At 73.2% G+C, this 55,719-nt stretch carries 49 protein-coding genes and 2 pseudogenes (2 of these 51 cut by a window edge); 25 read left to right on the forward strand and 26 right to left on the reverse strand.

Annotated elements, in window-relative coordinates:
• Positions 1 to 756: the 3' portion of an extracellular solute-binding protein gene (locus tag ACIQVL_RS21260; RefSeq protein ID WP_403440047.1), read on the forward strand. 507 nt of this gene lie to the left of the window's left edge; 756 of the gene's 1,263 nt are visible here — the last part of the coding sequence; the start codon falls outside the window, past its left edge; it ends in the stop codon at positions 754 to 756.
• 189 nt (positions 757 to 945) lie between these two features.
• Here ACIQVL_RS21260 and egtD read toward each other — a convergent pair whose 3' ends face one another.
• Genes egtD through egtA form a run of 4 tightly spaced genes read right to left on the reverse strand, consistent with a single transcriptional unit; the run spans position 946 to position 5,370 of the window.
• Positions 946 to 1,908 (reverse strand): L-histidine N(alpha)-methyltransferase, encoded by a 963-nt coding sequence (gene egtD / locus ACIQVL_RS21265; RefSeq protein ID WP_403476073.1) that lies wholly within the window; start codon positions 1,906 to 1,908, stop codon positions 946 to 948.
• Positions 1,905 to 2,708 carry an ergothioneine biosynthesis protein EgtC gene (gene egtC, locus ACIQVL_RS21270; RefSeq protein WP_403476074.1) on the reverse strand — a complete coding sequence of 268 codons (804 nt, stop codon included), beginning with the start codon at positions 2,706 to 2,708 and terminating at the stop codon, positions 1,905 to 1,907. Before egtC ends, egtD begins: the two co-directional genes overlap by 4 nt.
• Positions 2,708 to 4,036: an ergothioneine biosynthesis protein EgtB gene (gene egtB / locus ACIQVL_RS21275; protein ID WP_403476075.1), complete on the reverse strand. Its 1,329-nt coding sequence runs from the start codon at positions 4,034 to 4,036 to the stop codon at positions 2,708 to 2,710. Before egtB ends, egtC begins: the two co-directional genes overlap by 1 nt.
• Positions 4,033 to 5,370, reverse strand: a complete 1,338-nt coding sequence (gene egtA, locus ACIQVL_RS21280; RefSeq protein WP_403476076.1) for an ergothioneine biosynthesis glutamate--cysteine ligase EgtA — start codon at positions 5,368 to 5,370, stop codon at positions 4,033 to 4,035. Before egtA ends, egtB begins: the two co-directional genes overlap by 4 nt.
• A 300-nt stretch (positions 5,371 to 5,670) precedes the next feature.
• On the opposite strand from egtA, the gene ACIQVL_RS21285 reads away from it, so the two are divergent.
• Positions 5,671 to 6,507: a TIGR02452 family protein gene (locus ACIQVL_RS21285; protein WP_403476077.1), complete on the forward strand. Its 837-nt coding sequence runs from the start codon at positions 5,671 to 5,673 to the stop codon at positions 6,505 to 6,507.
• A 61-nt stretch (positions 6,508 to 6,568) separates the two neighbouring features.
• Here ACIQVL_RS21285 and ACIQVL_RS21290 read toward each other — a convergent pair whose 3' ends face one another.
• Positions 6,569 to 7,018 (reverse strand): type II toxin-antitoxin system PemK/MazF family toxin, encoded by a 450-nt coding sequence (locus ACIQVL_RS21290; protein ID WP_403440035.1) that lies wholly within the window; start codon positions 7,016 to 7,018, stop codon positions 6,569 to 6,571.
• A 143-nt stretch (positions 7,019 to 7,161) separates the two neighbouring features.
• Here ACIQVL_RS21290 and ACIQVL_RS21295 point away from each other — a divergent pair.
• A pseudogene (locus ACIQVL_RS21295) lies at positions 7,162 to 7,524 on the forward strand (MarR family winged helix-turn-helix transcriptional regulator); the annotation flags it as partial.
• Between the two features lie 111 nt (positions 7,525 to 7,635).
• On the opposite strand, the gene ACIQVL_RS21300 reads toward ACIQVL_RS21295, so the two are convergent.
• The 3 genes from ACIQVL_RS21300 to ACIQVL_RS21310 form a co-directional block, all read right to left on the reverse strand.
• Entirely contained in the window at positions 7,636 to 9,126 is a 1,491-nt protein-coding gene (locus ACIQVL_RS21300) for a flotillin family protein (protein ID WP_403440034.1), read from the reverse strand.
• Positions 9,127 to 9,259: 133 nt separating this feature from the next.
• On the reverse strand, positions 9,260 to 9,478 hold the full coding sequence (locus ACIQVL_RS21305) for a hypothetical protein (protein ID WP_403440032.1): 219 nt from the start codon (positions 9,476 to 9,478) through the stop codon (positions 9,260 to 9,262).
• Positions 9,479 to 9,583: 105 nt separating this feature from the next.
• On the reverse strand, positions 9,584 to 11,008 hold the full coding sequence (locus ACIQVL_RS21310) for an amidase (RefSeq protein WP_403440030.1): 1,425 nt from the start codon (positions 11,006 to 11,008) through the stop codon (positions 9,584 to 9,586).
• Between the two features lie 224 nt (positions 11,009 to 11,232).
• Here ACIQVL_RS21310 and ACIQVL_RS21315 point away from each other — a divergent pair, with 224 nt between their 5' ends.
• Entirely contained in the window at positions 11,233 to 12,621 is a 1,389-nt protein-coding gene (locus ACIQVL_RS21315; RefSeq protein WP_403476078.1) for a glycoside hydrolase family 43 protein, read from the forward strand.
• A 360-nt stretch (positions 12,622 to 12,981) separates the two neighbouring features.
• Here ACIQVL_RS21315 and ACIQVL_RS21320 read toward each other — a convergent pair whose 3' ends face one another.
• The gene (locus ACIQVL_RS21320) at positions 12,982 to 13,848 is read right to left on the reverse strand and encodes a CAP domain-containing protein (protein ID WP_403440027.1); all 867 of its coding nucleotides are present in this window, start codon (positions 13,846 to 13,848) and stop codon (positions 12,982 to 12,984) included.
• Between the two features lie 628 nt (positions 13,849 to 14,476).
• On the opposite strand from ACIQVL_RS21320, the gene ACIQVL_RS21325 reads away from it, so the two are divergent.
• The 3 genes from ACIQVL_RS21325 (at position 14,477) to ACIQVL_RS21335 (ending at position 16,870) form a co-directional block, all read left to right on the forward strand.
• A complete protein-coding gene (locus ACIQVL_RS21325) occupies positions 14,477 to 15,238 on the forward strand; it encodes a maleylpyruvate isomerase family mycothiol-dependent enzyme (RefSeq protein ID WP_403476079.1) in 762 nt (253 codons plus the stop codon).
• A 288-nt stretch (positions 15,239 to 15,526) separates the two neighbouring features.
• On the forward strand, positions 15,527 to 15,805 hold the full coding sequence (locus tag ACIQVL_RS21330; protein WP_403476220.1) for a hypothetical protein: 279 nt from the start codon (positions 15,527 to 15,529) through the stop codon (positions 15,803 to 15,805).
• 681 nt (positions 15,806 to 16,486) lie between these two features.
• Positions 16,487 to 16,870 (forward strand): hypothetical protein, encoded by a 384-nt coding sequence (locus ACIQVL_RS21335; protein WP_403440025.1) that lies wholly within the window; start codon positions 16,487 to 16,489, stop codon positions 16,868 to 16,870.
• Between the two features lie 476 nt (positions 16,871 to 17,346).
• Here the strand turns inward: ACIQVL_RS21335 and ACIQVL_RS21340 are convergent.
• Positions 17,347 to 17,607 (reverse strand): annotated as a pseudogene (locus ACIQVL_RS21340) (homoserine O-acetyltransferase); the annotation flags it as partial.
• Between the two features lie 977 nt (positions 17,608 to 18,584).
• Here ACIQVL_RS21340 and ACIQVL_RS21345 point away from each other — a divergent pair.
• Positions 18,585 to 18,806 carry a hypothetical protein gene (locus ACIQVL_RS21345; RefSeq protein WP_403476080.1) on the forward strand — a complete coding sequence of 74 codons (222 nt, stop codon included), beginning with the start codon at positions 18,585 to 18,587 and terminating at the stop codon, positions 18,804 to 18,806.
• Positions 18,807 to 19,186: 380 nt separating this feature from the next.
• Here the strand turns inward: ACIQVL_RS21345 and ACIQVL_RS21350 are convergent, their stop codons facing one another.
• The 4 genes from ACIQVL_RS21350 to ACIQVL_RS21365 all read right to left on the reverse strand — a co-directional run bounded on the left by ACIQVL_RS21350 (position 19,187) and on the right by ACIQVL_RS21365 (position 21,027).
• Complete coding sequence (locus tag ACIQVL_RS21350) at positions 19,187 to 19,837, reverse strand: NAD(P)-dependent oxidoreductase (RefSeq protein WP_403476081.1); 651 nt, start codon at positions 19,835 to 19,837, stop codon at positions 19,187 to 19,189.
• Between the two features lie 184 nt (positions 19,838 to 20,021).
• A complete protein-coding gene (locus tag ACIQVL_RS21355) occupies positions 20,022 to 20,249 on the reverse strand; it encodes a helix-turn-helix domain-containing protein (RefSeq protein WP_403443476.1) in 228 nt (75 codons plus the stop codon).
• Complete coding sequence (locus ACIQVL_RS21360) at positions 20,249 to 20,740, reverse strand: DUF2975 domain-containing protein (RefSeq protein ID WP_403443473.1); 492 nt, start codon at positions 20,738 to 20,740, stop codon at positions 20,249 to 20,251. The genes ACIQVL_RS21355 and ACIQVL_RS21360 overlap by 1 nt, the downstream gene beginning before the upstream one ends.
• Positions 20,741 to 20,853: 113 nt before the next feature.
• Positions 20,854 to 21,027, reverse strand: coding sequence for a hypothetical protein (locus ACIQVL_RS21365; protein WP_351955444.1), 174 nt, complete (start codon positions 21,025 to 21,027; stop codon positions 20,854 to 20,856).
• A gap of 326 nt (positions 21,028 to 21,353) precedes the next feature.
• Between ACIQVL_RS21365 and ACIQVL_RS21370 the strand changes: the two genes are divergently transcribed.
• Positions 21,354 to 21,536: a hypothetical protein gene (locus ACIQVL_RS21370; RefSeq protein WP_403443470.1), complete on the forward strand. Its 183-nt coding sequence runs from the start codon at positions 21,354 to 21,356 to the stop codon at positions 21,534 to 21,536.
• A 42-nt stretch (positions 21,537 to 21,578) separates the two neighbouring features.
• On the opposite strand, the gene ACIQVL_RS21375 is transcribed toward ACIQVL_RS21370, so the two are convergent.
• A complete protein-coding gene (locus ACIQVL_RS21375) occupies positions 21,579 to 22,805 on the reverse strand; it encodes a glycoside hydrolase family 88 protein (protein ID WP_403443468.1) in 1,227 nt (408 codons plus the stop codon).
• A gap of 169 nt (positions 22,806 to 22,974) precedes the next feature.
• Positions 22,975 to 23,649: a DUF4097 family beta strand repeat-containing protein gene (locus tag ACIQVL_RS21380; protein WP_403443466.1), complete on the reverse strand. Its 675-nt coding sequence runs from the start codon at positions 23,647 to 23,649 to the stop codon at positions 22,975 to 22,977.
• 238 nt (positions 23,650 to 23,887) lie between these two features.
• On the opposite strand from ACIQVL_RS21380, the gene ACIQVL_RS21385 reads away from it, so the two are divergent.
• From ACIQVL_RS21385 to ACIQVL_RS21405, 5 genes are all read left to right on the forward strand, one after another.
• Positions 23,888 to 24,646: a helix-turn-helix domain-containing protein gene (locus ACIQVL_RS21385; RefSeq protein WP_403443465.1), complete on the forward strand. Its 759-nt coding sequence runs from the start codon at positions 23,888 to 23,890 to the stop codon at positions 24,644 to 24,646.
• A 103-nt stretch (positions 24,647 to 24,749) separates the two neighbouring features.
• Positions 24,750 to 25,505 carry a GntR family transcriptional regulator gene (locus ACIQVL_RS21390; RefSeq protein ID WP_403476082.1) on the forward strand — a complete coding sequence of 252 codons (756 nt, stop codon included), beginning with the start codon at positions 24,750 to 24,752 and terminating at the stop codon, positions 25,503 to 25,505.
• Positions 25,506 to 25,591: 86 nt separating this feature from the next.
• Positions 25,592 to 27,010 carry a lamin tail domain-containing protein gene (locus ACIQVL_RS21395; RefSeq protein WP_403476083.1) on the forward strand — a complete coding sequence of 473 codons (1,419 nt, stop codon included), beginning with the start codon at positions 25,592 to 25,594 and terminating at the stop codon, positions 27,008 to 27,010.
• Between the two features lie 167 nt (positions 27,011 to 27,177).
• Entirely contained in the window at positions 27,178 to 28,263 is a 1,086-nt protein-coding gene (locus tag ACIQVL_RS21400; protein ID WP_403476084.1) for a hypothetical protein, read from the forward strand.
• A 206-nt stretch (positions 28,264 to 28,469) separates the two neighbouring features.
• Complete coding sequence (locus ACIQVL_RS21405; RefSeq protein ID WP_403443423.1) at positions 28,470 to 29,495, forward strand: alcohol dehydrogenase; 1,026 nt, start codon at positions 28,470 to 28,472, stop codon at positions 29,493 to 29,495.
• Between the two features lie 28 nt (positions 29,496 to 29,523).
• Here the strand turns inward: ACIQVL_RS21405 and ACIQVL_RS21410 are convergent, their stop codons facing one another.
• The 3 genes from ACIQVL_RS21410 to ACIQVL_RS21420 all read right to left on the reverse strand — a co-directional run bounded on the left by ACIQVL_RS21410 (position 29,524) and on the right by ACIQVL_RS21420 (position 33,356).
• Entirely contained in the window at positions 29,524 to 30,495 is a 972-nt protein-coding gene (locus tag ACIQVL_RS21410; RefSeq protein ID WP_403476085.1) for a UbiA prenyltransferase family protein, read from the reverse strand.
• The gene (locus tag ACIQVL_RS21415; protein ID WP_403443418.1) at positions 30,471 to 31,415 is read right to left on the reverse strand and encodes a polyprenyl synthetase family protein; all 945 of its coding nucleotides are present in this window, start codon (positions 31,413 to 31,415) and stop codon (positions 30,471 to 30,473) included. Before ACIQVL_RS21415 ends, ACIQVL_RS21410 begins: the two co-directional genes overlap by 25 nt.
• 111 nt (positions 31,416 to 31,526) lie before the next feature.
• Positions 31,527 to 33,356: a SpoIIE family protein phosphatase gene (locus ACIQVL_RS21420; RefSeq protein WP_403443415.1), complete on the reverse strand. Its 1,830-nt coding sequence runs from the start codon at positions 33,354 to 33,356 to the stop codon at positions 31,527 to 31,529.
• 319 nt (positions 33,357 to 33,675) lie between these two features.
• Here ACIQVL_RS21420 and ACIQVL_RS21425 point away from each other — a divergent pair, with 319 nt between their 5' ends.
• Positions 33,676 to 37,692, forward strand: a complete 4,017-nt coding sequence (locus ACIQVL_RS21425; protein ID WP_403476221.1) for a molybdopterin-dependent oxidoreductase — start codon at positions 33,676 to 33,678, stop codon at positions 37,690 to 37,692.
• A 3-nt stretch (positions 37,693 to 37,695) separates the two neighbouring features.
• On the opposite strand, the gene ACIQVL_RS21430 is transcribed toward ACIQVL_RS21425, so the two are convergent.
• The gene (locus ACIQVL_RS21430; RefSeq protein ID WP_403476086.1) at positions 37,696 to 38,808 is read right to left on the reverse strand and encodes a helix-turn-helix domain-containing protein; all 1,113 of its coding nucleotides are present in this window, start codon (positions 38,806 to 38,808) and stop codon (positions 37,696 to 37,698) included.
• A gap of 193 nt (positions 38,809 to 39,001) precedes the next feature.
• Here ACIQVL_RS21430 and ACIQVL_RS21435 point away from each other — a divergent pair, with 193 nt between their 5' ends.
• The 3 genes from ACIQVL_RS21435 to ACIQVL_RS21445 all read left to right on the forward strand — a co-directional run bounded on the left by ACIQVL_RS21435 (position 39,002) and on the right by ACIQVL_RS21445 (position 43,644).
• Positions 39,002 to 41,056, forward strand: a complete 2,055-nt coding sequence (locus ACIQVL_RS21435; RefSeq protein ID WP_403476222.1) for a molybdopterin cofactor-binding domain-containing protein — start codon at positions 39,002 to 39,004, stop codon at positions 41,054 to 41,056.
• 32 nt (positions 41,057 to 41,088) lie between these two features.
• The gene (locus ACIQVL_RS21440; protein ID WP_403443409.1) at positions 41,089 to 41,547 is read left to right on the forward strand and encodes a (2Fe-2S)-binding protein; all 459 of its coding nucleotides are present in this window, start codon (positions 41,089 to 41,091) and stop codon (positions 41,545 to 41,547) included.
• 156 nt (positions 41,548 to 41,703) lie between these two features.
• Positions 41,704 to 43,644, forward strand: coding sequence for a right-handed parallel beta-helix repeat-containing protein (locus ACIQVL_RS21445; protein ID WP_403476087.1), 1,941 nt, complete (start codon positions 41,704 to 41,706; stop codon positions 43,642 to 43,644).
• A gap of 19 nt (positions 43,645 to 43,663) precedes the next feature.
• Here ACIQVL_RS21445 and ACIQVL_RS21450 read toward each other — a convergent pair whose 3' ends face one another.
• Positions 43,664 to 44,638, reverse strand: a complete 975-nt coding sequence (locus ACIQVL_RS21450) for an alpha/beta hydrolase (protein ID WP_403476088.1) — start codon at positions 44,636 to 44,638, stop codon at positions 43,664 to 43,666.
• A gap of 227 nt (positions 44,639 to 44,865) precedes the next feature.
• Here ACIQVL_RS21450 and ACIQVL_RS21455 point away from each other — a divergent pair, with 227 nt between their 5' ends.
• On the forward strand, positions 44,866 to 45,747 hold the full coding sequence (locus ACIQVL_RS21455) for an LLM class F420-dependent oxidoreductase (RefSeq protein WP_403443401.1): 882 nt from the start codon (positions 44,866 to 44,868) through the stop codon (positions 45,745 to 45,747).
• Positions 45,748 to 45,809: 62 nt separating this feature from the next.
• On the opposite strand, the gene ACIQVL_RS21460 is transcribed toward ACIQVL_RS21455, so the two are convergent.
• A complete protein-coding gene (locus ACIQVL_RS21460; protein WP_351715603.1) occupies positions 45,810 to 46,367 on the reverse strand; it encodes an NAD(P)H-dependent oxidoreductase in 558 nt (185 codons plus the stop codon).
• A gap of 101 nt (positions 46,368 to 46,468) precedes the next feature.
• Between ACIQVL_RS21460 and ACIQVL_RS21465 the strand changes: the two genes are divergently transcribed.
• Entirely contained in the window at positions 46,469 to 47,149 is a 681-nt protein-coding gene (locus ACIQVL_RS21465; protein WP_403443398.1) for a TetR/AcrR family transcriptional regulator, read from the forward strand.
• On the opposite strand, the gene ACIQVL_RS21470 is transcribed toward ACIQVL_RS21465, so the two are convergent.
• Positions 47,124 to 48,305: an FAD-dependent oxidoreductase gene (locus tag ACIQVL_RS21470; protein WP_403476089.1), complete on the reverse strand. Its 1,182-nt coding sequence runs from the start codon at positions 48,303 to 48,305 to the stop codon at positions 47,124 to 47,126. The two genes, ACIQVL_RS21465 and ACIQVL_RS21470, sit on opposite strands and share 26 nt — an antisense overlap.
• Before the next feature lie 9 nt (positions 48,306 to 48,314).
• On the reverse strand, positions 48,315 to 48,986 hold the full coding sequence (locus ACIQVL_RS21475) for a TetR/AcrR family transcriptional regulator (protein WP_403443392.1): 672 nt from the start codon (positions 48,984 to 48,986) through the stop codon (positions 48,315 to 48,317).
• Between the two features lie 158 nt (positions 48,987 to 49,144).
• Here ACIQVL_RS21475 and ACIQVL_RS21480 point away from each other — a divergent pair, with 158 nt between their 5' ends.
• Complete coding sequence (locus ACIQVL_RS21480; protein ID WP_403443389.1) at positions 49,145 to 50,191, forward strand: LacI family DNA-binding transcriptional regulator; 1,047 nt, start codon at positions 49,145 to 49,147, stop codon at positions 50,189 to 50,191.
• A 35-nt stretch (positions 50,192 to 50,226) separates the two neighbouring features.
• Here the strand turns inward: ACIQVL_RS21480 and trxA are convergent, their stop codons facing one another.
• Positions 50,227 to 50,607, reverse strand: a complete 381-nt coding sequence (trxA, locus tag ACIQVL_RS21485) for a thioredoxin (protein WP_362589570.1) — start codon at positions 50,605 to 50,607, stop codon at positions 50,227 to 50,229.
• A 136-nt stretch (positions 50,608 to 50,743) separates the two neighbouring features.
• On the opposite strand from trxA, the gene ACIQVL_RS21490 reads away from it, so the two are divergent.
• Positions 50,744 to 52,171 carry a dihydrolipoyl dehydrogenase family protein gene (locus ACIQVL_RS21490; RefSeq protein WP_403476090.1) on the forward strand — a complete coding sequence of 476 codons (1,428 nt, stop codon included), beginning with the start codon at positions 50,744 to 50,746 and terminating at the stop codon, positions 52,169 to 52,171.
• Positions 52,172 to 52,261: 90 nt separating this feature from the next.
• On the opposite strand, the gene ACIQVL_RS21495 is transcribed toward ACIQVL_RS21490, so the two are convergent.
• Positions 52,262 to 52,906: a peptide deformylase gene (locus ACIQVL_RS21495; RefSeq protein WP_403443381.1), complete on the reverse strand. Its 645-nt coding sequence runs from the start codon at positions 52,904 to 52,906 to the stop codon at positions 52,262 to 52,264.
• A gap of 122 nt (positions 52,907 to 53,028) precedes the next feature.
• On the opposite strand from ACIQVL_RS21495, the gene ACIQVL_RS21500 reads away from it, so the two are divergent.
• The 3 genes in view from ACIQVL_RS21500 to ACIQVL_RS21510 are tightly spaced (at most 60 nt apart) and all read left to right on the forward strand, a layout consistent with a single transcriptional unit that may run on beyond the window.
• Complete coding sequence (locus ACIQVL_RS21500) at positions 53,029 to 54,441, forward strand: PepSY-associated TM helix domain-containing protein (protein WP_403443487.1); 1,413 nt, start codon at positions 53,029 to 53,031, stop codon at positions 54,439 to 54,441.
• A 60-nt stretch (positions 54,442 to 54,501) separates the two neighbouring features.
• Complete coding sequence (locus ACIQVL_RS21505; protein ID WP_403443378.1) at positions 54,502 to 54,918, forward strand: BlaI/MecI/CopY family transcriptional regulator; 417 nt, start codon at positions 54,502 to 54,504, stop codon at positions 54,916 to 54,918.
• Positions 54,919 to 54,924: 6 nt separating this feature from the next.
• Positions 54,925 to 55,719, forward strand: partial view of a M56 family metallopeptidase gene (locus ACIQVL_RS21510; RefSeq protein WP_403476091.1) — the 5' portion only. The gene runs 126 nt beyond the window's last position; only the first 795 of its 921 coding nucleotides appear in the window; its start codon is at positions 54,925 to 54,927; its stop codon lies beyond the right edge, outside the window.

Raw genomic sequence — 55,719 nt, forward strand, 5'->3', positions numbered from 1 at the left:
GAGCAGTGGCTGGCCGACACCGAGAAGCTAGACTCCGGCGGCAACCAGGGGATCTACCTCGCCGGACAGGACTGGTACACCCTCTCCGGGTTCATCTGGGACGAGGGCGGCGACCTCGCCCAGGAGACGGACGCGGAGTGGAAGGGCACCCTCGACAGCCCGGCCGCGCTGCGCGGGATGGACTTCTACCGGCGGCTCCAGGCGCTCGGCAAGGGACCCGTCGACGCCGACGAGGAACACCCGCCCCAGGCCCAGGTGTTCGCCGGCGGACAGGTGGCGCAGATCGTCGCGGTGCCCGGCCTCGCCCAGTCGATCGTGCAGGAGAATCCCGAACTGAAGGACGAGATCGGCTACTTCCCGGTGCCGGGGCGCACCGCGGACCACCCCGGTGCGGTCTTCACCGGCGGCTCCGACCTCGTCGTACCGCAGAACACCGACCGGCCCTACGACGCGACCGCGGTCGTCGCCGCGCTGACCGGCGCCAAGTGGGACACCGACCTGGCCCGCACCATGAACTACGTGCCCAACAAGACCACGCTGGCGGGTGCGGTGGCAGGCGAGGAGGGGGTCGCCGCCATGGCGGCGGGTGCCGCACGAGGGCGGGCGACCCCCCACACCCCCGACTGGCCGGCGGTGGAGGCCGACAACCCGATCAAGAGCTACATGACCAAGGTGCTTCGCGGAGCGGACCCCGAGACCGAGGCCCGCCGCGCCTCCCGGAAAATCACCGAACTACTCGCACCGGACTTCGGGTGACTTGGCGCACCCGGTTCGGCAGCGCCCCAAAGGGGCGCGACCGACCACGTCGGCGCCGCGGACGTTCGACGGCGTGGCAGCGCCCCGAAAGGGGCGCGGGGAACTGCGCGACCGACCACGTCGGCGCCGCAGACGACCGACGACGTAGCACGGCCCCCCCGCGGAGCGCCCGGCGCCCGGCGGACTGCTTCAGCGCGCCACGCTCAGCGACAGCGCAAAGCGCCCCTCCGCGTCGGTCCACCAATTCGTCAGCTCCAGCCCCGCGGCGGCCAGTTCGCCCGTCACCCCGTCCCGCCGGAACTTCGCCGACACCTCGGTGCGCAGCTCCTCGCCCGCCGCGAAGTCCACGGCCAGATCGAGCGCCGGCACCTTCACGGTCTGCGCCACCCGGGAGCGCAGCCGCATCTCGATCCACTCGTTCTCCGCGTCCCACAGGGCGACGTGGTCGAAGGCTTCCGGGTCGAAGTCGGCGTCCAGCTCCCGGTCCACCACGGCGAGGACGTTCTTGTTGAACTCGGCCGTCACCCCGGCCGCGTCGTCGTACGCCCGGACCAGCACCCCCTCGTCCTTGACCAGGTCGGTGCCGAGCAGCAGCGCGTCGCCCGGCGCCAGCCGCCGCCGGACCGAGGCCAGGAACTCCGCCCGCTCGGCGGGCAGCAGGTTGCCGATCGTGCCGCCGAGGAAGACCAGGAGCCGGGGCCCCGGCGTCTCGGGCAGCTCCAGGCGGCCGGTGAAGTCGGCGATCAGGGCGTGCACGGACAGCCCCGGCCGCTCCGCGACGAGCGCCTCCCCGGCCTGGGTCAGCGCACTCTCGCTGACGTCGACCGGGACGTACACCTCAAGTCCGGTGAGCGCGTCGATGAGGAGGCGGGTCTTCTCGGAGGAGCCCGAGCCCAGCTCCACCAGGGTGCGGGCACCGCTCGCGGCGGCGATCTCGCCGGACCGGGCGCGCAGGATCTCCCGCTCGGCCCGGGTCGGGTAGTACTCGGGCAATTCGGTGATCTGCTCGAACAGCTCGCTGCCCCGGGCGTCGTAGAACCACTTCGGCGGCAGCGTCTTGGGCGTGGCGGTGAGGCCGGTCAGGACATCGGCGCGCAGCGCGGCGTCCGTCGCGTCCTCGGGAAGGGTACGGGTGACACGGAAGGGACTCACGTACAGGGCTCCTTAGGTGGTACCGATGCCAGGTCCTCGACCGGGTTCTCGACCGGGTCCTCGACGGGCGTGAGAGCGACGCCCGCGCGGCTCGCGGTGAGCAGCGTGCGGTCCGGGACCTCCTGCCAGCGCGGGTCGTCGTCGTACGGCTCGGAGGCGACGACGGTGCGCAGGCCGGGTTCCGCGAGGTAGTGGAGGCTGTCGCCCCAGGCGGTGGCGGTGATGGTCTCGCCGTCGGTGAGGAGGAGGTTCAGGCGGGCCGTGGGCGCTGCCTCGGCCACCTGCTGAACCGTTTCGGCAAGGGCCGGGCCCGGCTCCGTACCGGACCGCAGCCGGTGCAGGGCCAGCGCCCAGACGAACGCCGAGTCGGTGCGGGCCTCCATCGACAGCAGGTCGGCCGGGGGCAGCAGCGGGACCAGGGGTGCCATGGACCCCGGCCAGCCGGGGATCGCCCCGTTGTGGCTGAACAGCCAGCGGCCCGCGGCGAACGGCGCCGCCGCGGCCTCCCCGTCCGCGCCCGCGAGGGTCGCGTCCCGTACGGCGGCCAGCAGTGCGCCGGTACGTACGACCCGGGCCAGGTCGGCGAAGGACGGGTCGGCCCAGATCGGCCCGGCGCGCCGGTAGCGGGCCGGCTGCGGATCACCCGGGGCGTACCAGCCCACCCCGAAGCCGTCCGCGTTGACCGTCCCGTACCGCTGCATCCGGGGAGCCCAGGACTGCCGGTAGAGGGAGTGTTCGGGCTCCACGAGGAGCCGGCCGAGCGGCTCCTCGGCTCCCAGGCAGGCGAGGTGACGGCACATCAGGCGGTCTCCGCGTCACGGGCGGTGCGGAAGCCGGAGAAGATCTGCCGCCGGATCGGGTAGTCCCAGTTGCGGAACGTGCCCCGGCAGGCCACCTGGTCCACGGCGAACGAACCGCCGCGCAGCACCTTGTACTCGGGGCCGAAGAACACCTCCGAGTACTCCTTGTACGGGAAGGCGGTGAAGCCCGGGTACGGCTCGAAGTCGCTGGCCGTCCACTCCCACACGTCACCGATCAACTGCCGTACGCCGAGCGGGGACTCGCCGTCCGGGTAGCTGCCGGCCGGGGCCGGGCGCAGGTGCCGCTGGCCCAGGTTGGCGTGGTTCGGCGCCGGGTCGGCGTCGCCCCACGGGTAGCGGCGGGACCGGTGCTCGCCCGGGTGGTGCCGGGCGGCCTTCTCCCACTCGGCCTCGGTGGGCAGCCGGCGCCCGGCCCAGCGGGCGTAGGCGTCCGCCTCGTACCAGCACACGTGCAGCACCGGCTCCTCGGGCGGCACGACCTCCGTGACCCCGAACCGGCGGCGCAGCCACTGGCCGCCGTCCCGGTGCCAGAAGTGCGGCGCGGAGATGGAGTGTTCCCGGATGTGCGCCCAGCCCTCCGGCGTCCACCAGCGCTCGTTCTCGTAGCCGCCGTCCTCGATGAACGCCAGGTACCGGCCGTTGGTCACCGGGACGGTGTCGATCCAGTAGGGCGCCACCTCCCGCCGGTGCGCGGGGCGTTCGTTGTCCAGCGCCCAGGGCTCGGTGGAGGTGCCCATGGTGAACGGGCCGCCGGGGACCAGGACTTCGGCCGGGCCGGTGAACGGCGGCACCGGGGCCGGGTCCGGTGCGGTCAGGGCCTGCGGGCCCCTGCGGAGCTGATGGGTGATCAGCATCGTCTCGTCGTGCTGCTGTTCGTGCTGCGCGATCATCCCGAAGGCGAAGCCCGCCTCGGTCAGCCGGGTGCCGCCCTGGAAGGCCGAGCTCTCCAGCAGGTCCAGCGCCCGGCCGCGCACCTCGGCCGCGTAGTGCCGGGCCTCGGCGGGCGGCAGCAGCGGCAGCGAGGGCCGCTCGGAGCGCGGGTGCTCGAAGGCGTCGTAGAGGCTGTCGATCTCCGGGCGCATCGCCTCCCGGCCGCCGACGTTGCGCAGCAGCCAGAGCTCCTCCTGGTTGCCGATGTGCGCGAGGTCCCAGACCAGCGGGGACATCAGCGGGGAGTGCTGGGCGGTGAGGTCGGGCCCCTCCACGCAGCTGGTCAGCAGCGTGGTGCGGTCGCGGGCCGTGGTGAGGGACTTCAGCGCCCGGTCCCGCAGGGTCTCGATATCGATGTCGGCGTCGGTCTCGGTCATGCGCTGATGTCCTTCCCATGGGCGCGACCGGCCGTGCCGCGCAGTCGGTCCAGCAGGTCGTCGGCCGGGCAGCGGCCCCGCAGCACGTACCGGTCCCGGAACGCCGCCACGGCGTCCGTCACCTCGGGGGCCGCGCCGATCCTCGGCAGGGCCTCGAGGGCTGCCGTGAAGCAGGCGACGGCGGCCTCGTGCAGCTCGGGGTCGCGGAGCCCGGACCGGGCCGCGTCGATCCACAGCGGGTTGTTCGGGGCGGGTCGCGGCCCCGCCCGCTCGGCCAGCGGTTTCACCGTCCGGTACGCGGTCTCGGCGGCCTCCGGGTCATCGAACAGCGCCGCCGTCACCGCCAGCGGCACGATCCACCCGTCGTCGCCGGGCTGCGCGTCGATCATCCGCAGCTCCAGATGACCGCGCGGTCTGACCGGCGGGAACAGCGTCGTCAGGTGGTACGCGAGATCCGCGCCGGTGGGCGGGGCGGGCGTCCCCGACCGGGTCCAGGCCCGGAAGGTCAGTCCCTCGGGGACCTGCCAGGGGCCGCCGTCCCGCCGTACGCACATCACGGGTGCGTCGAGGACGTGCCGGGCCCATGCGGTGCGCGGGTCGCCGTCCAGCGGGGGCGCGCCCGCGCGGCCCGCGCCGATCTCCATCCACAGCAGCTGGCGGGTGGAGAGCCAGCCGGTGGGCCGGTGCCCGACCAGCGGGGAGTTCGCGAACGCGGCCACCAGCACCGGGCCGAGCTGATGGGCCAGCCACCAGCGCCGGGTGTAACCGAGCGGGCCGGGCTCCTCGTGGCCGGCGTCCAGGCAGACCTGGACGGACGCCGAGGAGCACATCATGTGGCGGCCCGCCGTGCCGGTGCGGTCCAGGCAGCTCTCCATCGCGTCGTAGCGCGGTTCGCGCAGGAAGCGGCGGGGGGTGTGCCAGGGATCGTGACCGACGCCCACGAGTCCGAGGTCCTGTGCGGCGAGGACCTTGCGGACGGCGTCCAGGTCGGCGGCGACGGTGCCTGTGCACTCCGTGAGGGAGGCGGCGGGCGGCGAGCTGAGCTCCAGCTGGCCGCCGGGTTCGACGGTGAGCGCCGACCCCAGGGGCACCGTGCGCAGTGCGGCGTAAGCCGCTTCGAGTCGTTCGGGTGTCACCGGGAGCTGCGGTGTACGCAGCTCGTGAACCAGCCATTCCACCTCGACCCCGAGCGTGCGGGGCGGGCCGGTCTTGAAGCAGATGCCCTTGACCAGGGCCTCCACCTCGGCTTCGGTGACAGTCGTGCGGTCGTCCGAGAAGTCGGTTTTCACCGACCCGTCGGTACAGTCGCCGCTGTCGGATATCGAGTCGGACATGTAGGGATCCTCCTGAGATTCCACCATGCCACCGTCCCGGCCGTGGTTGCGTCCGGGGCGGCATCGTCCGTCCCACCCAAGACCTTCACGTCCGTTCGCACAAGGGCACCTATCGGTACGTTCTAGATCGGTAACCTCTGCTTCCCTGCCGCTTCGTTGCTCCTTCGTCGCGTGTTTCCGGCCGTTTCGGGCCAGGGAAACTCCGTTGCACGGCACCACCAGCATCGCCCAGGATGCGTGCATGAGCACGACGGGGGAGGCCGCGCGGGCCGCGGTCATGGCGTCCACGGGGGTGGCGCCATGAGCGCGCGCCTGCGCGGCATCGCACGGCAGACCGAGGAGATCGTGGCGGCGGGGAGCTACCGCGCGCCCGACGGCCGCGAGGTCCTGCTGGCCGCCGACATCGCGGCCGCACGGGCCGGGACGCGGCTGTACGGCCCGGAACCGGTGCCGGTCCCGTCGGCCCCGGAAACCGTCCCGCCCGCACCGGACGCCGTCTTCGAGGTCACCGGCGAGAGCAGCCTGGAGGCCGCCCGCCGGCTCGCCGACGCCCCGGTGGCCGTGCTCAACTTCGCCTCGGCCCGCAATCCGGGCGGCGGCTTCCTGAACGGCGCCCAGGCGCAGGAGGAGGCCCTGTGCCGGGCCTCCGCGCTCTACACCTGCGTGCGCGAGGCCGCCGCCTACTACGAGCACCACCGCGCGCACCGCGACCCCTTCTACACGGACCGCGTGATCCACTCCCCGGCCGTCCCGGTCTTCCGCGACGACCGCGGCGCGCTCCTCGCCGAGCCCTACCGCGCGGGCTTCCTCACCGCGGCCGCGCCGAACGCCGGGGTGATCCGCCGTACGGCCCCGGAGCGGACCGGCGAACTGCCCCAGGCCCTCGCCGTACGGGCCGAACGGGTGCTGGAGGTGGCCGCCGCGCACGGCTACCGGCGGCTGGTGCTCGGCGCCTGGGGCTGCGGGGTGTTCCAGAACGACCCCGCGCAGGTCGCGGGCGCCTTCCGGGGGTTGCTGGGCCCCGGCGGACGGTTCGCGGGAACCTTCGAACACGTGGTGTTCGGGGTCCTGGACCGCACGCCGGGATCCGTGGTCCGGGAGGCCTTCGCGGAGGCGTTCCGGACCGTCGGGGTCTGAACGGGACCGCGCCCCTGACGGGGCGCGGTGAACCAACCGCGCGCCCGGCGGAGCGCCCGGCTCACTTCCAGCCGTAGCGCTCGTGCAGCCGGTGGCGCACGAGGTTGAAGCGGCCCCGGTCGAGTGCGCAGGCCTCGCGGCGCATGCCGTCCTCGTGCAGGCGCAGGACGCGGTCCACGTCCACCCAGGAGTCCCGCCCGGTGCGGTCCCACGGCCCGCTGCCGATCGCCACCCACTCGCGGTCGTTGTCGTGCCGCTTGCTGGACAGCTGGACGGCGAGCAGGGTGCCGGCCGCCTCCCGGGCGACGACCAGCACCGGCCGGTCCTTGCCCCGCCCGTCGTTCTCCTCGAAGGGCACCCAGGTCCACACGATCTCACCCGGGTCGGGGTCGCCGTCGTGGGCGGGGGCGTACTCGGTGCGCACCGGGCCGACCTCGCGCGGGTCGGCCTCGGTGGTCGCGGTGGGGCCGTACCGGCCGGGGATGTTCTCGTCGTCGATATACGCAGTCACGAGGGCACCCTAAGGGGCCTCAGCCTGCGAGAACAGGCGGGGTGCCGGTGCGGTGCAGTTCCCGCCTCGATCAACTCACCGGTGACGTCGGGGCGTTCGAGGTGTGGCAGGTGACCGGCCTCCGGGACCGGCTCGAACCGGCCCTGCGGGAAGGTCTTCGCGTAGGCGGCACCGCACGCGGGCGTGACGATGCGGTCGCTCTCGCCACCCTCGCGCAGTGGGACGCGCTGCGTGCCGTCGACCGGTCGCCGGGCACCTCGGCGCGCGAGCCGGCCGCGGCCACCTTCCAGGGCGAGCAGGCCTTCGGCACGCTGGTGGAGCGACTGGTCGCGCAGGGGCCGGTGGAGCGGCGGCCGGGCCACGGGCGGCGGATCCGGCACCACCTCACCGCCGACGGGGAGCGGACCCTGGCGGCCGGGCACGGGGTGGCCGGCGAGGTGCTCGCCGACTGCTTCACCGGGCTGCCGGCGGAGGAGCGGGCGACGCTGCTGGAGCAGCTGGGGCGGAGCGGGCGACGCTGCTGGAGCTGCTGGGGCGGCTCAACGCGCAGGAGTGAGAACGGGGGTGCCCCCGGCCGCGGCCGGGGGCACCCGTGCGCTCCGGTTGTTCGCCGGCTGCTACTCGCCGCCCCCTTCCACCTGCACCTTCTGCGACGGCGGGGCCGTGACCCCGTTCAGGGCCGGTGAAGTCCCGCTCGGCGTCTGCCCGTTCTGGTTCATCGACGCGAGCAGCTGGCGGGCGAGGCCGAGCCCCGTGCCGCCCATGGTGAGCGCCTTGGCGAACAACTCGGCCATGCCGTCGGCGCCGTTGAGCAGCACCATGTTGTCGACGTTGCCGAAGGCGGAGGCACCGGCCTTGACGATCTCCGGCCAGTTCTCGGCGAGTTGCTGGGCGACGACCGCCTCCTGGTTCTCCGCGAGGGCGGCGGCACGGGCCTTGATGGCCTCCGCCTCCGCGAGACCCTTCGCCCTGGCCGCCTCGGCCTCCGCCAGCCCCTTGGCCTGCGCGGCGGCCGCCTCGGCCTCACCGGTGGCCCGGGTCGCCGCCGCACTGGCCGCACCCCGGGACTTGGTCGCCTCGGCCTCGGCACCCGCGGCCGCCTTGACCCGGGTCGCCTCGGCCGCGGCCGCCAGCTCCGTCTCCTTCGCCTTCGCCTGGGCGGCGGAGATACGCGCGTCACGCTCGGCCTCGGCCAGCGTCCGCTTCTCGTAGGCCTTGGCGTCGGCCGGCTTGCGGACGTCCGCCTGGAGCTGCTGCTCGCGCCGGTGCGCCTCCAGTTCGGCGACCCGCGTCTCCTGGACCACGACCTCCTGCCGGGCGGCCGCGTCGGCGAGCGGACCGGCCTGACGGGACTGGGCCGCCGCCTTGTCCCGCTCGGCCTGGTAGCCGGCCTGGAGGATCTCGCTGTCCCGGGTGGCCTCCGCCATCCGGGCGAACGACGCCTGCTCCGCCTCCGTGGCGAGCCGGTTCGCCTCCGCCTGCGCGATCCGCGCGTCCCGCTGCACGGCCGCCGCGTGCGGCATCGCCAGGTTCTGGATGTACCCCGTCGGGTCCTCGATCTCGTGGATCTGCAGGGAGTCCACGATGAGCCCCAGCTTCTCCATCTCGGTGCCGCAGGCGGCCCGGGTCTGCCCGGTGAGCTTGTCCCGGTCGCGGATCATGTCCTCGACCGTCAACCCGCCCACGATGGACCGCAGATGACCCGCGAACACGTTGTGCACCCGCTCGGACATCATCTTCTGCTGGTCCAGGAAGCGGCGGCCCGCGTTGGCGATCGACACGAAGTCGTCACCCACCTTGAAGATGACCACGCCCCGCACCTTCAGCGGAATGCCCTGCTGGGTCACGCAGTCCACCGACAACTCGGTCTCGTTGAGATCCAGGGACAGCTTGCGCACCGCCTGCACGCCCGGCAGCACCAGCGTGCCGCGCCCCGTGACGATCCGGAACCCCATACCCTCTTCGAGACCCTCGGTCCGATGCTTCGAACCGGAGATGATGAGCGCCTCGTTCGGCTCGGCGACCCGCCACATCATCTTGAACACACCGATCAGCACGAGAACGGCGAGAACCGCCACCCCCGCAACGACGCCGACAACCATCGGCATACGCCCCCTTTGAATGGTGCCCTTTCGGCACCGAACGAAGGGAGTGTGCGCCCGTGCGAGCGCCGGGTGAAGACGCTGACGATTCCTTGTTGCAATCTTGACGCATGCGCCCCTCACCTGGGGCTTAGCCTGCTCAACTGTCGTATGCGGGCGTGACGTAGACCGTCCGCGGCGGCAGGTACTCGACCACCATCACCACCGTGCCCCGCTCGATCCGGCCGGTGCCGTCGGCGGCGTACGCGAGGAAGTGCTCGGCGCCCCCGCGGACCCGGACGATCACCTCGCCGACGAGCCCGGGACCGACCGTTCCGCTGACCCGTCCCACGAGCCCGACCATCGACGCATCGTCCATGGTCAGAGGGTACGGGCAGGTCAAGCGGCAGGAAAGTGACTTGCTCCTGCGGCGGGCAGGTGACCTGCTTCTGCGGCGGGCGAGTGGCCTGCTCCCCGCCTGTTCTTACGCGGCCGGGGCGTCGACGGCCGTGGCCCGCGGCGGCCAGAGCTCGTGCCAGCGCAGTTCGGCCTCCAGCCGGCCGGCGACGGAGACCAGCAACGGCTCGCTGTCGGCCGGCCCGAGCAGCTGCGCGCCCACCGGCAGCCCGCCCCCGACGAACCCGGCGGGCACGTTCACCCCCGGCCACCCCAGCACGTTCCAGGGCCAGGCGTAGGGGCAGGCGGCGATCATCGCCCGGTCGGTGGCGAACTGGCCCAGCCCCAGCAGCGCGCCGACGCGGGGCGGGGGAGCGGCGGTGGTCGGCGCGAGGACGAGGTCGTACGACGCGAAGAAGGCGCCGATCCTGCCCCGCAGGGTGGCCTCGGCGCGCCGGGCGGCCCGCAGCGGGGCGCCGCCGAGCAGCCGGCCCAGGCGGGCCGCCTCCAGGGTGCGCGGGTCGAGAAGGTCCGGGTGCGGCGCCTCGCGGACGCGCTCGGCGATCCCGGCCGTGGCGCGCGGGACGAAGGTGAGCCCGATCTGGCCGTAGGGCGGGTCGGCCTCCTCGACGGTATGGCCCAACTCGGCCAGCGTCTCGGCCAGTTCGAGGACGCGGGTGCGTACCTCCGGCTGGAGGCGGGCGGGGAGCGCGGTGAACGGCGGCTTGAGGGCGAGGGCGATGCGCAGCCGCCCGGGATCGCGGCCGACCGCGTCGCTGAGCGTCAACGGGCGTGGCTGGTGCGGGTCCTGCGGATGGTTCCCGCTCGCCGCGTCCAGCAGCAGGGCCGCGTCGGCGACCGTGCGGGCCAGGGTGCCGTTGACCGTGATGCCCTGGAAGGACTCGCCGCGCGGCCAGGTGGAGATACGGCCGCGCTGCGGTTTGATGCCGACGAGGTGGGTCCAGGCGGCCGGGATGCGCACCGATCCGGCGCCGTCCGAGCCGAGCGCGGCCGGTACGAGACCCGCCGCGACGGCGGCCGCCGACCCGCCCGAGGACCCGCCCGGAGTGTGCTCGGCCTGCCACGGGTTGCGGGTGGCGCCGAAGGCCGGCCCCTCGGTGAACGGCCACTGCCCGAGCTCGCACGTATTGGTCTTGCCGACGATCACGGCCCCGGCCGCGCGCAGCCGCCGTACCGCCTCGCCGTCCGCCGCCGCCGGCGGGAACTCGCCCGGACAGCCGAAGGCGGTCGGCTCGCCGGCCACGTCCGTGTCGTCCTTCACCGCGACCGGCACCCCGAGCAGCGGCCGCCGCACTCCGGCGGCCAACTCCCGGTCGGCGGCGTCCGCTTCGGCGAGGGCGGCCGTACGGCGCACGATCCGGAAGGCGTTGAGGGAGCCCTGGGTGGCCTCGATGCGCGCGAGACAGTCCTCGGTGAGCCGGCGGGACGTCAACTCACCTGCGGCCAGGGCACGTACGGACTCGGCAAGGCCTCTGGAACGGTCGTACGGCATACGGTGACCCACCTCCGGGGCGCAGCGTTTACCGGAGAGTAACGTCGATCCGGATCCGGCAGGACAGGTTTCGCACAGCCGGTGTCCAGCTGCGCCTCAGTCCTGCGTAAAGCATTGACGTGCACCTGGCGCAACTTCTACTTTCTGCGTCGACTTATCGAACCCAGTTCGAAATGCCGGACGCATCGCCGTGTCCGTGTCTGCACGAGCCCCGGAGAGCCGCCGTGACCACACGTCCCCCCACCCCGTCCCGTCGCACCCTGCTGCGCGCGCTGGCCGCCCTGCCCGCGACGGCCCTGGCCCTGGGCGAACTGCCCGGCCTGCTCGGCACGGCCGACGCCGCCGCCCCCGCGAGTGGCTACGCCACCCGCTACACCGTCGTCCCGTTCCTCAACAGCGACGACGGCACCGTGAACGTCTACCAGTCCGACGACGCCACCGACTTCCGCCTCCTGCAGTCCTCGGCCTACACCCCGCCCAGCAACCGCATCCGCGACGCGAGCATCTTCAAGCACACGGACGGCTCTTACTACCTCACCTACACCACCCACACCTGGGAGGACGAGAGCACCACGATCGGCTTCGCCCGCAGCGCCGACCGGGTCAACTGGACGTTCCTGTACGACTACACGGTCCCCATCACGAACCTGTCCCGGGCCTGGGCGCCCGAGTGGTTCGTCGACAGCGACGGCAGCGTCAACGTCATCGTGTCCTGCTCGACCACGGACGACGAGTGGATCTTCACCCCGTACGTCCTGACGGCGACCGACTCCGCGCTCACGGCGTGGACCTCACCGACCGCCCTCTCCGGCATCGGCCCGAACCACATCGACACGTACATCGTGAAGATCGGCTCGACCTACCACGCCTTCACGAAGAACGAGACGGCGAAGTACATCGAGTACGGCACGGCCGGCAGTCTCACTGGCCCCTACACGATCACCGGGACCGGCGACTGGGCGGGCTGGGGCAGCTACCGAGAGGGCCCCTCCGTGATCCAGCTCGACAACGGCGGCCGGCGGATCTTCTTCGACGGCTACGGCGACGGCAACTACTACTACAGCGACAGCTACGACACGTTCGCCACGTGGTCCACGCCGACCGCCCTGCCGATCCTCTCGGGCACGGCCCGGCACTTCACGGTGATCAAGGAGACGGTGCCGGGCGGCCCGTCGGTGACGAGGAACGCGACCCGCTCCCTCCAGTCGGTCAACTACCCCACCAGATACTGGGAGGAGGTGTCCGCCCTCCTCAACCTCCCGGTGGTGACCAGCTCCAGCACCACCGCCGACAAACAGGCGGCCACCTTCACGGTCGTCGCGGGCCTCGCCGACGCCAGCGCCTGCTCCTTCCGCGACGCCTCCGGGAACTACCTGCGCCACTACGACTTCCGCGGCCGCTTCGACACCGACGACGGCACGACGACCTTCGCCCGGGACGCCACGTTCATCGCCCGCACGGGCACGGCCGACGGCTTGCTCCGCTTCGAGTCGTACAACTACCCGGGCTACTACCTGCGCCACTACAACTACCAACTCCGCGTGGACCTCTCGAACGGCACCGACCTGTTCCGGCAGGACAGCTCGTTCGTGCCGGTGACGGCCTGGGCCTGAGCTGCACCGCTGTTGACCTGGGCTGACGCCTCGACGGTCCGTAAGGAGTGCCCGCAAGTTGCCTCGACTTCCCGGGATTTCCCGCGGAAGTGTGCACTGGTTGTGCTCTGGGCGCGGGGCGGGGGAGGGGCGGATGACCAGGCGCGAAGGGGCCCGGCGAGCAGCAGGACGCTCGCCGGGCCCGCCACGTCGAGGCGTGGATACGGCTCCTGTGCGGTCTCGGGTGCCGAGTGTGTGCAGGTAGAGCACGTAGGCCAGGACTGGCTCTGTCCGCGGTGGTCAGCGGTCGGCCAACATTTCATGGGCCTGCCGGAGGCCAGTCGGAGGAGAACTGCGGCGGCAGGCGGCAGGCGGCACCGGTCAGCGGGCGGTGGCGAAGTCCTGGGTCCAGTAGCTGTTGGGCTGTGCGAGACCGACGCCGATCTCCTTGAAGGTGCAGTTGAGGATGTTGGCCTTGTGGCCGGGGCTGGCCATCCAGCCGGCCATGACCTGATCGGCAGAGGCGTAACCGTAGGCCACGTTCTCGCCGTAGGCGCTCCAGGTGTACCCGGCGCTGGTGATCCGGTCTCCGGGGGAGGAGCCGTCGGACCCGGCGTGGGACATGTTCTGGTGAAGCGCCATGTCCTCACTGTGCGCCTGCGCGACCTTGGACAGGGTCGTGTTCAGGGTCAGGGCCGAACAGCCGGCCTTGCTGCGCTCGGCATTGACGAGTTCCAGGATGCGAGCGACGACTCCGGACGCCGTGGCGGTGGCCTTCGGGGTGCTTGACGGTTTGGGGGCCGCGGAAGCGGTGGTGGTGGGCTTCGGGGTGCTGGGCGACGCGGTGGTGCTGGGCTTGGGAGCGGTGGTCCGTGTGGTGTGCCGAGGCGCTGTGGCCTTCGGCCTCGGCGCGGTGGTCTTGCCGGCGCTCGCAGGGGAGCGGGAGGTCTTCGTGGCGCTCGCGGATGCGCTCGGGGTCTTCGTGGCGCTCGGCGCCGCCGATGCCGTCCGCGAGGGCTCGCCTGCCTGGCTGGCGTTCCAGGGGCGGCCCCAGTTCGCGTCGTTCCACCAGCCCCTCGTGTTCCACGAGTCCTTCGTTGCGCTGTTCCCGGCGCTGTTGGACCGGTGTCCGCCGCTGTCGGGCCAGTTGGTACAGGCCATGGCGGCGGACGGTATGCCCACGGTGCCCACGGCGACGGCGGCGATGACTATCCGCCGGTAATGCGTGTTCTTGCGATGTCTACCCATGCGTAACCCGCTCCTGAGCTGCGGCGTCGTCCTGCGGGGAGTCATTCTTAGGACGCCTTCACATGGAGCGCAAAGGGCCTCGGTACTAGCTCGCTTCGTAGGCTTGGGCGGGCTCTTGCCAGGGGAGTGGGGCGCGCTGGTCCGCTTGCCGGGGCCGCTGCGGAATTCTGTCGCCCCGTCAGGATCCCTGCCAGTGCGCAGAACGGATGAAGGCGGCCGGCGGGCGGAGAGCCGCGAATCAGGGCGCGACGCAAGCGCGCCCCAAGCCGGACAAAATCCCATATGTCGCGAGGGTGATCTCTACTATCTGGCACGCCTAGGTCCCGATTTGGTGTGACTGATGTCACGGAAACATGCGCTCTGGTTCTGCGGCGGGACAAGGGCGCCCACGAAGACCGCCAGTGGCGGCGGCACACGGTTCAGGCGCAGCGGACAGAACAGCAGGAGGCTGACCGCGATGATCGCCGGAGTCGTCGGGCAGCCGTAGCGGTCGCCGTGGACGCCGGGTCTGCTGAAGCACGAGAGCGGTGTCGGCCGTCGCGTGAAGTGGGCGGTCCGTGCCGGTGGCCGGCTGGCCGACGGTGGAAACAGGGTGCGGTCGGCTGAGCTTGGGTGATAGGTAGGCGATGTGACAGAGAGCCTTGAGTTTTCCACCCTGCTGCAACTGATCGACGAGCGGTCGGCCGCGTTCCGGAGTGCGGTTGCCGCCGGGCCCGGCCTTGACACGCCGGTGCCGTCCTGCCCCGAGTGGACGTTGTTCGATCTGGTGCAGCACCTGGGTACGGGCCAGCGCTGGTGGGCCGCGATCGTCGCCGCGGGCCCGGCCGAGGCTCCGCCGGCCAAGGAAGCCGCGGAGGCGCCGCGCGAGCCGGAGGCGCTGCTGGGCTGGTACGCCGAGTCGAACGAGCTGCTGCTGAGTGCGCTGCGCGCGGCCGGACCGGAGCGCGCGTGCTGGGCGTGGTGGGCCGCCGGCGTGTCACCGGCGAACGCCTGGGGCGTCGCCCGGCGCCGGGTGCACGAGGTGCTGGTGCACACCTACGACGCCCAGCTCGCCGCAGGCGCCGTGCAGCCGATGCCGGCGGGCCTCGCGATCGACGGCGTGGCCGAGTTCCTCGACACCTGCAACTCCACCCCGGCGGCCTGGCCGCACGAGGCTGCCACCATCCACTACCACGCCACCGAGGGCCGCTCGTGGCTCCTCGCGCTGGACGGCACCGGCGCCTGGCCCGCGCCCCTGCCGGACGACGCCGGGCCCGCCTCCGCTTCGGCCACGGGCACCGCCGAGCAGCTGCTCCTCTTCGTCTGGGGCCGCCTCACGCTGAGCGACCTGAAGATCCGGGGCGACCGGCAGGTGTTCGAGCACCTGATCGCCTGGGAGCCCGAGGAGTAGCCGGCCAATACCGCCGGCGGACGGCCTCGTACAGCTCGGGCCCGAGCGCCTCCCGCAGCACAGCCGACTCGGCCAGGAAGGGGATACGGCTACGACCAGGCTTTCTGCCGGGTGCTCTCAGTGGGCGCGCTGACCGCGCCACCGCACTCGGGGAGGTGGGGTGCAGGCGATGCGGCCTGTGCCGGTTGCGCAAGTTCTCGTGGCAGGTAGCGGCGATGACGTCGTCCAGTCGGCACACCCCGATCGGGCACGCCGGCGCCGTACGCCGCAGGAGTCGGCGAGTACGTCCTGCCGGTCGACCGGCCGGTGTGGACGTCGGTTCTGGTGGACGCGCCGGCGATGTTCGACGTCGAGGAGAAGTCGGCGCGGCAGTCGCCGGCGCGCACCGCTGCGGAGGGCCGGCTCGTCTCCGGCCGGGTGGGCCGCCGGGTTCGCTGGGTGCTCACCCCGCCCGGACGGCGGCAGGCCGTTGAGGACTGGGTTCGCCGGGAGCTCTCCATGTGTTTCTCAGGCACCCATCGGCAGACCGCCCGTATGGAGAGACAGCCGCGCCGACACAGGATGTGAGGGCTCACGACGTCCTCGGGCCCCGGCGGTGATGTCCACGGGGCAGGAGGCGGACTGGGAGAACGCGCCCGCCTCGTTTGAGGAGTTGTCCGGAACCCCGGCGCCCGGTGGGTTGCCCGACGCGGCGTTGACGCCCTGCTCGGAGCGCCTGGGGCGCGGGACTCGCCCGGCGCCTGGTGGCGAGTCCACTGCCCCGCGGGGGCGTGTGTTCCGGCACGTCGTCCGTCGTCGAATACGTGTGGGGAAATCATGATCTTGTTGGACGCCTCGCCCTCTGCCGTAGCGGATCAGGCGCGCGGAAAGAATGTGCAACGGAGGTGCCGGAGTCTTCGCTCGCTGCGCTGCCCCGTAGGTCAGAGGACTGTCCCGGCAGGACGGTTCGTTCGTTCCGGTGACGCCCTGGGGGCTGATCTGCACTGTGACGCGATTGCGGCCGCTGCCGGGCAGGGTGGCGGGGCGTGAGTGAGTGTCAGGTCCATCATGCCTGCTCGGACGTGGTCTGCGGTAGGACGGAGGGCACGTCCGTTCAGGCTTGTCCGGGGTGGCGGTCTGCCCGCAGACTCTTCGTCATCCACTCTCCGACGTACGTGTCGGCATCCGTTCCCGGATGCCGACACGTACGTCGTGCTGTCTCGTCGTGGGACGGGTGCAGGCGGAGGGCGGGGGAACGGAGGGGGATCGGTGGATCAGGACATGGTCATGCGGGCGAGGGTCCAGCTGCTCAGTGCCAACCGGCGGGTGGTGGGCGGCACCGAGGGTTTGCGGATCTACCGGCTGCTGGCGCAGGTCGAGCCGGAGGTGTACGGGTCGAAGCTGGCGTACGTGCTGGTGGAGGCCAGTGCGTCGCCGCTGGTGCGGGAGCTGCCCGGACAGCGGCTGGCCCTGTTGGACGAGGCGGTTGCCGTGGCGTCGGCTCTGGACGTCGCGAATCCCTACCGGGCCAAGGTGCTGGCGAAGGCGCTTGCCGCCGGGCGGGAACTTGTGGAGCGGCAGACACAAGGGCACGAGACGGATGCCTGTGCACCCGGGGACGCCGTCGGCTCCAGTGCCGCGTACATGAGGTGAACCGTGGCCACCGGAGGCCGCGCCGGGTGCCGAGGCGCCCGGATCAGACCGTCGGCCATGCGGCGTGCGGCTCTTGACGCACCGTCAACATCTGTCGTTCATCGCATACATGGAGGTTGCGGGCGAGAGTCGTAGGAACGTGGCGGAACTCTCGTGACATGCCGGGCGCCTGACTCCCGCCGCAGTCCGCCGGTCGGACCGGGACAGGGTGCCTCTTCCCGCTTGCCGGGGGAAGGGGCACCCTGCCCTTCTCCTTGAGCGCCCTGGCCTCGCTCGGGCCGTGCACGCGGGCACGCCGCCTGCTCCGCCGGCGCTGTTCACGATCGTTGTGCGGAGCTACGGGAAGGCCGTGGCGGGCCGTCGGGTACGGCCGGCGGAACCAACTCGGCCACGAGTGCGGCGACCTGCTCCGTCTCGGTCAGGAAACCGTCGTGCCCGTACGGGGATTCGATCACCCGGACGTCGTCCGCCGTGGCGACACCCAGCGCATCGGCCAGCCCCGCCTCGGCCGCGGCCTGGTCGCGCTGGGTCAGGAACGGGAAGGTGCCGCCCCAGCGGTGACGTCCGTCGGGACGCGGCGAGGCCGGTCCCGGACTGTCCTGGCAGCCGCCAGGGACGTTCGGGGCGACGACGAACCACCGGCCGGTGTCCAGCGCCGGCCCCGGCCCGACCGGCCCGGCCCGGCCCGACCAGCCTGGGGTCGGATGGCCGGGCGTGGCGGTTCCCCCTCCCGCTATCGCCTGTTGCGACCGTGCTGGTCGCTTCGAAGCGGACGGCGGGTTTGTCGTGACGGGTGGCGACGGCCCGGTGGCGCTTGAGGCGATTGATCCCGCACTCGACTGCGTGCCGCTGCTTGTAGTCGTCCTTGTCGAACGTCGGCGGCCGCCCGCCACGCGATCCGCGCTTGAGCCGGTTGCGGGCGCGGTCCGCCTTCGTGGGCGGCCCGTGCGTCCGGCGTCGGACCGGTTGCCGAACCCCGGTGCTCGCACGGTGTCCCGGGCCGGGAGCACGGGACCGGCGGACGGTTGCCGGAAGCGGGCGGCGGCTCGGTCCCGGCTTGAGGCCGTCGGCGTTCGGATGGACAGTGAGAATCATGAACCGGCACCGGCGGCCAGCACGGAGGGCTCCGTGGATCGCGGGCGGAGCGGCCGTGGTCGCCCTGGGCGGCGGTCTGGCAGCCTGGGCGCTGCTGTCGTCCGACCACGGCGGCAGCACCCCCCACGCGACGTCGTCACCCGTGGTGACGCCGACGGCGTCGACGCCGAGTCCGTCCCCGTCCGCTTCGCCGCGGTCGTCGGCCCCGAGTTCAGCGGCTCCGAAGACGCCGAAGCCCACCCACACCCCCGCACCCAGGCCCACCCGGACCGCACCGCCGGTGCCGACCGCCACCCGGCCGGCGCCCCACCGGACACAGCCCGTCCCCCCGCCGCCGGTGCACACGCCGACCACGAAGCCGGCACCGCCCCGCACACCGACGCCCAGACCGTCCGTGACCCCGCACCAGCCGAGTTCGCCCTCGCCGTCCCTCACGACGACCAGGCCCAGTGCACCCCCGCTCTCGCCGTCCCCCATGACGACCCGGCCGAGCCCGCCCCCGTCCTCGCCGTCCCTCACGACGGCCCGGCCGAGCCCGCCCCCGTCCTCGCCGTCCCCCGCGACGACCCGGCCGAGCCCGCCCCCGTTCACCTCACGGCCCGCACAGCCACCCGGGCCCGTGACGCCGGCCCCGACGACCACCGGCAATGCACCGGGAACGACCACCTGGGTCACGTCGCCGGAGGCGGTGGCCGCCGCACAGCGGATGACGGCCGCCCGTGCGGTCGGCGACCCGGTCTGCTCGCTGTCGGCCGTGGGCCAGCCGAACCCGAGCCTCGTGCCGCAGGTCGGGCGCATCGGCATCGGGCACTACGGCGACTACTGGTGCCTGATCTGGTAGCCCGCCGAAGGCACCGCCGCGGCCGGTCCGTGCCGACGCGCAGCCATTCCGGGGGCCGCACTCGTGCGAGCCGGAGCGACGGGGGCGGGCAGGGCGTCATGCGGGGCTTTCCGGTGACGCGTTCACCCGAATGGGCGCCTGAGGGACCGCGCTCCTGCGTACCGCGTGCCGTCCCCTGATCGGCCGAGCCCCGTCGGCCGGACGTCCGGACCGTCCGAGCGGCCCACATGGGAGGACAGTGCTCGGGTGACGGCGCAGGACGGCGACGCAGAGGAGTCGGACGCCATGCCCGCTGCCGGATCACCGGTTCGCCGAGGGGGCCGAGGCGCGTGTGTGGACGAGGCTCCCCGTTCCTGTCCCGTAGGGACCGGGGTACGGGTTCAGTAGCCGACGGTGAAGCGCTCGCCGGTGTGCCGTGGCTGTTCGATCTCGTCGAGCAGGGCGACGGCGTAGTCCTCGGCGGAGATACGGCTGCTGCCGTCTTCGGCGATGATCAGATCTTCCTTGGCGATGCGGTAGACGCCCGTCCGCTCGCCCGGCTCGATCGTCGCGGCGGGGCTGAGGCTGGTCCACCGCACGTCGCTGACGGTGCGGCAGAAGTTCAGGGCGTCCCCGTGGGCGTGCATGATCTGCAGCAGGAACTCCGGCAGGCCCTCCGCGTCCCAGACCAGCGTGCCGTCCGGCGTGCGCAGCGATCCGGCGCCGCCGACCAGGACGAGCCGGGGGGCCGGTTCCCCCAGGCTGCGGATGCCGGTGACCAGGGATTCGACGCCGGGCCTGATGGTGGCGATGTGGCCCGGCCCGTCGCCTCCGCCGACCGCACTGACCACGACGTCCTGTCCCTCGGCCACCTCGGTAACGGACTCGGGATCCAGAACGTCGCCGGTGACCACGGTCAGCTCGGGGTCGTTCCGGGTGAGCTTCGCCGGGTCGCGTACGACCGCCGTGACCAGGTGGCCGCGACGGAGCGCCTCGTCGAGGATGCGGGCTCCGATGGTGCCGGTGGCGCCGAACAGGGCGATCTTGGACATGCGAATGAATCTCCCGTTCCCGTTGATCGTCTCCGGGTTCGCAGATTACCGAGACCTTTCGTGACAGACGTGAGGCGTCGGTGTGCTCCCGGCGAGCACGACCCGATCAGGCGACAGCGTTCAGCCACGCCCGTCCAGACAATCCGTGTTCCTGCGGTCCTGCCCGCGTCAGCCGGCGGCCGCGTCAACCGGCGACCGCGTCCGCTGTCTCGTCCTCCCAGCGCAGCAGGTCGCCCGGCTGGCACTCGAGTACCTCGCAGAGCGCGGCGAGGGTCGCGAAGCGCACCGCCTTGGCGCGGCCGTTCTTGAGGACCGCCAGGTTGGCGGGCGTGATCCCCACCCGTTCGGCGAGTTCACCCACGGACATCTTCCGCTTGGCCAGCATCACGTCGATGTCGACGGCGATCGGCATCAGATCACCTGGTCCAACTCGGCCTGCATCTGCGTCGCTTCGACGTCACGGGCGACGGCCTGGGCGAGCAGCATCCGCAGCACGAGCACGATGAGCGCGACCCCGAGGACGGCCACGCCGATCCCGGCCATGATGACGCTGACGCCCGGGTCGTCCCGCTGGCCCGGTGCGTTGACGGCCGTGACCGCGAACCACAGGAGGGCGATCGCCACGATCGCGCCGATCACGCCGTCCACGTAACGGAACGCGGCGTGGGAGAACACGGTTCCGCGTCGCACCATCGTCACCAGCCGCCACACGCAGACCACGGCGACCTGGGCCGAGGCCAAGCCCAGGATCGTGATCAGGCGGAACGCGGTCAGCGGGAGCGTCCCGTCCTCCGGGTCGTTCCCGCTGACCAACGTCCAGACCATCATGACCTGAATGAGCCCGGTGCCGGTGAGCACCAGTGCGAGCACGGCGCGCAGCGTGCGCACGGCCAGCTTTCCCATGACCTTTCCTTCCATCGAGTAGCGATGGAAATCTATCGAGATTCGATAGGTACGGCAAGGGCTGGGGTGGTGGTGTCCGCCTGCTGCGTGGCGAAGCGGTCATGACCGCGCGGTCAGCGACGGCTCCGGTACGACCGGGCGGTGCCGATTCCCGCCACGTGCAGGGCCAGGGCGGTCAGCCCCAGCAGCATGACGTTCGTGGAGGTGAAGGTGTCATTGGTGCTGATGTCCGCCGCGTTGATCAGGAAGGCGATGAAGAACAGGACTGCGGCGACGATGCCGGCCATGAGCGGGCTCCTCTCGAAGGGTGAAATCCCGTATGCCCGCACATCACCTCCACAAGCCCGTCGTCGGGCGGCCACGGTGGCGCGCCGGTCGCCGTGGGGGCGGGCCGGATGAGGTGGGAGCGGCGGGAACCTCGTCGCCGCAGTGCTTGTTTCCGGTGATACCGGGTCAATTGCCTGGCGGATTTCTCAATTCGACGCGACAACCGTGGAAGACGGCCAGAATGTGGCGGTGCGGCCGGTGGTGTGGGGCGTCGGCTGTCGCGTGCTGTGAAAAGGGAGTCCCGTCTTCGGGCAACGGCGTACGCTCCGCGTCGAAGGAGGGTGCCATGGCCGCTCACGCGAAAGCGATCGGGATCTGGTGGCTGGCCACGATGGCCGCCCTGACCACGGCGGTCATCGCGGTCGTCCTCGTCGTCCAGGCCGACTCGGGCGAAGCGTCCCCGCCTTCGCCGTCCCCCCTCACCGCATCGCCGACGAGCCTTCCCGGGGCGACGGGCACCGCCCCCTAGCGGCTTGTCGCCGGCGGCGGCGCCCGGCACCCGCTCGCGCCGTCAGACCGTCGAGAGGTCGATCGCGCGGTCCAGGTCTTGGGGCCGCAGGACGCGCAGGATCGCTTCGAGGAGGTAGTAGTCGGCGTAGGGGAGGGAGATCTCGATGCCGTCCTCCGCGGGGCGGTTACGGGTGCAGCGGGCCACGACGGCCTCGGCGCGGGCGGAGCGGGTGGTGAGGCAGGTCTCGCACAGGGCGGTGAGGATGCGCAGCGCGGTGGTGCGGTAGGACCGGCTGCCCGTGGCGGCGGCCAGGTCGAGCAGCCCGCAGGCCATGACGGTCCCGGCGGAGGCGTCCTTGACGTCGTGCGGCTGCTGCGGTGCGCGATAGTCCCAGACGGGCACGTGGTCCGGGCCGAGGGCCTTGACCGCGTAGTCGGCGAGGGTGCGGGCGGTGGTGAGGAACCGGTGGTCGCCGGTGCGGCGGTACATCGTGGTGAAGCCGTAGATGCCCCAGGCCTGTCCGCGGGCCCAGCAGGAGGTGGGGCTGTAGCCCTGGACGGTGTTCGGGCCGATGGGGGTACCGGTGGCCGGGTCGAGGTCGTAGGCGTGCGGGGTGGAGCCGTCCGGACGCGGGAAGAGGCGCTGCGTGGTCTGGGCGTGTCCCACGGCCGCGTCCATGAACGCGCTCTCGCCGGTCTCGCGGGCGGCGAAGACGAGCAGGTCGAGGTTCATCATGGTGTCGATGATCATGCGTCCCGCGTTGTCGGAGGTGCCAAGCGCACCCCAGGCCCGCAGATAGCGGCCGTGGGAGTTGTAGCGCTGGAGCAGTGAGCGGGCCGCCTGTACGGCGCCGTCCCGCCATGACGTGTCGCCGGTCAGCCGCCAGGCGGTGACCCAGGACGGGGTGAACAGGAAGCCCAGGTCGTGTGTGCCGGTGTCGTACCGGCGGGGGGCGAGTTTCGCGGCCGATGCCAGGGCGAGGGTGCGCAGGCTGTCGTCGGCGCTGTGCAGCCAGCTCATCCAGAGGACGCCGGGCCAGAACCCGCCGACCCAGTCGCCGTTCTGGGAGTAGACCCACTTCTCGAACTTCGTCCCGACCGGAAAGGCGCTCACCCCGGGCGCGACGGCACGCACCTTCGCGACCGCGTAGTCGGCCGCGCCACGCAGCACCGCCTCCGTCGCCGCCGGCACCGGGCCGGTGAGCGCCTGCGCGGACTGAGGTGCGGCGGCGTACGCCACCGCGGCGCCGCCTGCGGTGGCCAGCACGGCCCTGCGGGACATGTGCATGGGTGCCTTCCTCTCCAACTGAACCAGTGGGTGGGGGAGTTGAAGGAGTCTCGCACGTGGCGCCGCGCGCGTACATACATGTGCGCAAGGTTCAGATATGTGACCGACCTTCGCGAGTATCCGCGGGGCCCGGCGATCCGGTCGCCGGGCCCCGCGGACGGACGGCCGATCAGCCTGCCTGGAGGCTGCGGGCGGTGATGTCGCCGCGCGACGTGGTGGCGCGGATGTCGAGTTCGGCGGTGCCGTCGTTCTTGAGGGCGTTGCTCACGCGGCCGTGTCCGGTGCCGGCGTCCAGGGTGGCCGAGACGCCGGTGGCGGCGGTGACCGAGATGTCGCCGTCCTGGGTGCGCAGTACGACCGTGCCGCGGGTCGCCTCGTTGATCCGGATGTCGCCCCGGGCGGTGCTGATCTCCGCGGGACCGCCCAGCCGGCCGACCTCGACGTCGCCGTCGGTCGCGGTGAGGCGGAGGCTCGTGGCCTCGTCGATCTTGATGTCGCGGTACGCGCCGTCGAAGACGACGTCGCCGAGACGTCCGACCCCGCGCAGCTCGGTGCCGGCCGCCTTCGCCTCGACGCCGGAGCCGGCGGGCAGCTGGACGGTGACCTCCACCGAGCCGGAGGGGCCGAAGAGCTGGTTGCCGGAGCTCCCGGCCGTGATCCGCAGGACGCCGTCGGTGCAGGAGACGGTGGTCTGCTCCGCCGCCCTGACGTCGCGGCTCCTGGCGGGGTCGGCGGGCAGGACCTCGACCGTGGTGTCGGCGCGGTCCGCGGCGATGAGCTGGACGCGTCCGGCGGGGATGTCCAGGACGGCGGAGATCGGGGCGGGGGTGTCGAACTTCTGCATCGTGGTCTCCCGTTGGCGTTCCTTGTTTCTGACAATGGAAACGCTACGTTGCTTTCTGGATTCCGACAACGAATTCGTTGCGTAGCAAACTTATACATGCACGTCAGAGTGCTAAAAGTGTTGCAACGACTCTGAAGGTAATGCAACGCGAGGTCATCGAGCGTTGCAATGGATAAAGCGTGAACGCTACCCTCGTCAGGGTCGGGAACCGTCCCGCGGGAACAGCGAGGAGATCGCGATGCCGGGAGGCAGGCTCAGCCAGCAGGAACGCCAGCAGATCGCGCTCGGGCTGGCCGACAGCCTCCCCTACGCCGAGATCGCCCGCCGTATCGACCGTCCGACCTCGACGGTCACGCGTGAGGTGATGCGCAACGGCGGCCCCACCGCCTACCGCGCCGACCTGGCCCACCGCGCCACCGAACGCCGCGCGCACCGGCGTCGGCCCGCCTCGTCCCAGGGGCCGGGGGCGGTGCCGCAGCCGCACGGACGGGACGCCGGGGCCGTGGCCGAGTACGAGGAGACGCTCACCACCGTCTTCATGCAGTCGGGCACGCCCAAGATGATGGCCCGGGTGCTGGCCTGTCTCTGCATCAGCGACTCGGCCGGCCTCACCGCGTCCGAACTCGTCCAGCGGCTCCGGGTGAGTCCGGCGTCCGTCTCCAAGGCGGTCGCGTTCCTCGAGGAACAGGGGCTCGTCCGCCGCGAGCGCGACGAACGCCGCCGCGAGAGCTACTTCGTCGACGACGACGTCTGGTACCAGTCGATGATGGCCAGCGCGCGCGGCACCGCCCAGATCGCCGAGACCGCCCGTCAGGGCGTCACCGTCCTCGGCCCGCACACCCCCGCCGCCAACCGCCTGGAGAACATCGCCCGGTTCCTCGACTTCATCAGCGAGAGCATCACCCGCGCCGCCGAACAGGCCCGTGACGTCCTCCACAGCAAACCCGCCACGACCCCCGGCGGCGACACCGGCGGGCCGGGCCCCGGCCGCGCATAGGCGGGGGTCGGCGTCACGGCAGGGCGCGACAGGGCGCGGTAGGGCAGGATTGGCGACAATATCGTTGCCGATCTGGGCGTTCCGTCGTGGAAAGGGGCACCACGTGCCGGCACCAGCATCCAGCATCCCGTCCGGGACCGACCCGGTCGCCGAGATCATCCGTGCGGCGATCGTGCGCGGGGAGTACGTGCCGGACCAGCGGCTCGTGGAGGTCGACCTGGCGCAGCGGTTCGCGGTCAGCCGCGGCGCCGTGCGTTCGGCCCTGCTCCAGCTGGGCAACGAGGGGCTGGTGGAGCGCATCCCCCACCGCGGTGCCCGGGTGCGTGCGGTGCCGCTGGCCGAGGCGATCGAGATCACCGAGGTCCGGATGGTGGTCGAAGGCCTGTGCGCCGCCAAGGCCGCCCAGCGGGTGACCGACGCGGAGATCGCCGAACTGCGGGCGATCCGCGCGGGGATGATCGGCGCGGTCGAGGCCGCGGAGGTCATGACCTACTCCGAGCTGAACAACCGGCTGCACCGCCGGCTCGTGGAGCTGAGCGGCCAGTCCACGGCCGGGGGAGTGCTGGAGCGGCTGCGCGGCCAGTCGGTACGGCACCAGTTCCGGCTCGCCCTGCAGCCGGGGCGGCCGGCCGTCTCGCTCCCGGAACACCTCGCGATCATCGACGCGGTCTGCGGCCGTGACCCGGTCGCCGCCGAACAGGCCGCCCGCGGGCACCTCGGCAGCGTCATCCATGCCCTGCGAAGAATCGCCGACAAGCCGTCAGCACAGGCGGGTCAGCGCGGCCTGACCGATGAGGCCTCCGGCCACCACCGACCGTCCCCGGTCGATCTCGGCGGTTCGCTCACCGACCGTTCATAACCCCCTCACCTGCGCGAAGGCGGCCGTTCGGGCTGCGCAGGAAAGGTCCTGGCGGCCTGTCACAACGAAACCCCAGGACGGATTTCGTGACCGAATCACGTGCTCGCCGGTGGCGTCGCAGCCTCCGTGTTCTGCTCGTCGCCGTCGCCGGACCGACGCTCGCCGTCGGTGCCCTGACGGCGTCCCCCGCCCACGCGGCGGCGGCCGACGACATCCGGATCAACGAGGTGGTGACCACCGGGGACGTCAACGACTCCGTGGAGCTCTACAACAAGGGCACCGCCACGGTGGACCTCTCCGGCTGGATCCTCCGGGACGACAACAACAGCTCCAAGTACGCGATAGCCTCCGGCACCAGCCTTGCGCCCGGCGGATTCGTCGCCTTCGACGTGCACAACGCCTTCGGCCTGGGCTCCGACGACGAGGCGCGCCTCTACCTCGCGGACGGCACCACGCTGGTCGACAGCTTCAGCTGGACCGAGCACTCCGACCCCTCGTGGTCGCGCTGCCCCGACGGCACCGGTGCCTTCGGCTCCGCCGCGCTGACCCTCGGCGCCGCCAACGACTGCGGCACCGGCGGCGTTTCGGCGACCGGGTGGCCGGGCGGCAGCTCCGTCGCCACCGCCGACACCAAGAACGCCTTCGGCTCCGACATGAGCGGCCTCTACCAGGAGGGGAGCGTGCTCTGGGCGGCGCAGAACAGCGGCAAGCTGTGGCGGCTGGTGCCCAACGGCTCCACCGCCTGGAAGGCCGACACCGCCAACGGCTGGACGTCCGGCAAGACGCTGAAGTTCCCCGGTGGTTCGGGCACACCCGACGACGAGGGTGTCACGCTGACCGGCTCCGGCTCCGCCGGGGGCGTCTTCGTGTCGAGTGAGCGCAACGCGGACTCCTCCGGCACCAGCCGGCTCTCCGTCCTCAAGTACGACGTGAGCGGCACCGCCACCACGATCTCCGCCTCCACCGAGTGGAACCTGACCTCCGACCTGCCGTCGGTGGGCTCCAACCTCGGCCTGGAGGGCATCACCTGGGTCCCGGACGCCACCCTGACCGCCGCCGGGTTCAAGGACGCCTCGACCGGCGCCGCCTACAACCCGGCGAACTACGGCTCGCACACCGGCGGGGTGTTCTTCGTCGGCGTCGAGGGCACCGGCATGATCTACGGCTACGTCCTCAAGGACGGCGGCACCTACACCCGCGTCGCGTCCCTCAGCAGCGGCATGGCCGGTGTCATGGAGCTCCAGTGGGAGCCGCAGACGTCCCGCCTCTGGGTGGTCTGCGACGACACCTGCTCCGGCCAGCACCGCACCATGCAGATCAACTCCTCCGGAGTCTTCGCGACCACCGCGATCTACAACCGCCCGTCCGGCATGGACAACTACAACAACGAGGGCTTCGCCGTCTCCGGCGCCGACGCGTGCAGCGGCGGTACCAAGCCGGTGTGGTGGTCCGACGACAGCAACGACAGCGGTCACGCGCTGCGCAGGGGCACCATCACCTGCTGAGGCACTGCCGGGCCACCCGTGCCGCGCTGTATCGTACGCGCGGCATCACACGCACCACCGGAACATGCGTCAACTCCCGTACCGGCACGTCGACTTCACCGACGTGCCGGTTCCTTTCGCCGCCCCCCGGAGGAACCGTGGCAACCAGCCGCCCCCACCGTTTCCGTGTGCCTCTGACCCGACGCAGATCCCTCGCCGTGTCGGCCGCCCTCGCCGCCGTCTGCGCCGCCGGCCTCACCCAGCCGACCGCGGCCCACGCGGACGCCGCCGCTGACCGCGCCGCCCTCGCCCAGTGGTGGGCCCCGGTCAACTTCCAGGACGTCGACTCCACCGGCGAGACCGCGCTCGGCGGCAAGTCCGACTACATCACGTCCTACGACTACGACGGCGACCTCAACGGCCGCAACAACTGGGAGAACACCAGCCAGTTCCCGCTCGCGGCGCACGTCTACTACTCGGTCGTCCAGACCCCGTCCTTCTCCTACCTGCTGTACACGTACTTCCACCCGCGCGACTGGTCGGACGGCGTCCTCGACAACTACCAGGAGGACCTGACCGAGCACGAGAACGACGCCGAGGGCGTCCTGGTCGTCGTGGCCAACGACGGCTCCGCGCACGGTCAGTTGAAGGCCGCGATCACGGTCGCGCACAGCAACTTCTACTCCTGGGTGCCCGCCGGCAGCGACTTCACCAGCGGCCAGGAGAGCGTCGACGGCACACTGAAGCTCCAGGGCGACCCGCACGACGACGGCCACGGCCGCCCGTTCACCACCCAGCAGCCCAACACCCACGCCGCCTGGGCCGAGGGCTACCTGTCCCAGGAGCGCAGCCAGTACGCGAGCGGCGACGGCATCGTCTACTACCCCGGCGCCACCGCCGAGGTGCCCTCCGGCTCCAACGACCGCGACGTGCAGTACGCCCTGACCGACGTCTTCGCCGCGAACGGCATGTGGGCCGACCGCACCCTCACCACGCTCTTCGCGACGCCGAACAACTTCGCGGGCGACGACAGCTCCAACCCCTACGGAGCCAAGTGCGGCGCCGGCGGGGTCCTCGGCCCGGCCAACGGCGCCTGCGACACCGACGCGGCCAACCCGCCCTGGGCCTGGGACGACGGCGACGACCTGCCCGGCCGGGGCTACCTCGCCACCAACCCCGCCGAACTCGTCTGGGACTACTTCAACTGGCCCGGCAAGCCCTCCGCACCGGACCTCGCCTACACCTGGGACCAGTACAACGGCATCACCTCCTGATCAGGCTGATCACCAGGCCTTCCCGGCGCCCCTTCAGGGGCGCTGGGGGCACCCCCGGCCGAAGGCTGGGGGAGGAACTGCGCGACGAGCCCCCACCGGCCCGCACCCGTGACGCGGGGGCTCGACGCGCGCGATCCGCCCGGAGCTGGTGTGCTGGGTGAGGGGGCTTCGGACCCTACCCGTCGTACCCGTTCCGGGAGAGACGCATGAGTACCTACCGAGTCGCGCAGGTGACCGCCCTGGGCGGGCCTTTCGAGATCGTCGAACGGGAGGTGCCGAGGCCGGGCCCCGGCCACGTGCGGATCGCCGTGGAGGCCTGCGGCGTCTGCCACAGCGACACCTTCTTCGTCACCGCCGCACTGCCCGGTGTCACGTTCCCCGTGGTGCCCGGCCACGAGATCGCCGGGCGGATCGAGGAACTCGGCGAGGGCATCGAGGACTGGGGCTGGCGGATCGGCGACCGGGTGGGAGTCGGCTGGTTCGGCGGCAGCTGCGGCCACTGCAAGCCCTGCCGCCAGGGCGACTTCATCCTCTGCGAGAACCTGAAGGTGCCCGGCTGGTCCTACGACGGCGGCTTCGGCCAGCAGGTGATCGCGCCGGCCGACGCCCTGGCCCGCATCCCTGACGGGCTGACCTCGGCCGACGCGGCGCCCCTGGGCTGCGCGGGCGTGACCACCTTCAACGGCCTGCGCCGCAGCCCGGCCGAGCCCGGTGACCTGGTCGCCGTCGTCGGCCTCGGCGGACTCGGCCACCTCGGCGTGAAGTACGCGGTGGCCATGGGCTTCGAGACGGTGGCCGTCGCCCGCGGCGCCGAGAAGGCCGACTTCGCCAAGCAGCTCGGTGCCCACCACTACGTCGACTCCACGGCCGCGACCCCGGTCGCGGAGGCCCTGCAGTCGCTCGGCGGCGCCAGGGTCGTGCTCGCCACCGCGGGCAACTCCGAGGCGATCTCGGCGGCCGTGGACGGGCTGGGACCCCGGGGTGAGCTGGTGGTGATCGGCATCGACCCCGAGCCGCTCGGGATCAGCCCGCTCCAGCTGCTCATGGCCGCACGGGTGGTCCGCGGCCACCCGTCCGGCACCGCGCAGGACGTGCAGGACACCATGGAGTTCAGCGCCCTGCACGGCATCCGCCCGACGATCGAGACCGCATCCCTGGAGCAGGCGGACGAGGCGTACCAGAAGATGCTCACCGGGGCCGCGCGCTTCCGCATGGTCCTCACCTACGACTGAACCCGTGACCGGGACCGGCGGCTGAGCGTCACGTACCGACCGCGCCGCCCTCCTCGTACGGCGCGGGGCGCAGCATCGGCCGGGACGTCAGGCGCAGCACCCCGGCCGAGACCGCCGCGACCGCCACGGCCACGAAGGCCTCGCCGGTCAGCGCCCACAGGGCCGCCGGCAGCAGCACCCGCTCGTACATGTGCAGTTCGACGGCCCGGTCCGCACGCCGCCGCACGGTGACGAGCACCGCGGCGGCCGTGGCCGCGGCCGACAGGACCAGCAGCAGGAACACCGGTGCGGTACGCGGCCCGGCCCGGACCGGCAGCAGCAGCGCCCCGGCGTACTCGGCCACCGCCAGCGCGGTCAGCACGGTCCACGCCCGGTCGGGGCCGTGCCGTACCGGCAGGGTGCGGCAGCCCGCGCGCAGGTCGTGCGGGCGGTCGTCGACGGCGAGCAGCAGATTCCCGAGGGTGCCCTGCACGCTCAGCAGCAGCGCGGGCGCCGCCAGGTGCGCGGGGGGCCAGGGCGCGGTGCAGCAGGCCCCGGCGAGCAGCGGGCACGACCAGCCCGAGAAGCCGACGGCCGCGTCCCCCCACAGCCCCCGGTTCTTCAGCCACCGCCCGTAGGCGTCCTGGGCGAGGACCGCGAGGCCGACGAAGAGCAGGGAACGCCAGTTGACCAGCGTGGCCAGGACGAACGCCGCCAGCCACAGCAGGACCGCGCACCGGCGTGCGACGGCGGCCGGCAGACGTCCGGAGGGGATCGGGCGGTGCGGCTTGGTCCGCCCGTCCTCGTGCCGGGTGAGGTAGTCGGCGGTGTAGAGCGCCCCGGCACACGCGGTGAGCCCGAGCACGCCCGCCGGCAGCAGCCGCCAGGGCGGGACGGCGGGGCCGGCCAGCACGGCGCCGAGCGCGGTGACGACCGGGGCGACCACAAGGTCGTAGGGGCGCAGCGTCTCCAGATGGGCGGACCGCCGGGCCGCCGTCAACCGGCACCGCCCGCGCGCCACGGCCCGGGTGCCAGCACCTCGGCCGTCCGGCACAGCGCGGCCCGGTGCGGGCCCGGCGGCAGCGCGTCCAGCTCCCGGCAGGCCCGTTCCACATGGCTGCGCGCCAGCCGCGTGCACTCCGCCAGCGCGCCCGTCTCCACCAGCACCCGCCCCACCTTCTCCGGATCCCGCGCGACCGGCCCGGCCAGCAGCAGGGGCAGGCTGGGCCGGTCGTTGCGCAGATCGCTGTCGGCGGGCTTGCCCTCCCGCCCGGCCTCCGGGCCGTACGGCAGCAGGTCGTCACGGATCTGGAACGCCACCCCGAGCGCCTCGCCGTACCCGGCCAGCGCCCGCACCTGCCCCGGCGATCCGCCGCCCAGCACCGCGCCCGCCGCGCAGCACGCGCTCAGCAGTGCCGACGTCTTCAGCCGGACCATCTCCAGATACCCGCCGACCGCGTCCGGTGCCCGGCCCGGATCCAGTTCGCGGGCCACCCCCTGCGCCATCCGCCGGCCGGCCCGCGCCAGCAGGCCCACGGCCCGGTTCACGGCCGCCTCCGGCACCCCGCGCCGGCCGCACTCCACCACCTGCTCGAACAGCGCGAACATCAGCGCGTCACCGCCCAGCACGGCCGCGCCCGGCCCGAACCTGGCATGCCCCGACGGCTTGCCGCGGCGCAACTGGTCTTCGTCGAGGATGTCGTCGTGCAGCAGGCTCGCCACATGCACCAGCTCCACCCCGACCGCGGCGGGCATGACCCGCTCGTAGACCCCGCCCACCGCCGCCGCCGACTCCAGCAGCAGCACCGGCCGCAGCAGCTTGCCCGGCGGATGGAGCGCCCAGCGGTGCACCTCCGTGAGCGGACCCTCGGCGTCCCGGGACAGCCAGTCCCGCAGCGCCTGCTCCACGGCGGCCGCCGTGCCGTTCTCCTCGTGCCGCATACCCGGTCCTCACTGCTGATCGTTTCCCTGGCGGTGAACGAGCGACGCACGGCGGTGTCACAAGGCTGCCGGAGGCACGGCGGGCGCGTACCCCGGCGTGCGGTCGTGTGCTCAGCCGCGTACCGCGCGGGCCGCGAGCAGCGCGATGTCGTCCTCGGAGCCGGCGGCGAGGTGCGCGAGGACCGTGTCGAGGATCTTGTCCAGCGGATCGGTGGGGCACAGCGAGAGCCCCGTCAGCCGGGCCAGACCGCAGTCGATGTCCTCGCCGCGCCGCTCCACGAGGCCGTCCGTGTACAGGAGCAGCACCCCGCCGCGCTCCGGGGTGACCCGCTGCTCGTACCGGCCGAGCCCGCTGCCCAGAGGCGGGCCGACCGGCACCGGGACCAGCTGTATCTCGCCCTGCGGGCTGAGCCAGACGGGCGGCAGGTGGCCGGCGCTGGCGTAGGTGAGGGTGGCGACGTCCACGTCGCCGAGCGCGAGGAAGCAGGTGGCCACCCGTTCGAAGCCGGAGTCGGCGACCATGCGGTCCGCGTGCTGCAGGATGCGGCGCGGCGAGAGCCCCGCGAGGGCCAGCGCGCGCAGCGTCGAACGGTAGTGGCTCATCGCCACCGACGCGTCCACCCCGTGGCCCATCACGTCCCCGATGACCAGCATCGTGCGGCCGTCCGGCAGGGCCAGCACGTCGTACCAGTCGCCGCCGATCAGCGAGCCGTCGTCGGCGGGACGGTAGCGGCCGGTGGTCTCCACACCGCCGTGCCGGCGCAACTGGCCGGGCTCGGCCAGCAGCGCCCGCTGCAGCTCCAGGGCCATGGTGTGCTCGCGTTCGAAGCGGACCGCGCGGTCCAGGGCGCGGGCGGCGCGGGCGGCCAGTTCGCGGGCCACCGTGGCGTCCTCGTTCGAGAACGGCGCGGAGTCCCCGGCACGGGCCAGCAGCAGGATGCCGAGCACCCGGCCGTCCGAGACCAGGGGGGCGAGGAGCACCGAGTGGACCCGCGCGGTCAGACATGCCTGGGCGGGTGCCCAGCGCGGGACCAGCGACCGCCACTGCGCCGCGGTGATCGCGTTCCGCCGCCAGATCCGGCCCGCCGCCAGGTTCCGCCGGGTCCCGGTGCCGCGCGGCCAGCCGACCAGGTCGCCGCGCGCGTCCAGGGCCGCAAGCCCGGTGACCAGCCCGGGGCGCGTGGCGTACGCCGCGAGCCGGGTCGGCGTCCGCCGCGCCGAGACGGTATCCGGCGGAGTGAGCTCCACCCCGGCGGCGTCCGCCAGCTCCGGTACGACGAACTCCGCCAGCTCCCGGCAGGTCCCCGCGACATCGGTGCCGGTGCCGATCCGGGACGCGGCCGAGTCCAGCAGCGCCAGCCGCCGGTGGGCGCGCTCCAGCTCGTACACGTACTGCTGCGGCTCGCTGATCTCCAGGCCCACCGCGGCCACGCCCACCACCCGGCCCGTGCGGTCCACGAGCCGGTGGTAGACGCACCGCCACTCCCGGACCTGGTACGGCGAGTCCACCCAGGTGCGTCCGGTGACGACGGCCTCGCGGGGCCGTCCGTCGCGGATGACGTCCCGCAGCACCTGGTCGGGCCGCTGCAGGTGCGGCAGCACCTCGCGCTGCGTGCGGCCCAGGTAGGCGGCGGCGGGCAGGCCCGTGGCGCGGGCCATGTGCGGGTTGACGTAGAGGTAGCGCAGATCGGTGCCGAGCACGGCGAAGCCCACGGCCGCGTCCTCGACGATGCCGCGCAGCATGTCGACGTAGCCGATGCGGGCGGGGGGTGGTGCGTCCGCATCGGCCGGAGCGGGTGTGCCCCGCGCGAGGGGCGCGACCGGCGGCTTCGGGGTGTCCCGCGCCCCCGGTGACCTCGGTGTGTCCCGGGCGGCCGGTGCCGTCGGTGTGATCGGCGGCGCCGGTGCGGCCCGTCGTCGTGAGGAGGTGTCCCTGTCCACCCGGTCCCCCTTGCCTGCCCCCTCCCTCGGCCGCCCTCATCGTGCAACAGGTCCCGGCACGGCGCATCCCGGGACCGCTCCGGCCGGGTGTCGCGGGCGCCTTCGCTCACATCGCCCGGAGCGGGGCTGTGCGGCGGCCTTAACCCCCGTTGATCGGGAGCGGTGACGCCGGTGTAATCAGCCGTGCTTACCGTCGGGACCGGACGGAAGAGGCTGACCAGCAGGAACAGGAGGGGTGCCCGTGGCCGCGCCGGACTCGCGCAGCACCGACACCCGCAGGGTGCGGACCGTCTGCGCGTACTGCGGGGTCGGCTGCGGCATGGTCCTGGACGTCGGGGGCCCGGACGGCCGCCGTACCGTCCTGAAGGCGTCCGGCGACAAGGAGCACCCGGCGAACTTCGGCCGGCTGTGCACGAAGGGCGCCACCACCGCCGACATGCTTGCCGCCCCCGGCCGTCTGACCACCGCCCTGCTGCGGCCCGAGCGGGGCGCGGAGGCGGTGCCGTCGGCCGTGGACGCGGCGGTCGCCGAGACCGCGCGGCGGCTGCGCGCGATCGTCGACGAACACGGCCCGGACGCGGTCGCCCTCTACGTGTCCGGTCAGATGAGCCTGGAGGCCCAGTACCTCGCCAACAAACTCACCAAGGGCTGGCTCCGCACCAACAACATCGAGTCCAACTCCCGGCTGTGCATGGCCAGCGCGGGTACCGGCTACAAGCTCTCGCTCGGCGCCGACGGCCCGCCCGGCTCGTACCAGGACCTCGACAAGGCGGATGTCTTCCTGGTCATCGGCGCCAACATGGCCGACTGTCACCCCATCCTCTTCCTGCGCCTGATGGACCGGGTGAAGGCGGGCGCGAAGCTGATCGTCGTCGACCCGCGCCGTACCGCCACCGCCGCCAAGGCCGACCTCTTCCTCCAGGTCCGGCCCGGCACCGACCTCGCCCTGCTCAACGGCCTGCTCCACCTGCTGTACGAGAACGGGCACACCGATCCCGAGTTCGTCGCCGCGTACACCGAGGGCTGGGAGGCGATGCCGGAGTTCCTCGCCGACTACCCGCCCGCGACGGTCGCCGAGATCACCGGCATCCCCGAGGCCGACCTGCGCGCGGCGGCCCGGCTGATCGGCGAGGCGGGGGAGTGGACCAGTTGCTGGACCATGGGCCTCAACCAGTCCACGCACGGCACCTGGAACACCAACGCCCTGGTCAACCTGCACCTCGCCACCGGGAAGATCTGCCGCCCCGGCAGCGGCCCGTTCTCCCTCACCGGCCAGCCCAACGCCATGGGCGGCCGGGAGATGGGGTACATGGGACCGGGCCTGCCCGGCCAGCGGTCGGTGCTCGTCGACGCCGACCGGGCGTTCGTCGAGGAGCAGTGGGGGCTGGCGCCCGGCTCGATCCGCGCCGACGGCGTCGGCAAGGGCACGGTGGAGATGTTCCGGAAGATGGCGGACGGCGAGATCAAGGCCTGCTGGATCATCTGCACCAACCCGGTCGCCTCTGTCGCCAACCGCAGGACCGTCATCGAAGGCCTGGAGGCCGCCGAGTTCGTCGTCACCCAGGACGTCTTCACCGACACCGAGACCAACGCTTACGCCGACGTCGTCCTGCCCGCCGCCCTGTGGACCGAGACCGAGGGCGTCCTCGTCAACAGCGAGCGCAACCTCACCCTCGCCCGCCCCGCCGCCGACCCGCCCGGCGAGGCCACCGCCGACTGGCGGCTGATCGCCGGCGTGGCCCGCGCGATGGGGTACGAGGACGGCTTCTCCTACGACAGTGCGGAGGAGATCTTCGAGGAGATCAAGCGCTTCCACAACCCGCAGACCGGCTACGACCTGCGGGGCGTCACCTACGACCGGCTGCGCACCACCCCCGTCCAGTGGCCGGCCGCCAGCGCCGAAGGACCCGACCGCAACCCCGTCCGGTACGTGAACGCCGACGGTTCCCTCACCTTCGCCACCGCCTCCGGACGCGCCGTCTTCCACGCCAGGCCGCACCTCGAACCCGCCGAGATGCCGGACGACGACTACCCGTTCGTCCTGAACACCGGCCGCCTCCAGCACCAGTGGCACACCCTGACCAAGACCGCGAAGGTCGCCAAGCTGAACCGGCTCAACCCCGGTCCGTTCGTCGAGGTCCACCCCGAGGACGCGGCCGCGCTCGGGCTCGCCGACGGCGACTCGGTGGAGGTGGCCTCGCGGCGCGGCCGGGCGGTGCTGCCCGCGGTCGTCACGGACCGGGTGCTGCCCGGCTCCTGCTTCGCGCCCTTCCACTGGAACGACCTGTTCGGCGAGTACCTCAGCGTCAACGCCGTGACCAGCGACGCGGTGGACCCCCTGTCGTTCCAGCCCGAGCTGAAGGTGTGCGCGGTGTCGCTGACCAAGGTGGCCACGCCGGTGAGCGTGCAGGTGCCCGGTGCCGAAGAGACCCCGGCCGCCGTCGACGTACCCGTTGCCGCCGCCGTCCCGCCCACGGCTGTGCCGCCGCCCTCCGCCGCCTCGGTGTTCGGCCTCGACCCCGCCCCGCCGCCGGTCCTCACGGCACCGGAACGGCAGTACCTGGTCGGCTTCCTCGCCGGTGTCCCGGTCGGTGCCCCCGGCGTCCCCGTGCTGCCGCCGGACGCGCCGTTCAGCCCCGAGCACGCCCTGTGGGTCAACGGCACCCTCGCCGGCATGTACTCCCGGTCCGCCGCGGCGACCGTGACGGCGCAGGCGCCCGGCCGCCAGGTGGTGGTCCTCTGGGCCTCGCAGACCGGCAACGCCGAGGACTTCGCCGCCGCCACCGCCGAGCGCCTCACCGCGGGCGGCCACGCGGCCTCCCTCGTCGCCATGGACCAGGCCGACCCGGCCGCCCTGCCCGCGGGCGCCGACCTGCTCCTGATCACCAGCACCTTCGGTGACGGCGAAGCCCCCGACAACGGCGCCGGTTTCTGGGACGGCCTCGCCGCCCTCGACGCCGGACGCCTCGAAGGCCGCCGGTACGCCGTGCTGGCCTTCGGCGACTCCAGCTACGACGACTTCTGCGGGTACGGGCGGCGCCTGGACAGCCGGCTGGACGAGCTCGGCGCGGTCCGGATCGCGCCGCGCACCGACTGCGAACCGGACTACGGGACCCAGGCGGAGGCCTGGCTGGACCAGGTGCTGACCGCGCTCGACGACGAGCCCCCGTCCTCCGCCGCGGCGGCCCCCGCTCCCCCGCCCGCCAGGTCCCGGCGCCCCGCCCCCACCACCGCCCGGCTCGTCGGCAACCGGCTGCTCAGCCTGCCCGGCGCCGGGAAGGAGGTGCGCCGCTTCACCTTCGACACCCGCGACAGCCAGACCCCGCTGGTCTACGAGGCGGGCGACGCGCTCGGCGTCCGTCCGCTCAACTCCCGTGCCCTGGTGACGGAATGGCTGGACGTCACCGGCCTCGACGGCGCAACCGGCGTGGAGGTCGGCGGAGCCGGTGAGGTTTCCCTCGCCGAGGCCTTCTCCCGCCACCTGGACATCACCCGCGTCACCCCGGACCTGCTCCGCTTCGCCGCCGAACGCACCCGTGACCCGCGCGAGTTGCGGAAGCTGCTGCGCCCCGACAACAAGGACGAGCTGGCCAGGTGGTCCTGGGGCCGCCAGGCGGTCGACGTCGTCGCCGAGTTCGGGGTCCGGGCCGGCGCCCAGGAATGGGCGGGCGTCCTCGGCAGGCTCCAGCCCCGCCTGTACTCCATCTCGTCCAGCCCGCTGACCGACCCCCACCAGGTCTCGCTCACCGTCTCCGTCGTCCGCTACGAGAACCTGCACGGCAGGCCCCGGCAGGGCGTCTGCTCGCCGTTCCTCGCCGACGCCGAACCCGGCACGCCGGTGCCGGTGCACGTCCAGCGCTCCCCGCACTTCCGGCCGCCCGCCGACCCGGCGACCCCCATGGTCATGGTCGGCCCCGGCACCGGCGTGGCGCCGTTCGTCGGCTTCCTGGAGGAACGCCGCGCCCGCGGCCACCGCGCCCCCAACTGGCTGTTCTTCGGCGAACAGCACCGGGCCACCGACTTCTACTACGAGCAGGAGCTCACCGCCCTGCTCGCCGACGGCACCCTGAGCCGCCTCGACACCGCCTTCTCCCGCGACCAGCGTGCCAAGGTCTACGTCCAGGACCGGATGCGCGAACACGGCCCGCTGCTGTGGTCCTGGCTCCGGGACGGCGCCCACTTCTACGTCTGCGGCGACGCCTCCCGGATGGCCAAGGACGTCGACCGGGCTCTGAAGGACATCGCCACCGTGCACGGCGGACTGACCGAGGACGAGGCGACCGTGTACGTCAAGCAGCTCGCGGCGGACCGGCGTTACGTCCGGGACGTCTACTGACCCTCATTGGCGTTCCATCAGGTGATGCATGGTGAGGGCCAGTTGGAGCCGGAACCGGCCCTGCGGGGTGCGCACCGACCAGCCCAGCAGATGCTCGGCGTGCGTCAACCGGTCCTGGAGCGTGGAGTGATGGACGTTGACGTCGGCGGCCGCCGCCCGCAGGCTCGCCGTCGACGCGACCGCGTGCAGCGTGCGCAGCATCCAGGGCGCGTCGGCCGCGGCGGCCCGCACCGCGCGGACGTCCGGCGCCGGTTCCGCGCCGGGCACGACGAGCTCGGCGAGCAGCGCGACCCCGCCCAGCTCGTCGGCGTGCACGACGGGCGGGCCGCCGGGCTCCTGTGCGCCGCCGTCGGAGGTGAACCGCAGCGCGGTGCGGGCCGCCGCCCAGGACCGGGGGAGGTCCGCGACGGCCACGGCCGTCCCCACGCCCGCGCGTCCCGTCGGCTGCACTGCCGGCAGTCCGTCGGACACGGTCCGGGACGTCCGGTCGGCCGCGATCCGGTGCGGCCCGTCGGCCGTGCTCCGGGACGTCCGGTCGGTGGTGCTCCGCTGCGGCCCGTCGGTCACGATCCGCGGTGGTCCGTCGGCCATCGCCACCGCCCGGAAGCGCGCCGCCGGGTCGCCGGTGTCCAGGCCGAGCCTGCGGGCCGCGTGCAGCCGGGCCGGCAGCGGTGCACCGGCGTCCAGGACCGTCTCGACCAGCGCGGGGTCGTCCACCGGCGGCCCCGGGGCCCGCCCCCGGGTGCGGTCGAGGACGGAGCGCACGGCCGCCGAGGCCCGCTCCAGGATCACCGCGTCGACGACGCTCGGACCGTCGGCCCCGGCCCGCTCCAGCCACAGCGCGGGCGGCCCGCCCGGCACCAGCGGGGTACCCGGCCACCCGGGCTCGGGCGCGCCCGCCACGTCCGTCCGCCGTCCGTCCGGCTCCACCCGCACCCGGACCCGCCGCTCCTCGTCCGCCAGCCGCGCCGGGCACCCGGCGAGCACGGCGGCCCCGCGCACCAGCGCCTCCAGACCGGCCCGGGTCTCGGCCAGCCGGTCGAAGTAGGCGATGACCGCGACGGCGGCCCCGGCATCCGGGTCCACCGCGGCCAGCCGCCCCGCCAGCTCTTTCATACCGCCATGATGCGCCATCCGGCGTACGGCGAGGAGAGCCCGGCACGGCAGGCAACCCGTGCCCGCCCCCGTCCCTCCTAGCTGTCGAGACCCGGCGGCCCACAGCGCCGGCACAGGAACCGACCGACAGGAGCCCCGCTTGGACCGCAACGAGCCCCCGCGGGCCGCCGCCGGACCGTCCCGCCGGCGATTCATGGTGTACACGGTGGCCGCGACCACCCTCACGGTCGCCGCCCCGCTCGGCTGCGACACCCCGCGGGCCGACGGCGCCACCGCGGCCCCCGATGTCCTGGTCACCGGTACCGACGAGGAGATGCTCGTCCTGGAGGTCACCGCGGCCAACGAGGTCGTCGTACGGCTGCCCCGCGTCGAGGTCGGCCAGGGCATCACCACCGCCGTCGCCATGATGATCGCCGAGGAGCTGGACGCCCGCCTCGCCGATGTCCGGATCCCGCTCGCCGACGCCCGCAGCAAGGGCAACCAGTACACCGGGGGGTCCAGCTCGGTCAGTTCGCTGTACGGTCCGGCCCGGCAGCTGGCCGCCACCGCGCGGGCCCGGCTGGTGACCGCGGCCGCCCGCCGCTGGCGGCTGCCCGCGCACACCCTGCGCACCTGGAACACCCGGGTCGTGGCCCGGGACGGCCGGACGGCCACCTTCGGCTCCCTCACCGCGAGCGCCGCCCGGATCCGGCACCCGGACGTGTCGAGCAAGCCCAAGCCGGCCTCCCGGCACCGGGTGATCGGGAGGCCGACGACCAGGATCGACGCCCGGGACATCGTCACCGGCGCCGCGAAGTACGCCGGCGACCTCGCGGTGGCGGGCGCGAAGCCGACCGTGGTGGCCCGGCCGCCGACCCTGCGCGGCAAGCTGGTCTCCCTCGACGACACGGCGGCCCGCGCCCTGCCCGGCGTCCACGCGGTGGTGCGGATCCCGGGCGGGGTCGCCGTCGTGGCGGAGACCTTCCACCATGCCTTCCAGGCCCGGGACGCACTGCGGATCACCTGGGCCGACGGCCCGCTCGCGCCCCTGTCCGACAAGGAGATCCGCGCCCGGCTGCGGGCCGCGGTGCCCCGGCTCGGCACCCCGCCGCGCGGATCGACGCAGATCGAGGGCGAGTTCGCGTTCGCGTTCGTCAGCCATGCCCCGATGGAGGTGCTCACGGCCGTCGCCGACGTCCGCTCCGACCGGGCCGAGCTGTGGTTCGCCACCCAGACCCCGATGGAGGCCCGGGAGACCGTCGCCGACCTGCTGGGGCTGTCGAAGACCGCCGTACGGGTCCATGTGACGCGCGGCGGCGGCTCGTTCGGGCGGCGGCTCAATTTCGACCAGGCGACCGAGGCGGCGCTCGTCTCGAAGGCGGCCCGCCGGCCCGTGCGGCTGATGTGGAGCCGCAACGACGACATCCGGCACGGCAGGATGCGCCCCGCCGACCACCACCGGATCCGGGCCAGCGTCGCCGGCGGCCGGGTGGTGGCCTTCCAGCACATGTCGGCCTCGGTGGGGGAGTCCTCCGACGAGCAGGGCCTGACCGCGAAGTCCGGTGCGGTACGGCCGCTGCCCAGCGACAGCGGGCTGTACAACTTCGGCCGGGTGGGCGGTGATTCGGGCGGCATCGAACTGCCGGTGCCGCTCGGCGCCTGGCGCTCGGTGGACTCCGGGACCATGCGTACGGCGGAGGAGATCGTCGTCGACGACATCGCCCGCGCGCTGGGCCGGGACCCGGTCGCCTTCCGCCGTACCACCCTGCGCAGCAAGGCGGTACAGGCCGTCCTCGCCAAGGCGGCCGCCGCCGGGCGCTGGGGGCGGCGGATGCCGGCGGGCACCGCGCAGGGCGTCGCCGTCCACGAGGAGTACGGGTCGGCCGTCGCCTGCCTGGCCGAGATCGACGCCACCGACCCGAAGAACCCCCGGGTCACCAAGGTGGTGATGGCCGCCGATGTCGGTACGGCCGTCAACCCGCGCGGCCTGGAGGCACAGCTCATGGGCACCGCCGTCGACGGCATCTCCACCGTGCTGCGCGCCGGGCTGCACATCGACCGCGGCGCGGTCCGCGAGGGCAGCTTCGCCGACTTCCACTACGCCCGCCAGCGGCACGCCCCGCTGGAGTTCGAGGCCCACATCATCCCGTCCGGCGGCGATCCGGGCGGCGCGGGCGAACTCGGCGTCCCCGCGGCGGCGGGCGCGGTCGCCAACGCCTACGCCCGCGCCACCGGCCGGAAGCCCCGCAGCTTCCCCCTCGACTTCTGACCGCAGCCCTTCCCGACTCCCAGAAGGCACCGATGCGTTCGTATTCCTTCGTCCTCAACGGCAGACCGGTGACGGTCGAGGCCCCCGCCGACATGCCCCTCCTCTGGGTCCTGCGCGACCTGCTCGGCGTCACCGGCCCCAAGTACGGTTGCGGGGTGGGCGTCTGCCGCGCCTGCACCAGCCACCTCGACGGCGAGGAGATCCAGCCGTGCACGGTCCCGGTCGCGGACTGCGCGGACCGCACGGTCACCACCATCGAGGGCCTGGCCGACGGCGACACCCTGCACCCCGTCCAACAGGCCTGGCTGGACTGCGACGTGGCCCAGTGCGGCTTCTGCCAGCCCGGCCAGATCATGGCGGCCGCCGCCCTCCTGAAACGCACCCCGCACCCGACGGACGCCGACATCGACGCCATCGAGAACGTCTGCCGCTGCGGCACCTACTCCAGGATCAGGGAGGCGATCAAGAAGGCGTCGGCGAACGGGGGTTGAGTCCCGGCCCCGCTCCGCCTCCTTCTGACGCGTGAACGGCGACCAAAGGTGCCGAGGCGTGGACGATGGACGCCCGCACACAGACGATCGGCCGACGCGCCCGTCACCACTCCCGCCCGACGATGGGGTCGAACCGACGAGCGGGAGGTACGAGACGTGAGGACAGCACGGGGGAGTGCGGCCGCCGCCCTGGCCGTGGCGGCCGCACTCGCATCGACGGCCGGCGCACCGGCCCCGCACCACCCACCACCCACCCGGCTCTACGTGGCCCCGTGGGGCGACGACCACGGGCCCGGCACCTTCGACCACCCCTTCGCCACCCCGGCCCGCGCCCAGCGCGCGGTACGGGCCGTCGCCCCGCACATGACCTCGGACGTCACGGTGAACCTGCGCGGCGGCACCTACCGCCTCACCGCCCCCCTCCGCCTGACCCCCGCCGACTCCGGCCGGCACGGGCACCGGGTGGTCTACCAGGCATACGGCTACGGCACCGCGCACCAGGAACCGGTCACCCTCAGCGGCGGCCGACCGGTCACCGGCTGGCGCCCCGACCCCGGCCGCCCCGGAGTCTGGCGCGCCGACGTGGGCGGCCTGGAGACCCGCCAGCTCTACGTCGACGGCCGCCGGGCGCCACGCGCGTCCCTCGGCGCACCCCTGCCCGGCAGACTCACCCTGACCGCCACCGGCTACACCACGACCAGCAGGCTCCCCCTCTCCTGGCACCGGCCCGCCGACCTCGAAGTCGTCTACCGCTACGACTACGTGGAAGGCCGCTGCGGGGTGAAGGCGGTCTCCGCATCCGCCCCCGCCAGGACCACCATCACCATGGACCAGCCCTGCTGGCGGCTGGCCCGGTCCCTCTACGGCGCGGACGCCCTCACCCGGACCCACGACGTCGAGAACGCCCCCGACTTCCTCACCCGGCCCGGAACCTGGTACCTGGACCGCTCCCGCCCCGGCCACCACACCCTCCTGCACCGCCCCCGCGCGGGCGAGGACATGACCCGCACCGAGGTCGTCGCCCCCACCCTCCAGACCCTGCTCAGCGGCACCGGGACCTCGGCCTCCCGCCCGCTCCACGACCTCACCCTGCGCGGTCTGACGTTCGCCCACGCCACCTGGCTGGCACCGAACGAACCGGGCGGGTTCGCCGCCGCCTGGAGCATGTACATGCGCCCGGGCCGGGCCGGTGACATCACCGCCCACACCGTCCCCGGCAACGTCACCTTCCGGTACGCCGACCGCGTCACCCTCACCGGCAACCGCTTCGTCCACCTGGGCGCCCAGGGCCTCACCCTCACCGCCGGGACCTCGCACACCACGGTCACCGGCAACGTCTTCACGGACATCTCCGACGGCGGCATCACGCTGGGCGTCCTGCCGCCGGCCACCCGCGGCACGAACGCGGGCAACCGGATCACGGACAACTGGATCCACCACATAGGCGCCGAGTACCGCGCCGCGTCCGCCGTCTGGAACAGCGCCACCCAGGACACCCTCATCGCGCACAACCAGGTCGACCACGTCCCCTACACCGGCATCCTCTCCGGCCCCAGCGAGGACCTGCGCGGCCTGACCCGCCGCAACCGCATCCTCGGCAACCGGGTCTTCGCCACCAACCGCCTGCTGGCCGACGGCGGCGGCATCTACCTGCGCGGCGACCAGGGCCCCTCCTACGCCGACGGCGCCCTGGTCGCCCGCAACGTCGTCACCGACAGTCCGGGCGCCGTCTGGAACGTCGGCATCTACACCGACGACTCCAGCAACCGCATCACCGTCCGCGACAACGTCGTCCACGACTACGTCGCCTCCATCGGCGGCTGCAGCGAGAACTGGGGCAACCGCCCCGTCCGCAACATCCGCTACACCGCCAACTACTGGGACGACAAGGTCCCCGCCTGGCTCGCCCGCCGCCCCTACCCGGGAGCCTGGCCCCCCGCCCCCGACTGCGGCGACCCCCAGCACCTCCACTTCACCGCCAACACCCTCCTCACCCCGACCGCCCCCTGCACCACCCACACCCCCTGCACCGCCATCACGGCCACCGCAGGCCCACGGCGGCCCTACCGCGGGCAACTGGGCCTGGGCCCGCGTTGACCGCGGGCCCGGCCGGCGCTCAGCGCGCCAGCACCCGTCGCAGCCAGTCCACGTGTGCCGCGCGTGCCGACTGGGACATGGCGGCCTGGGGGGCGAAGCCGTCGAAGCCGTGGAAGCCGCCGGGCCAGACGTGGAGTTCGGCGATGCCGCCGGACTGCCAGATGCGGGAGGCGTAGGTGACGGTCTCGTCGCGGAAGGTCTCGGCGGAGCCGACGTCGAGGAAGGCCGGGGGGAGGTTCGTGAGGTCGGTGGCGCGGGCCGGAGCCGCGTAGGGGGAGACGTCGGGGCCGCCCCGGCGCTCGCCGAGCAGGGCGGTCCAGCCGGTCTCGTTGGAGGTGTGGTCCCAGACGCCGAGGCCCTTCATCTGGTGGCTGGAGGGGGTGTCGTTGCGGTCGTCGAGCATCGGGCAGAGCAGCATCTGGCCGATCACGGACGGACCCTGACGGTCCCTCAGGAGGAGGGCCAGGGCCGCCGTGAGGCCGCCGCCCGCGCTGGCGCCTGCGATCACGATCCGTTCCGGGTCGCCGCCGATCTCCTTCGCGTGCTCCGCGGTCCACAGCAGCCCCGCGTACACGTCCTCGACCGGCGCCGGGTGCGGATGCTCGGGCGCCAGCCGGTACTCCACCGACACCACCACCGCGCCCAGCTCCTTCGCCCAGGCCAGCGCGACGTCCACGCCCACCCGGTTGTTGCCGAGCACCATGCCGCCGCCGTGCACGTGGTAGATCACGGGGAGGGGGCCGGGGACGGCCGGGGCGACCGGGCGGCAGATCAGGAGGGAGATCTCCGGCGCGTCCGCGGGGCCGGGGACCGTACGGTCCGCCACCTCGAACGCGCCCTCCATCGTGAGGTCCAGCTCGGCGAGCAGCCGTATCCCCGCCCCCTGCCGGATCTCTTCGATGTCCGCCATCGTGAACGACGGGGAGATCATGTCCTTGATCAGCTCCAGGGCGGCGGAGAGCTCGGGGTCGAACGGGGGCGGTACGGCGGTCATCGCGGCTCCTCGATGCGGTGTTCTGCGGCTCGTATGCCCATGATCCGGGCGATCGTGCGCTCCCCGGGGGCCGCCGGTCGGCGGAAGCTCCCCGCCATCCGGCGGGTGCCTGTCCGGAAACATGCGCGGACCCGCCGGACCGCCGAGGCCGAGGCTTGACTTCGAGCGCGCTCCAGGATCTAGCGTCGAGGAGGCAGGCGACGATCAGCGCGGAACGGAGAACGGCCATGCGCGTGGGCGTGCACATCAACCGGTTCAACCACCCCGGCGGCGGACCCGCCCTCGGCGCCGAACTCGCCGCAGCCGGTGCGGCGGCCGAGGCGGCGGGCGTCAGCTGGGTCTCGGTGATGGACCACTACTTCCAGATGGAGTTCAACGGCGGTGCCGAGGACCCCATGCTGGAGGCCTACACCACCCTCGGCTACCTCGCCGGCCGCACCTCCACCGTGCGGCTCGGCGCCCTGGTGACCGGGGTGACCTACCGGCACCCCGGACTCCTCGCCAAGATCGCCACCACGCTGGACGTGGTGTCGGGCGGCCGGGCCACCCTGGGCATCGGCGCGGCCTGGTACGACCGTGAGCACCACGGACTCGGCGTGCCCTACCCGCCGCTCGCGGAGCGCTTCGAGCGGCTGGAGGAGACGCTCAGGATCTGTCTGCAGATGTGGGACCCGGAGAACAACGGCCCCTTCGAGGGCCGGTACTACCAGCTCGCCGAGACGCTCTGCGTGCCCGCGCCGGTGAGCACCCCGCACCCCGAGATCATGATCGGCGGCCAGGGCGAGAAGAAGACCCTGCGCCTGGTCGCCCAGTACGCCGACGCCTGCAACCTCATCCCGTCCTCCCCGGAGGAGCTGCGGCACAAGCTGGAGGTGCTGCGCGGCCACTGCGACACCGTCGGGCGGGACTACGACACCATCCGCAAGACCATCGCGTACGGCGCCGAGCCGGCCACCGCGGGCGACCTGGACGCCTTCACCCGGGACATCGAGGGCTACGCCAAGCTCGGCCTCGACACCGTCATCCTGTCGCCGCGCCTCGGCGAGACCTCGGGATGGATGGAGACCTTCGCCGCCCCGGCCGTCCAGCGGCTCGCCGGGATGGAGTGACGAGGCGGGACGGGAGAAACACGAAAGGGGCCGGCAGGAGCCGGCCCCTTTCAGGGGGTGCCTCAGGCGGCCACGCCCACGTTGCCGTGCAGGCGGGCGACGACCTCGGTCAGCTGGGCGGCGACCTCGGTGTCGTCGGCCGGGTGGGTCTCGGCGAAGCGGGTCACCGAACCGGGGATCGACAGCTTGATGTCCTCGATCACCTTGCCGCCGGCGATGCCCACGGCCTTGCGGGCCTCGTCCTGCGCCCACACGCCGCCGTACTGGCCGAAGGCGGTGCCGATGACGGCGACCGGCTTGCCGCCGAAGGCGCTGGCGCCGTACGGGCGGGACAGCCAGTCGATGGCGTTCTTCAGGACGGCCGGGATGGTGCCGTTGTACTCGGGGGAGAAGAGCAGGAACGCGTCGGCGGCCTGGGCGGCCTCGCGCAGCTTCGCGGCGGCGGCCGGGACGCTGCCCGCGACGTCGATGTCCTCGTTGTAGAACGGGATGTCGGCCAGGCCCTCGAAGACCTCGACGACGGCACCCTCGGGGGCGAGCTTGACGGCCGCCTCGGCGAGCTGGCGGTTGTGCGAACCGGCGCGAAGGCTGCCGACGAGCGCAAGGATGCGGACAGACATGAGGAACTCCAAGGGGGGTGAAACACTGCCGTAACGAATCCGGACCGGGGTCCGGTTAATTTCTAACACCTTAAACGGACCTCGGTCCAGTTCTGTTCCCGATGCTTTACGCTGTCTTCATGTCCAGCGTCCTGCCGCCCCTTCCGCAGCCCCAGGAGCCCTTCGACGCACCGCAGTTGCTCGAAGTCGGACCGGGTCCCGAAGAGCCGTGCCTGCGTGCCGACGCGGCCCGCAACCGCGCCCGGCTGCTGGAGGCCGCCGCCCGGCTGATCGCCGAGCACGGGGTGACCGGCGTGACCATGGAGGCGGTGGCCGCGGCCGCCGAGGTGGGCAAGGGCACGGTCTTCCGCCGCTTCGGCGACCGTACGGGACTGCTGATGGCGCTGCTGGACCACTCCTCGCGGCAGCTCCAGGCGGACTTCCTGGGCGGCCCCCCGCCCCTCGGCCCCGGTGCCCCGCCGGTCGAACGGCTGCGGGCGTTCGGCGTCGCGGTGCTCTACCGCGCGGCCGAGCAGCTGGACCTCCAGCTGGCCGCCCAGCCCGAGCCCACCCGGCGCTACGCCAACCCGCCGATCCAGGCGCTGCGCACCCACGTCATGATGCTGCTGCGGCAGATCGAGCCCGACGCCGACTGCGAACTGCTCGCCCAGACGCTGCTCGCCTACCTCGACCCCGCCCAGATCCACCATCTGACCAGGCAGTGCGGGATGCCGATGGAGCGCCTGGAAGCAGGCTGGACCGACCTGGTCGACCGCGTCACGCGGACGGCGCCGCCGCGCTGACGTCCGCCGGGCCGCCGTCCGGGCCGGTGCCGGTGAACATGTCGACCAGGCCCTGCGGTGCGTCGGCGCGGAACAGCATGGCGCCGCTCGCCGCGGAGTCCGCGGCCGACCGTTCGGCGCGCGCGAACATCTTCTCCTCGTAGGCTGCCACGGCGGCCTCGGCGTCGCCGGGATGCGCGGCGAGCGCGAGGCCCAGGTCGGCGCCGTCGATCAGCGCCAGGTTGGCGCCCTCGCCGGCGAACGGCGACATCAGGTGCGCCGCGTCGCCGAGCAGGGTGACCCCGGGGACCCGGTCCCAGCGGTGGCCGACCGGCAGGGCGTGGATCCGCCGCGGCACCAGCGGGCCCTCGGCGTCCGCGACCAGCGCCCGCAGGCTCTTGTCCCAGTCGCCGAAGCGGTCCAGTACGGCCCGCTTGGCAGCCTCGGCGTCGCTGAAGTCGATCCCGTCCAGCCACTCCTCGGGCGCCTCCACCGCCGTGTACACGTGCAGGCTGCCGTCGCTCTCCCGGTGGCCGAGGAAACCCCGGCCCGTGCCGAGCGCGAACAGCATGCCCCCGCCGACCACCTCGGCGCTCACCGGATGCCGTACGTCCGCGTCCGGCAGGTCCGCCTCCACGAACGAGACCCCGGTGTACGCGGGCTGCGCGTCCGACACCAGCGGGCGGATCCGGGACCAGGCGCCGTCCGCGCCGACCAGCAGGTCCGTCGTGAACGAGCCGCCGTCCTCGAACGTCACCTCGTGCCGGCCGTCGCCGAGCGGGCGGGCGCCGGTGACCTTGGCGCCCCAGCGGATCACCCCCGCGGGCAGGGAGCCGGTCAGCAGCCGGCGCAGGTCGCCCCGGTCGATCTCCGGCCGCCCGCCGGCACCGTCGTCGGGGATGTCCAGCAGGACCCGGGCGTCCTTGTCCAGGACCCGCGTCGCCTGACCGCCCGCGTGGACGTGCGTCAGGAACGCGTCGTACAGCCCGGCCGCGCGCAGCGCCACCTGGCCGGAGTCGTCGTGGATGTCGAGCATGCCGCCCTGGGTGCGGGCCGTCGCGGACGCGTCGAGGTCGAAGACGGCCGCCCCGACGCCGTGCACCCGCAGCACCCGGGCGAGCGTGAGCCCGCCGAGACCGGCTCCGACGATCGCTATGGGGTGGTGGGGAGTGGACATGTGGGTCTCCTAGTCATGAGGTTCGGGTACGGCGGTGTGCTCGATGCCGTTGAGCAGGGCCCGGAAAGCCCAGGACACGCGGGCCTCGGGCGCGCCCGACAGGAGCACCCCGGAGGCGGCGGCGATGTGCGGATGGGTGCGGTCCGACACCTGGCCCAGCGCCCGGCCCAGGGCGTCCCAGTCCTCGTGGGACGCCCCGCCCGCGTGTTCGGCGGCGGTCGCGGTGGCGCGCTGGAGCAGCAGGTCGACGCCCCAGGCGGCCCGCTCGCGCGGTACCCCGCCCTCGTCGAGCAGGCCCAGCAGGGTCTCGATCAGGTCCAGGTAGTGGGGGCCGCTCGGCCACGCGGTCAGCGCGGAGCGGGCGAGGCTCGGATACTCCATGAGCATCCGCGTGTACGCGACGAGCACGCGCTCCAGCCGCTCCCGCCAGTCGCCCTCCGCCGGGGCCGGGCCGACGGAGCCGAGCAGCTCGTCCAGGACCGCCGCGTGCAGCTCGGCGGTGTTGCGGACGTAGACGTACAGCGAGGCCGGTCCGGTGTCGAGCTCCTGGGCCAGGCGTCGCATGGTGACCTTCTGCAGGCCCTCGGCGCGCAGGATCTCCACGGCGGCGGCGACGATGCCCGCCCTGGTCAGGGCGGGCTTGGCGGGACGGTCCCGGCGGGAGCGGGGAGTTGCTGGCATGCGTCCACCATAACGAACATGTTCGTTGCGAACAAGTTCGTGACGAACATGTTCGCCCGATGGCGAGAAGAGCCCTTGAAGAGGCTGATCAAGGACCAACTCGTCGAACCGTCAACCACCTTGCCCCGCCGGTCCCCCCTCCCCGGGCTTCTGCCAAGATGCCGTACGTCATGGTGCACATCCCGAAACCGCCCTCGGCAGCGTCGCCGGTCCCGCGCTCGGTCCCCACGAGCGCCGATGTGGCCCGCCTGGCGGGCGTCTCCCGCGCGACCGTCTCCTACGTCCTCAACAACACCAGCGCCGTCCGGATCAGCGAGCCCACCCGCCGCCGGGTCCGCGAGGCCGCGAAGGAACTGGGGTACGTCCCCCACGCGGCCGCCCGCAGCCTGCGCGCCGGACACAGCCGGATGGTCCTGATGCCCGCCCCGGGCATTGCCATGGGACCGCTGTACGGGCAGTTCATCAACGATCTCCAGTGGGCCCTCAGCCGTCTCGACTACACGGTCGTCCACCACGGCACCGCGGGCCTGCGCGGTGACGAAGCCGCCCGCGCCTGGGCCGAGTTGAGGCCGGTGGCCGTGCTGGTCCCCGGCTCCGAACTCGGCCCCGAGGGCGTCACGGTCCTCAAGCGGGCCGGCGCCCGCGCCGTGGTCACCTTCGGCCCCGAACGCGTCGAGGGCGCCCACGCCCTGCTGATGGACCACGACGCCGTGGGCCACTGCGCCGGACGGCACCTGTACGCCCGTGGCCGGCGCCGGATCGGCGTGGTCGTGCCCGAGGAGACCGGCCTGGAGACCTACTCCCGGCCCCGGCTCGAGGGCGTGCGCCAGGCCCTGCGCGGCACCGACGCCGAGGTGACCGGGGTGCCGCTCGGCTACACGGAGGAGTCGGCGGCCGAACTCGCCGCGCGATGGCCGGAGTTGGGGATCGACGCGGTGTTCGCGTACAACGACGAGTACGCGATGCTGTTAATGCGCGCCCTCCAGGACGAGGGCGTGCGCGTCCCCGAGGACACCGCGGTGCTCGGCGCCGACGACCTGATGCTCGGCCGGCTGCTGCGGCCCCGGCTCTCCACCATCCACATCGACCTGCCCTCCGGCCGGGACCTCGCCGAACTGGTCGACCGCGTGGTCCGCGACCCCGGCGCCGAACCGGAGACGCACCGGGTGCTCGGCGCCTCGGTGGTGCAGCGCGAGTCCAGCTGATCCTGGCCGGTGTCCTCGACTCCGCCCACCGGGGCTCACTCGCCCTGCGCACCGCCCTGCTGTGCGGCGATGCTCTTGCGGACCTCGTCCATGTCCAGCTTGCGGGCCTGGCCGATGACGTCCGTCAGGGCGGCCTCCGGCAGGGCGCCGGGCTGGGCGAAGACGGCGACCTGGTCGCGGACGATCATCAGGGTCGGGATCGACTGGATGCCGAAGGCCTGCGCCAGCTCCGGCTGCGCCTCGGTGTCCACCTTGCCGAAGACCAGGTCGGGGTTGGCCTCGGCGGCCTTCTCGTAGACCGGCGCGAACATCCGGCACGGGCCGCACCAGGACGCCCAGAAGTCGATGAGCACGAACTCGTTCTCGGTGACCGTCTGGTCGAAGTTCTCCTTGGTGAGCTCCACGGTGCTGCTCATGCGTGCTTCCCTCTTCCTGACGTGGGGGGCGCCCCGGGGCGGGGCGGAACCGCTCGCGACAACATGTCCGGCCGGGCAGGTATTCCGCCTGCCTACCCGTGTGGCCCCGGCGCACACCACCCGCAAGACTGGCCCCATGACGGAAACGGAATCCATCGCTTACGACGTCGTGGTGCTCGGGGCCGGGCCCGTGGGGGAGAACGTCGCCGACCGCACCCGTGCGGCCGGCCTCACCACCGCGGTCGTGGAGAGCGAACTCGTCGGCGGCGAATGCTCGTACTGGGCCTGCATGCCCAGCAAGGCCCTGCTGCGCCCGGTCATCGCCCAGGCAGACGCCCGCCGCCTGCCCGGCCTCGCCCAGGCGGTCCAGGGCCCCCTCGACACCCCCGCGGTCCTCGCCCGCCGCAACTACTTCGCCTCGGACTGGAAGGACGACGGCCAGGTCGCCTGGCTCGACGGCATCAGCGCCGACCTCTACCGCGGCCACGGCCGCCTCGCCGGACCCCGCACGGTCACCGTGACCGGCCCCGACGGCACCCTCACCACCCTCACCGCCCGGCACGCGGTGGCCGTCGCCACCGGCACCCGCGCGCAGCTGCCCGACCTGCCCGGCCTCGCCGAGGTGAAGCCCTGGACCAGCCGGGAGGCCACCAGCGCCCAGGAGGCACCCGGCCGGCTGATCGTCGTCGGCGGCGGTGTCGTCGCCACCGAGATGGCGACCGCCTGGCAGGCGCTCGGCTCCCGGGTCACCCTCCTGGTCCGCGGCAAGGGCCTGCTGGGCCGCATGGAGCCGTTCGCCGGCGAACTCGTCGCCGACGGGCTGAAGGAGGCCGGCGTCGACGTCCGCACCGGTACGTCGGTGCGCTCGGTCACCCGGGAGAACGGCACGGTGGTGGCCGTGACCGACGGCGGCGACCGCATCGAGGCCGACGAGATCCTCTTCGCCACGGGGCGCGTCCCGCACACCGACGACATCGGCCTGGACACGGTCGGACTGGAGCCCGGCTCCTGGCTGTCCGTCGACGACACCCTCCTGGTCGAGGGCACCGACTGGCTCTACGCCGTCGGTGACGTCAACCACCGGGCGCTCCTCACCCACCAGGGCAAGTACCAGGCCCGGATCGCGGGCGCGGCGATCGCGGCGCGCGTCGCGGACACGCCGCTGCTGGACGCGCCGTGGGGTGCGCACGCGGCCACCGCCGACCGTCACGCCGTACCGCAGGTCGTCTTCACCGACCCGGAGGCGGCGGCCGTCGGACTCTCCCTCGCGGAGGCGGAGCAGGCCGGGCACCGGGTGCGCGCCGTCGACGTCGAGTTCTCGTCCGTCGCCGGGGCCGGGCTGTACGCCGACGGCTACAAGGGGCGCGCCAGGATGGTCGTCGACCTGGAGGCCGAGATCCTGCGCGGCGTCACGTTCGTGGGGCCCGGGGTGGGTGAGCTGATCCACTCGGCGACGATCGCGGTGGCCGGGGAGGTGCCGATCAGCCGGTTGTGGCATGCGGTGCCGTCTTATCCGACGTTGAGCGAGGTGTGGCTGCGGCTGCTGGAGGCGTACCGGGGGTAGGCCGAAGGGGGGTGCCTGGGGCTGTCGGTCGACTGCGGCGCCGTCGTGGCTGGTCGCGCAGTTCCCCGCGCCCCTTTCGGGACGCTGCCGTCACGGAAGTTGAAAACCCAGGGCCTCGGCGGCTGTTGCCGGGGTCGGCTGGGTCCAGCGGTCTGTCATGGCGGTGTTGGAGGACAGGGAGCGCAGCTCGGCCCGGTCCAGGTAGAGCATGCCGTCGAGGTGGTCGGTCTCGTGCTGGACGATGCGGGCCGGCCACCCGGTGAACACCTCGTCCAGAGCCTGCCCGTGTTCGTCCGCGCCGGTCAGCCGGACGCTCGCGGGCCGGGCCACCACCGCCTGCCAGCCCGGCACGCTCAGGCAGCCCTCGAAGAACGCGGCGCGGGCGGTGCCGACGGGTTCGTAGACCGGGTTGACCAGCACCCGGAACGGCTGCGGGACCCGGCCCCTGGCCGCCGCCACCTCCTCCGGAACCGGTGCCGGGTCCTCGATGACCGCGATCCGCAGCGGGACGCCGACCTGGGGCGCGGCCACGCCCACGCCCGGTGCCGCGTGCATGGTGACGCGCAGTGCCTCGACGAAGCGGGCCAGCAGGGCCGGGGCCAACTGGCCGTCGTACGGCTCGGTTCCGCGCCGCAGCACCGGGTCGCCGGCCGTGACGATGGGCAACGGGCCGCCGGGGGCGAGGAGTTCCTCGACCCGCTCGGCAAGGGGTGCGCGATCGCTGGGAGATGCCATCGGGCCAGCATGCCATGGCGTGGCATGTGACGCAGGTCACTTCGGGTGCGGGGAACTGCGCCGGGGAGCGGTCCGACTACTGGACCGTCCCCGCCCCGCACCAGCCCCCGGAGAAGCCCCCGATGTCCATCGCCCCTTCAACCGCCACGGACGACGCCCCGCAACCCACCGTCCCGGCCGCGTCCCCGAGCCGCTGGGCCCCGCTGCGCCCCCTCGTCCTGCGCCTGCACTTCTACGCCGGCGTCCTGGTCGCGCCCTTCCTGCTGGTCGCCGCCGCCACCGGCCTGCTGTACGCCTTCTCCTTCCAGGCCGAGAAGCTGGTGTACGCCCACGAGCTGACCGTCCCGGTGGGGAAGACCGAGCTGCCGGTCTCCGAGCAGGTCGCCGCCGCCCGCAAGGCCCATCCCGAGGGCACGGTCTCCGCGATACGGCCGGCGCCCGAGCCGGGCGCCACCACCAGGGTGCTGCTGTCGGGGGTCGAGGGGGTGAACCCGGACCACACCCTCGCGGTCTTCGTCGACCCGTACACCGGCAAGGTGCGCGGCGCGCTCGAACAGTACGGCTCGACGGGCGCGCTCCCGCTGCGCACCTGGATCGACGAGCTCCACCGCGACCTCCACCTCGGCGACACCGGGCGGCTCTACAGCGAGCTCGCGGCGAGCTGGCTGTGGGTGATCGCGGGCGGCGGCCTGGTGCTGTGGTTCGTCCGGCGGCGGCCGCTGCGCAAGGTGCGCGGCACCAGCGGGCGGCGGCGCACGCTGGGCCTGCACGGCACCGTCGGTGTCTGGGCCGCCGCCGGATTCGTCTTCCTCTCGGCGACCGGCCTGACCTGGTCCACCTACGCCGGCGCCAACATCGACGAACTGCGCACCTCGCTCGGCCAGGCCACCCCGTCCGTCTCCGCGGCCGCGAGCGGCGGCGAGCACGCGGGACACGGTGCGGCCGCCGGGGCCGGCGGCGACGCAGAGCACGGCGTCGGCCTGGACAAGGTGCTCGCGGCCGCCCGTGCGCAGGGGCTGGGCGACCCCGTCGAGATCGTCCCGCCCGCCGACGCGAGCAGCACCTACGTGGTGCGGCAGGTCCAGCGCAGCTGGCCCGAGAAGCAGGACTCCGTCGCCGTGGACCCGGCCACCGGCGAGGTGACCGACGTCCTGCGCTTCGCCGACTACCCGGTGCTCGCCAAGCTCACCCGCTGGGGCATCGACCTGCACACCGGCATCCTCTTCGGCCTGGTCAACCAGCTCGCCCTGGCCCTGCTCGCGCTCGCCCTGATCCTGCTGATCGTGTGGGGATACCGCATGTGGTGGCAGCGCGGCCGCGGCTCCGCCTTCGGCCGGCCGATCCCGCGCGGGGCCTGGGCCGAGGTCCCGCCGTACCTCCTCGTCCCGGCGATGGCGCTGGTCGCGGTCCTCGGCTGGTTCGTGCCGCTGCTCGGGATCCCGCTGGCCTCCTTCCTCGCCGTGGACATCGTGCTCGGCGAGATCGCGCACCGTCGCGGCCGCCGGACGTACGGGGGCCGGGCCGGCGTGAAGTAGCGTGGTCGGACACGCCGATGCGCGTGTCACCACATGCCGACGCCGGAGGGAGACGGGACCATGGCGCGGGCCCGGCGGGGGCAGGGGGAGCTGGAGGGGCAGGTGCTGGGCGCGTTGCGCGAGGCCGGCGGTCCCGTCACCGCAGCCTGGGTGCAGGAGCGGCTGGGCGGCGACCTCGCCTACACCACCGTCGTGACCATCCTGACCCGGCTGCTCGCCAAGGACGTCGTCGCCCGCGAACGGCAGGGCCGCTCCTTCCTCTGGACGCCCACCGCCGACGTGGCCCGGCTCGCAGCCCTGCGCATGCGCCGCCTCCTCGACGGCGAACGGGACCGCGAGGCGGTGCTGGCCAGCTTCGTCACCGCCCTGCCGCCCGGCGACGAGCAGGTGCTTCGGGCCCTGCTGGAGGCCGCCGGGCCAGGCTCGGTGAACACTCGGAACGTCCCGCCCGCGGACCTTGGCGGTACGGAAGACTGACCGCCCATGGGGGTCTTCGTCTTCCTGCCGCTGGTCCTGCCGCTGACCGCGTGGCCCGTCGCCCGGCTGGCCGAGGGGCGGCTGCACCCGCGCACCGCCACCCGGCTGCTCACCGCGGTGGCCGTGGTCATGGCCGGGTGCAGCACGCTCTGCCTCGCCCTGCTGATGGTGGTCGGCACCGCCCAGCTGCCCGGCAACCCCCTCCCGGACGGCTGGTCCGACCCGGAGGTACGGGCCGCCGTCCCGCACGACGAGATCGCCGGCCGCGCCGCCATCCCGGCCCTCGCCGCGGTCACGGTCCTGTGCGGCCGTACCGTCCACCGGCACCGCCGGGTCGCCCGGCGGGCCCGCCGGGCGCTCACCGCACTGCCCGGCCGTGCGGTCGCCGTGCTGCCCGACAGCACCCCCTACGCCTACGCGCTCCCCGACCGGATCGTCGTCACCACCGCGCTCCTGGACGGCCTCGCCCCGGCCGAACGGCGGGCCCTGTTCGCCCACGAGCGCGCCCACGTCACCGCCCGGCACCACCGGCACCTGCTCGCCGTCCACCTGGCGGCACGCACCAACCCCTTCCTGCGGCCGCTGCGCACCGCCGTCCGCTACACGGCCGAGCGCTGGGCGGACGAGGAGGCGGCCCGCTCGGTGGGGGACCGGCGCACGGTAGCGCGGGCCATCGGCACGGCGGCGCTGCTGTCCGCGGGCACCCCGGCGCCGACTTTGGCCGCGGTGGCCGCCGCCGGTCCGGTGCCGCGCCGGGTCGCCGCCCTGCTCGGCCCCGCCCCGGTGGTCCGCAGCTGGCCC

The organism is Streptomyces sp. NPDC090499, assembly GCF_044769305.1.
Taxonomy (GTDB): domain Bacteria; phylum Actinomycetota; class Actinomycetes; order Streptomycetales; family Streptomycetaceae; genus Streptomyces.

Coding starts and splice junctions, on each gene's coding strand:
- ACIQVL_RS21455 (WP_403443401.1), top strand. CDS start 44,866: ATGCGCGTGGGCGTGCACATCAACCGGTTCAACCACCCCGGCGGCGGA.
- ACIQVL_RS21365 (WP_351955444.1), bottom strand. CDS start 21,027: ATGGCCGGCATCGTCGCCGCAGTCCTGTTCTTCATCGCCTTCCTGATC.
- ACIQVL_RS21350 (WP_403476081.1), bottom strand. CDS start 19,837: ATGTCCAAGATCGCCCTGTTCGGCGCCACCGGCACCATCGGAGCCCGC.
- egtA (WP_403476076.1), bottom strand. CDS start 5,370: ATGTCCGACTCGATATCCGACAGCGGCGACTGTACCGACGGGTCGGTG.
- trxA (WP_362589570.1), bottom strand. CDS start 50,607: ATGAGCAGCACCGTGGAGCTCACCAAGGAGAACTTCGACCAGACGGTC.
- ACIQVL_RS21375 (WP_403443468.1), bottom strand. CDS start 22,805: ATGCACATGTCCCGCAGGGCCGTGCTGGCCACCGCAGGCGGCGCCGCG.
- ACIQVL_RS21435 (WP_403476222.1), top strand. CDS start 39,002: ATGGTGTACACGGTGGCCGCGACCACCCTCACGGTCGCCGCCCCGCTC.
- ACIQVL_RS21425 (WP_403476221.1), top strand. CDS start 33,676: ATGGTCCTGGACGTCGGGGGCCCGGACGGCCGCCGTACCGTCCTGAAG.
- ACIQVL_RS21405 (WP_403443423.1), top strand. CDS start 28,470: ATGAGTACCTACCGAGTCGCGCAGGTGACCGCCCTGGGCGGGCCTTTC.
- ACIQVL_RS21360 (WP_403443473.1), bottom strand. CDS start 20,740: ATGGGAAAGCTGGCCGTGCGCACGCTGCGCGCCGTGCTCGCACTGGTG.
- ACIQVL_RS21430 (WP_403476086.1), bottom strand. CDS start 38,808: ATGAAAGAGCTGGCGGGGCGGCTGGCCGCGGTGGACCCGGATGCCGGG.
- ACIQVL_RS21380 (WP_403443466.1), bottom strand. CDS start 23,649: ATGCAGAAGTTCGACACCCCCGCCCCGATCTCCGCCGTCCTGGACATC.
- ACIQVL_RS21450 (WP_403476088.1), bottom strand. CDS start 44,638: ATGACCGCCGTACCGCCCCCGTTCGACCCCGAGCTCTCCGCCGCCCTG.
- ACIQVL_RS21465 (WP_403443398.1), top strand. CDS start 46,469: ATGCTTTACGCTGTCTTCATGTCCAGCGTCCTGCCGCCCCTTCCGCAG.
- ACIQVL_RS21310 (WP_403440030.1), bottom strand. CDS start 11,008: ATGCCGTACGACCGTTCCAGAGGCCTTGCCGAGTCCGTACGTGCCCTG.
- ACIQVL_RS21305 (WP_403440032.1), bottom strand. CDS start 9,478: ATGGACGATGCGTCGATGGTCGGGCTCGTGGGACGGGTCAGCGGAACG.
- egtC (WP_403476074.1), bottom strand. CDS start 2,708: ATGTGCCGTCACCTCGCCTGCCTGGGAGCCGAGGAGCCGCTCGGCCGG.
- ACIQVL_RS21385 (WP_403443465.1), top strand. CDS start 23,888: ATGCCGGGAGGCAGGCTCAGCCAGCAGGAACGCCAGCAGATCGCGCTC.
- ACIQVL_RS21505 (WP_403443378.1), top strand. CDS start 54,502: ATGGCGCGGGCCCGGCGGGGGCAGGGGGAGCTGGAGGGGCAGGTGCTG.
- ACIQVL_RS21285 (WP_403476077.1), top strand. CDS start 5,671: ATGAGCGCGCGCCTGCGCGGCATCGCACGGCAGACCGAGGAGATCGTG.
- ACIQVL_RS21475 (WP_403443392.1), bottom strand. CDS start 48,986: ATGCCAGCAACTCCCCGCTCCCGCCGGGACCGTCCCGCCAAGCCCGCC.
- ACIQVL_RS21415 (WP_403443418.1), bottom strand. CDS start 31,415: ATGCGGCACGAGGAGAACGGCACGGCGGCCGCCGTGGAGCAGGCGCTG.
- ACIQVL_RS21490 (WP_403476090.1), top strand. CDS start 50,744: ATGACGGAAACGGAATCCATCGCTTACGACGTCGTGGTGCTCGGGGCC.
- ACIQVL_RS21300 (WP_403440034.1), bottom strand. CDS start 9,126: ATGCCGATGGTTGTCGGCGTCGTTGCGGGGGTGGCGGTTCTCGCCGTT.
- ACIQVL_RS21480 (WP_403443389.1), top strand. CDS start 49,145: ATGCCGTACGTCATGGTGCACATCCCGAAACCGCCCTCGGCAGCGTCG.
- ACIQVL_RS21355 (WP_403443476.1), bottom strand. CDS start 20,249: ATGCCGATCGCCGTCGACATCGACGTGATGCTGGCCAAGCGGAAGATG.
- ACIQVL_RS21500 (WP_403443487.1), top strand. CDS start 53,029: ATGTCCATCGCCCCTTCAACCGCCACGGACGACGCCCCGCAACCCACC.
- egtB (WP_403476075.1), bottom strand. CDS start 4,036: ATGACCGAGACCGACGCCGACATCGATATCGAGACCCTGCGGGACCGG.
- ACIQVL_RS21440 (WP_403443409.1), top strand. CDS start 41,089: ATGCGTTCGTATTCCTTCGTCCTCAACGGCAGACCGGTGACGGTCGAG.
- ACIQVL_RS21370 (WP_403443470.1), top strand. CDS start 21,354: ATGGCCGCTCACGCGAAAGCGATCGGGATCTGGTGGCTGGCCACGATG.
- ACIQVL_RS21470 (WP_403476089.1), bottom strand. CDS start 48,305: ATGTCCACTCCCCACCACCCCATAGCGATCGTCGGAGCCGGTCTCGGC.
- ACIQVL_RS21460 (WP_351715603.1), bottom strand. CDS start 46,367: ATGTCTGTCCGCATCCTTGCGCTCGTCGGCAGCCTTCGCGCCGGTTCG.
- ACIQVL_RS21495 (WP_403443381.1), bottom strand. CDS start 52,906: ATGGCATCTCCCAGCGATCGCGCACCCCTTGCCGAGCGGGTCGAGGAA.
- ACIQVL_RS21320 (WP_403440027.1), bottom strand. CDS start 13,848: ATGGGTAGACATCGCAAGAACACGCATTACCGGCGGATAGTCATCGCC.